At 49.2% G+C, this 57671-nt stretch carries 53 protein-coding genes and 1 tRNA gene (2 of these 54 only partly in view); 47 read left to right on the top strand and 7 right to left on the bottom strand.

Annotation, left to right across the window (positions count from 1 at the left end):
• Together LG200_RS06810 and LG200_RS06805 are read right to left on the bottom strand one after the other, a co-directional pair.
• Positions 1-1217 carry the 5' portion of a DEAD/DEAH box helicase gene (locus tag LG200_RS06810; RefSeq protein ID WP_226756821.1) on the bottom strand. The gene continues 154 nt to the left of window position 1, outside the view, so 1217 of the gene's 1371 nt are visible here — the first part of the coding sequence; its start codon is at positions 1215-1217; its stop codon lies off the left edge, out of view.
• A 30-nt stretch (positions 1218-1247) separates the two neighbouring features.
• Positions 1248-2663: a DEAD/DEAH box helicase gene (locus tag LG200_RS06805; RefSeq protein ID WP_226756820.1), complete on the bottom strand. Its 1416-nt coding sequence runs from the start codon at positions 2661-2663 to the stop codon at positions 1248-1250.
• 353 nt (positions 2664-3016) lie between these two features.
• On the opposite strand from LG200_RS06805, the gene typA reads away from it, so the two are divergent.
• From typA to LG200_RS06765, 8 genes are all read left to right on the top strand, one after another.
• Positions 3017-4825: a translational GTPase TypA gene (gene typA / locus LG200_RS06800; protein ID WP_226756819.1), complete on the top strand. Its 1809-nt coding sequence runs from the start codon at positions 3017-3019 to the stop codon at positions 4823-4825.
• Positions 4826-5093: 268 nt separating this feature from the next.
• Positions 5094-6815 carry a tetratricopeptide repeat protein gene (locus LG200_RS06795; protein WP_226756818.1) on the top strand — a complete coding sequence of 574 codons (1722 nt, stop codon included), beginning with the start codon at positions 5094-5096 and terminating at the stop codon, positions 6813-6815.
• Positions 6816-6954: 139 nt separating this feature from the next.
• Positions 6955-8280: a DNA recombination protein RmuC gene (locus LG200_RS06790; RefSeq protein ID WP_226757319.1), complete on the top strand. Its 1326-nt coding sequence runs from the start codon at positions 6955-6957 to the stop codon at positions 8278-8280.
• Between the two features lie 2 nt (positions 8281-8282).
• Entirely contained in the window at positions 8283-8462 is a 180-nt protein-coding gene (locus tag LG200_RS06785; RefSeq protein ID WP_226756817.1) for a hypothetical protein, read from the top strand.
• The gene (moaD, locus tag LG200_RS06780) at positions 8459-8710 is read left to right on the top strand and encodes a molybdopterin converting factor subunit 1 (protein ID WP_226756816.1); all 252 of its coding nucleotides are present in this window, start codon (positions 8459-8461) and stop codon (positions 8708-8710) included. The genes LG200_RS06785 and moaD overlap by 4 nt, the downstream gene beginning before the upstream one ends.
• 1 nt (position 8711) lies before the next feature.
• Positions 8712-9164 carry a molybdopterin synthase catalytic subunit MoaE gene (gene moaE / locus LG200_RS06775; RefSeq protein ID WP_226756815.1) on the top strand — a complete coding sequence of 151 codons (453 nt, stop codon included), beginning with the start codon at positions 8712-8714 and terminating at the stop codon, positions 9162-9164.
• A gap of 64 nt (positions 9165-9228) precedes the next feature.
• The gene (locus LG200_RS06770; protein WP_226756814.1) at positions 9229-11376 is read left to right on the top strand and encodes a Lon protease family protein; all 2148 of its coding nucleotides are present in this window, start codon (positions 9229-9231) and stop codon (positions 11374-11376) included.
• Positions 11376-11771, top strand: a complete 396-nt coding sequence (locus LG200_RS06765) for an RNA-binding S4 domain-containing protein (RefSeq protein WP_226756813.1) — start codon at positions 11376-11378, stop codon at positions 11769-11771. The genes LG200_RS06770 and LG200_RS06765 overlap by 1 nt, the downstream gene beginning before the upstream one ends.
• Before the next feature lie 48 nt (positions 11772-11819).
• On the opposite strand, the gene LG200_RS06760 is transcribed toward LG200_RS06765, so the two are convergent.
• Together LG200_RS06760 and LG200_RS06755 are read right to left on the bottom strand one after the other, a co-directional pair.
• Positions 11820-12932 (bottom strand): PA0069 family radical SAM protein, encoded by a 1113-nt coding sequence (locus tag LG200_RS06760; RefSeq protein WP_226756812.1) that lies wholly within the window; start codon positions 12930-12932, stop codon positions 11820-11822.
• Positions 12907-13605, bottom strand: coding sequence for an SDR family oxidoreductase (locus tag LG200_RS06755; protein WP_226756811.1), 699 nt, complete (start codon positions 13603-13605; stop codon positions 12907-12909). Before LG200_RS06755 ends, LG200_RS06760 begins: the two co-directional genes overlap by 26 nt.
• 129 nt (positions 13606-13734) lie before the next feature.
• On the opposite strand from LG200_RS06755, the gene LG200_RS06750 reads away from it, so the two are divergent.
• The 22 genes from LG200_RS06750 (at position 13735) to LG200_RS06645 (ending at position 36713) form a co-directional block, all read left to right on the top strand.
• A complete protein-coding gene (locus LG200_RS06750; RefSeq protein ID WP_226756810.1) occupies positions 13735-14076 on the top strand; it encodes a MarR family EPS-associated transcriptional regulator in 342 nt (113 codons plus the stop codon).
• Positions 14073-15479 carry a mannose-1-phosphate guanylyltransferase/mannose-6-phosphate isomerase gene (locus LG200_RS06745; protein WP_226756809.1) on the top strand — a complete coding sequence of 469 codons (1407 nt, stop codon included), beginning with the start codon at positions 14073-14075 and terminating at the stop codon, positions 15477-15479. The genes LG200_RS06750 and LG200_RS06745 overlap by 4 nt, the downstream gene beginning before the upstream one ends.
• Before the next feature lie 2 nt (positions 15480-15481).
• The gene (gene gmd / locus LG200_RS06740; protein ID WP_226756808.1) at positions 15482-16567 is read left to right on the top strand and encodes a GDP-mannose 4,6-dehydratase; all 1086 of its coding nucleotides are present in this window, start codon (positions 15482-15484) and stop codon (positions 16565-16567) included.
• 17 nt (positions 16568-16584) lie between these two features.
• Complete coding sequence (locus LG200_RS06735; RefSeq protein WP_226756807.1) at positions 16585-17568, top strand: GDP-L-fucose synthase family protein; 984 nt, start codon at positions 16585-16587, stop codon at positions 17566-17568.
• A 409-nt stretch (positions 17569-17977) separates the two neighbouring features.
• On the top strand, positions 17978-19285 hold the full coding sequence (locus LG200_RS06730; RefSeq protein ID WP_226756806.1) for a nucleotide sugar dehydrogenase: 1308 nt from the start codon (positions 17978-17980) through the stop codon (positions 19283-19285).
• A gap of 3 nt (positions 19286-19288) precedes the next feature.
• Positions 19289-20350, top strand: coding sequence for a Gfo/Idh/MocA family protein (locus LG200_RS06725; RefSeq protein ID WP_226756805.1), 1062 nt, complete (start codon positions 19289-19291; stop codon positions 20348-20350).
• Between the two features lie 2 nt (positions 20351-20352).
• Positions 20353-20931, top strand: coding sequence for an acyltransferase (locus tag LG200_RS06720; protein WP_226756804.1), 579 nt, complete (start codon positions 20353-20355; stop codon positions 20929-20931).
• 4 nt (positions 20932-20935) lie between these two features.
• A complete protein-coding gene (locus LG200_RS06715; RefSeq protein WP_226756803.1) occupies positions 20936-22075 on the top strand; it encodes a DegT/DnrJ/EryC1/StrS family aminotransferase in 1140 nt (379 codons plus the stop codon).
• Positions 22076-22098: 23 nt separating this feature from the next.
• Positions 22099-23364 carry a lipopolysaccharide biosynthesis protein gene (locus LG200_RS06710; RefSeq protein WP_226756802.1) on the top strand — a complete coding sequence of 422 codons (1266 nt, stop codon included), beginning with the start codon at positions 22099-22101 and terminating at the stop codon, positions 23362-23364.
• A 91-nt stretch (positions 23365-23455) separates the two neighbouring features.
• Positions 23456-23896, top strand: coding sequence for a DapH/DapD/GlmU-related protein (locus tag LG200_RS06705; RefSeq protein ID WP_226756801.1), 441 nt, complete (start codon positions 23456-23458; stop codon positions 23894-23896).
• A 29-nt stretch (positions 23897-23925) separates the two neighbouring features.
• Complete coding sequence (locus LG200_RS06700) at positions 23926-24705, top strand: class I SAM-dependent methyltransferase (protein WP_226756800.1); 780 nt, start codon at positions 23926-23928, stop codon at positions 24703-24705.
• A 3-nt stretch (positions 24706-24708) separates the two neighbouring features.
• The gene (locus LG200_RS06695; protein WP_226756799.1) at positions 24709-25737 is read left to right on the top strand and encodes a hypothetical protein; all 1029 of its coding nucleotides are present in this window, start codon (positions 24709-24711) and stop codon (positions 25735-25737) included.
• Between the two features lie 39 nt (positions 25738-25776).
• Positions 25777-26823, top strand: coding sequence for an ATP-grasp domain-containing protein (locus tag LG200_RS06690; protein WP_226756798.1), 1047 nt, complete (start codon positions 25777-25779; stop codon positions 26821-26823).
• 51 nt (positions 26824-26874) lie between these two features.
• Entirely contained in the window at positions 26875-28278 is a 1404-nt protein-coding gene (locus LG200_RS06685) for a polysaccharide deacetylase family protein (protein WP_226756797.1), read from the top strand.
• An 830-nt stretch (positions 28279-29108) separates the two neighbouring features.
• Complete coding sequence (locus LG200_RS06680) at positions 29109-29387, top strand: UDP-N-acetylglucosamine 2-epimerase (RefSeq protein WP_226756796.1); 279 nt, start codon at positions 29109-29111, stop codon at positions 29385-29387.
• 7 nt (positions 29388-29394) lie between these two features.
• Positions 29395-30498 (top strand): glycosyltransferase, encoded by a 1104-nt coding sequence (locus LG200_RS06675; protein WP_226756795.1) that lies wholly within the window; start codon positions 29395-29397, stop codon positions 30496-30498.
• A gap of 165 nt (positions 30499-30663) precedes the next feature.
• Positions 30664-31794, top strand: a complete 1131-nt coding sequence (locus LG200_RS06670; protein ID WP_226756794.1) for a glycosyltransferase family 4 protein — start codon at positions 30664-30666, stop codon at positions 31792-31794.
• Positions 31787-32728 carry a UDP-glucose 4-epimerase family protein gene (locus tag LG200_RS06665; RefSeq protein ID WP_226756793.1) on the top strand — a complete coding sequence of 314 codons (942 nt, stop codon included), beginning with the start codon at positions 31787-31789 and terminating at the stop codon, positions 32726-32728. Before LG200_RS06670 ends, LG200_RS06665 begins: the two co-directional genes overlap by 8 nt.
• A 2-nt stretch (positions 32729-32730) precedes the next feature.
• Positions 32731-33282, top strand: coding sequence for a sugar transferase (locus tag LG200_RS06660; RefSeq protein WP_226756792.1), 552 nt, complete (start codon positions 32731-32733; stop codon positions 33280-33282).
• Positions 33283-33387: 105 nt separating this feature from the next.
• Positions 33388-35223 carry a polysaccharide biosynthesis protein gene (locus LG200_RS06655; RefSeq protein ID WP_226756791.1) on the top strand — a complete coding sequence of 612 codons (1836 nt, stop codon included), beginning with the start codon at positions 33388-33390 and terminating at the stop codon, positions 35221-35223.
• Between the two features lie 42 nt (positions 35224-35265).
• Entirely contained in the window at positions 35266-36138 is an 873-nt protein-coding gene (gene galU, locus LG200_RS06650) for a UTP--glucose-1-phosphate uridylyltransferase GalU (RefSeq protein ID WP_226756790.1), read from the top strand.
• A 14-nt stretch (positions 36139-36152) separates the two neighbouring features.
• Positions 36153-36713 carry a hypoxanthine-guanine phosphoribosyltransferase gene (locus LG200_RS06645; protein WP_226756789.1) on the top strand — a complete coding sequence of 187 codons (561 nt, stop codon included), beginning with the start codon at positions 36153-36155 and terminating at the stop codon, positions 36711-36713.
• Between the two features lie 25 nt (positions 36714-36738).
• On the opposite strand, the gene LG200_RS06640 is transcribed toward LG200_RS06645, so the two are convergent.
• Entirely contained in the window at positions 36739-37119 is a 381-nt protein-coding gene (locus LG200_RS06640) for a response regulator transcription factor (protein ID WP_226756788.1), read from the bottom strand.
• A gap of 184 nt (positions 37120-37303) precedes the next feature.
• Here LG200_RS06640 and LG200_RS06635 point away from each other — a divergent pair, with 184 nt between their 5' ends.
• From LG200_RS06635 to LG200_RS06615, 5 genes are all read left to right on the top strand, one after another.
• A complete protein-coding gene (locus tag LG200_RS06635) occupies positions 37304-37945 on the top strand; it encodes a response regulator (RefSeq protein ID WP_226756787.1) in 642 nt (213 codons plus the stop codon).
• Entirely contained in the window at positions 37920-39845 is a 1926-nt protein-coding gene (locus LG200_RS06630) for a PAS domain-containing protein (protein WP_226756786.1), read from the top strand. Before LG200_RS06635 ends, LG200_RS06630 begins: the two co-directional genes overlap by 26 nt.
• Positions 39846-39918: 73 nt before the next feature.
• The gene (locus LG200_RS06625) at positions 39919-40086 is read left to right on the top strand and encodes a hypothetical protein (RefSeq protein WP_226756785.1); all 168 of its coding nucleotides are present in this window, start codon (positions 39919-39921) and stop codon (positions 40084-40086) included.
• An 84-nt stretch (positions 40087-40170) separates the two neighbouring features.
• Complete coding sequence (locus tag LG200_RS06620; protein WP_226756784.1) at positions 40171-42048, top strand: hypothetical protein; 1878 nt, start codon at positions 40171-40173, stop codon at positions 42046-42048.
• Between the two features lie 96 nt (positions 42049-42144).
• Positions 42145-43854, top strand: coding sequence for a ShlB/FhaC/HecB family hemolysin secretion/activation protein (locus LG200_RS06615; RefSeq protein WP_226756783.1), 1710 nt, complete (start codon positions 42145-42147; stop codon positions 43852-43854).
• A 64-nt stretch (positions 43855-43918) separates the two neighbouring features.
• Here LG200_RS06615 and gdhA read toward each other — a convergent pair whose 3' ends face one another.
• Together gdhA and LG200_RS06605 are read right to left on the bottom strand one after the other, a co-directional pair.
• Positions 43919-45262, bottom strand: a complete 1344-nt coding sequence (gene gdhA / locus LG200_RS06610; RefSeq protein ID WP_226756782.1) for an NADP-specific glutamate dehydrogenase — start codon at positions 45260-45262, stop codon at positions 43919-43921.
• A gap of 508 nt (positions 45263-45770) precedes the next feature.
• A tRNA-Leu gene (locus tag LG200_RS06605) sits at positions 45771-45857 on the bottom strand.
• Between the two features lie 43 nt (positions 45858-45900).
• Here LG200_RS06605 and rnr point away from each other — a divergent pair.
• From rnr to bamB, 12 genes are all read left to right on the top strand, one after another.
• A complete protein-coding gene (gene rnr, locus LG200_RS06600) occupies positions 45901-48456 on the top strand; it encodes a ribonuclease R (RefSeq protein ID WP_226756781.1) in 2556 nt (851 codons plus the stop codon).
• A 4-nt stretch (positions 48457-48460) separates the two neighbouring features.
• Entirely contained in the window at positions 48461-49216 is a 756-nt protein-coding gene (gene rlmB, locus LG200_RS06595; protein WP_226756780.1) for a 23S rRNA (guanosine(2251)-2'-O)-methyltransferase RlmB, read from the top strand.
• A gap of 280 nt (positions 49217-49496) precedes the next feature.
• Positions 49497-49922 carry a nucleoside-diphosphate kinase gene (gene ndk / locus LG200_RS06590; protein WP_226756779.1) on the top strand — a complete coding sequence of 142 codons (426 nt, stop codon included), beginning with the start codon at positions 49497-49499 and terminating at the stop codon, positions 49920-49922.
• Between the two features lie 10 nt (positions 49923-49932).
• Positions 49933-51021 (top strand): 23S rRNA (adenine(2503)-C(2))-methyltransferase RlmN, encoded by a 1089-nt coding sequence (rlmN, locus tag LG200_RS06585; RefSeq protein WP_226756778.1) that lies wholly within the window; start codon positions 49933-49935, stop codon positions 51019-51021.
• Entirely contained in the window at positions 51018-51761 is a 744-nt protein-coding gene (pilW, locus tag LG200_RS06580; protein ID WP_226756777.1) for a type IV pilus biogenesis/stability protein PilW, read from the top strand. The genes rlmN and pilW overlap by 4 nt, the downstream gene beginning before the upstream one ends.
• A 2-nt stretch (positions 51762-51763) precedes the next feature.
• Positions 51764-52678 carry a helix-turn-helix domain-containing protein gene (locus tag LG200_RS06575; RefSeq protein ID WP_226756776.1) on the top strand — a complete coding sequence of 305 codons (915 nt, stop codon included), beginning with the start codon at positions 51764-51766 and terminating at the stop codon, positions 52676-52678.
• A 3-nt stretch (positions 52679-52681) separates the two neighbouring features.
• Positions 52682-53971 carry a flavodoxin-dependent (E)-4-hydroxy-3-methylbut-2-enyl-diphosphate synthase gene (gene ispG / locus LG200_RS06570; RefSeq protein ID WP_226756775.1) on the top strand — a complete coding sequence of 430 codons (1290 nt, stop codon included), beginning with the start codon at positions 52682-52684 and terminating at the stop codon, positions 53969-53971.
• A 27-nt stretch (positions 53972-53998) separates the two neighbouring features.
• Positions 53999-55258 carry a histidine--tRNA ligase gene (hisS, locus tag LG200_RS06565; RefSeq protein WP_226756774.1) on the top strand — a complete coding sequence of 420 codons (1260 nt, stop codon included), beginning with the start codon at positions 53999-54001 and terminating at the stop codon, positions 55256-55258.
• The gene (locus LG200_RS06560; protein ID WP_226756773.1) at positions 55255-56091 is read left to right on the top strand and encodes an ATP-binding cassette domain-containing protein; all 837 of its coding nucleotides are present in this window, start codon (positions 55255-55257) and stop codon (positions 56089-56091) included. The genes hisS and LG200_RS06560 overlap by 4 nt, the downstream gene beginning before the upstream one ends.
• Positions 56088-56903 carry an ATP-binding cassette domain-containing protein gene (locus LG200_RS06555; protein WP_226756772.1) on the top strand — a complete coding sequence of 272 codons (816 nt, stop codon included), beginning with the start codon at positions 56088-56090 and terminating at the stop codon, positions 56901-56903. The genes LG200_RS06560 and LG200_RS06555 overlap by 4 nt, the downstream gene beginning before the upstream one ends.
• Positions 56904-56918: 15 nt before the next feature.
• Positions 56919-57545 carry a YfgM family protein gene (locus LG200_RS06550; RefSeq protein WP_226756771.1) on the top strand — a complete coding sequence of 209 codons (627 nt, stop codon included), beginning with the start codon at positions 56919-56921 and terminating at the stop codon, positions 57543-57545.
• 1 nt (position 57546) lies between these two features.
• On the top strand, positions 57547-57671 hold the 5' end (the start) of the coding sequence (bamB, locus tag LG200_RS06545) for an outer membrane protein assembly factor BamB (protein ID WP_226756770.1). 1042 nt of this gene lie beyond the right edge of the window; the window shows 125 of its 1167 coding nt (coding positions 1-125); the start codon lies at positions 57547-57549; the stop codon falls past the right edge of the window.

Raw genomic sequence — 57671 nt, 5'->3', positions numbered from 1 at the left:
GAAGATGAAGAGGATGAAGGCGTCGTAGATGGTTGTCTGCGAGGGGTTCGTACGGTTGAGTTTGTATCAGCCGGAACGTCAGCCTTTTCTTTCGGGATTTCGCGCTTGATCAGCTTCTCGATTTCCTTGAGGAATTTTTCCTCCTCAGGCGCCACCAGTGATATGGCAATGCCCAAAGCCCCAGCTCGTCCGGTACGCCCTATACGGTGTACATAATCTTCCGCCGCACTTGGCAATTCGTAGTTGATGACCATGGGCAACTGGTCGATATCCAGCCCGCGTGCCGCGACATCAGTGGCGACCAGCGCGGTAATCTTGTTTTGCTTGAAAGCGTCCAATGCTTGTATGCGCTCAAGCTGGCTTTTGTCACCGTGGATGGCGCCAGCGGCAATGCCTTCGCGTTCAAGGTGGCGTGCCAGGCGGCTGGCGCTGAGCTTGGTCTTGGTAAAGATGATGGCCTGGGTTGCCTGCTTGCGCAGCAAGTCAGCCAAGGCATTTTGCTTGTCGGCAGAGCCAACCAGCAGGATTTTCTGTGTGACATTTTCAGAGGTGGCATTGCTGCGTGCAACCTCGATCAGTGTTGGATTGGTCAGGAACTCTTCGGAGAGTTTCTTGATTTCATTGGAAAACGTGGCCGAGAACATCAGGTTCTGCCGTTTCTTGGGCAGCAGCGCCAAGATGCGCTTGAGGTCAGGCATAAAGCCCATGTCCAGCATGCGGTCGGCTTCATCAAGCACCAGCATCTGTACCTGGCCTAGTTGCACCGTGCGTTGTTCCACATGGTCCAGCAGGCGTCCGGGTGTTGCCACCAGTATCTCCACCCCCTTCATGAGGGTTGGAGTCTGGGACCTGATATCAACACCACCGAAAACCACTAAGGAACGCAGCGGCGTATGCTTGGCATAGGCTTTCACACTTTCTTCCACCTGGATGGCCAGCTCACGCGTCGGCGTCAGGATCAGCGCCCTGACCGGGTGTCGTGCCGGGGATGCGCTGGAACTGGCCAAGGGGAGCAGCTGCTGCAGCAGGGGCAGGGTAAACGCGGCAGTCTTGCCGGTACCTGTCTGCGCACCTGCCATCAGGTCGCCACCTTGCAGGACCACAGGGATTGCTTGGGCCTGAATTGGTGTGGGAATGGTGTAACCCGACTCATCCAGCGCCTTGAGTAATTCCGGCGCCAGATTGAGCGATGCAAAGTTGATAGTCTCTGTGTTCACGTTTTCTTCGGTAGTGTTGTACAAGATTAATTAAGCAAAGCTACGTGGGCGACGTGCCGGGCGGTCAGCGTCATGACGCTTGGCAGCGCCAAACTTGTCCCCACCACGATTGGCCTCACCGCGAGGAGCATCGCCACGACCACTGGCAGCACGGTCACCGAAAGTACGACCTTCCGGACGTGCACTGTTGTTGTCGCGATTGCCGGCATAGCCTTGACCACGAGACTTGTAGCCGCCAGCATTGCCACCAGGGCGTTGTCCCGGACGGCTGCTGCGTGGCTTGTCACTGCGATCAGTACGCGGTGCAGGGCGCTTAGGCTCCAGGCCTTCAATCACGGAGATTTCAAGACGTTGACCTGTGTACTGCTCAATCTTACGTAGTTGATGGCGATCAATGTGGGAGGCAAACGACAAGGCAACGCCTGTGTTGCCAGCACGGCCTGTACGGCCGATACGGTGCACATAGTCTTCAGCAAATTTCGGCAAATCGTAGTTGATCACGTGAGTGATGCCATGGACGTCAATACCACGAGCAGCAACGTCGGTGGCTACCAGTACGCGCACGTCACCATGGCGCAGCTTGGTCAGGGTGCGGTTACGGGCGCCCTGGGTCATGTCACCATGCAGGGCAGCGGATTTGTGGCCGGCTGCATACAAGTCTTCAGCCAGCAGGTCGGCATGGCGCTTGGTTGAGGTGAACACGATGGCCTGGTTCACTTCAGGGGCGATCAGCAAATGCTCCAGCAGCTTGTTCTTGTGTGCCATGTCATCAACGAACAACAACTTCTGCTCGATGTTGGCGTGCTTTTCCTTTTGTGCCGCGATCTGGATACTCTTGGGGTTCTTCAACAGTGTCTTGGCGATGTTGGCGATCTGGCCTTCAAATGTTGCAGAGAACATCAGGGTCTGGCGTTCGCCTGGCAAGGCAGCGGAAATACGCTCGATATCAGGCATGAAGCCCATGTCCAGCATGCGGTCAGCTTCGTCCAGGATCAGCATTTGCAGGCGGGACATATCAATGCGGCCGCGTTCCATGTGATCCAGCAGACGGCCTGGGGTTGCTACCAGGATATCCAGAGGCTGTGACAGCAGTTTGTTCTGCAGCGGGTAAGGCATGCCGCCGACGATGCTGACAGTACGTGCCCGCAGGAACTTGCCGTACTTGCGGGCAGCCTCGTTTACCTGGGCAGCCAGTTCACGGGTTGGTGTCAATACCAAGATACGCGGTCCACGGCTCTTGGCCGGGTGCGGAGTTGCCAGCAGGTTCAGTGCTGGCAAGGTGAATGCAGCGGTCTTGCCGGTGCCGGTTTGGGCAGAGGCCATCAAGTCATGGCCAGCCAGAACTTCAGGAATTGCCTGAGCCTGGATAGGTGTTGGAGTGTTGTAGCCTGCCTCAGCTAAGGCACGCATGATGGCAGGATTTAAATTCAAGCTTTCAAAAGACACAAAATTCCCTTTCAAGGAAAAACAAAGGAGTCCTGATCAAGACCCCAAAAGGGCGCAAGCAGACGCAACGATAGTGCCTTTAAACAGGCAAATATCAGGCGCAATATACTAAGAGTAAATTAGCATTCTTACCGGCGCACGGGCATAGCCACTAACCGGTAACAAAAGCAAGAGAGCCGCAAAATTACATCGGGCTTCGAGAGGCTAGGGCGATGAATCATCAATCCATAAAAGAATTGAATCAGCCGCGCAGTATATAGGTTGTCCTTAATTTGTCAAAGGTTTTATGCAGGGATTTAACAAAGACTGTGTTAAAATCGCGCACTTTTTCGCAATTAACTAGAGAATCACACATGTCGCGCGCCCTCCGTAATATCGCCATTATCGCCCACGTCGATCATGGCAAGACCACCATGGTGGATAAACTTCTTCAGCAGGCTGGTACGTTTGCCGCTCACCAGCAGGTGGCGGAGCGTGTCATGGACTCGGGAGATATTGAAAAGGAACGTGGTATCACGATCCTGGCCAAGAACACTGCCGTTAATTATGAAGGCACACATATCAATATCGTTGATACGCCCGGTCACGCCGACTTCGGTGGTGAGGTAGAGCGCGTATTGGGCATGGTGGATGGCGTGGTATTGCTGGTGGATGCGGTTGAAGGCCCTATGCCTCAAACCCGTTTCGTGACCAAGAAAGCACTGGCTTTAGGCTTGCGTCCTATCGTGGTGATCAACAAGGTTGACCGTCCGGGTGCCCGTACTGACTGGGTCATCAATCAGACGTTTGACCTGTTTGCCAACCTGGGTGCCACTGATGAACAGTTGGACTTTCCTGTTGTATACGCTTCAGGCCTGAATGGTTTCGCCAAACTTAAGCTGGAAGAAACATCTGACAGCTTGCGTCCTTTGTTTGAAACCATTTTGAGTCATGTAAAGCCGCCAACGGGTGATGTGAATGCACCTTTACAGTTACAAATTTCCGCGCTGGATTATTCTACATACACTGGTCGTCTTGGTATCGGACGTATTCAAAATGGACGCATCAAGCCAGGCCAGGTAGTTGCCGTGCTGAAGGGCGACGAGCAGATTGCACAGGGACGTATCAACCAGGTGCTGGGCTTCCAGGGCCTGGAGCGGGTTCAGGTTGAAGAGGCTGAGGCTGGCGATATTGTCATTATTTCAGGGATAGAGGAAATCGGTATTGGTGTGACGGTTGCTGATCGTGACAATCCGATAGGCCTGCCTATCCTGGGCGTCGATGAGCCTACCCTGACCATGGACTTCATGGTGAACACTTCGCCATTGGCCGGTACTGAAGGCAAGTTCGTGACCAGTCGCCAGATTCGTGATCGCCTGACCAGGGAATTGCTGACCAATGTTGCACTGCGTGTCGAAGATACTGTTGATGCTGATGTGTTCCGCGTTTCCGGCCGCGGTGAGTTGCACCTGACCATCCTGCTGGAAAACATGCGCCGCGAAGGTTATGAAATTGCCGTGGGCAAGCCACGCGTGGTTTACAAGGATATCGATGGCCAGAAGTGCGAACCTTATGAAGTCCTGACCGTAGACCTGGAAGATGATTGCCAGGGCGCCGTGATGGAAGAGCTGGGCCGCCGCCGCGGTGAGCTGCAGAATATGGAGTCCGATGGTAATGGCCGTACCCGCCTTGAATACAAGATTCCTGCACGCGGCCTGATTGGTTTCCAGAGCGAGTTTCTGACCATGACGCGTGGTACTGGCCTGATGGCGCATATTTTTGATGAATACGCCCCGGTGAAGGCGGATATGCCTGGTCGTCGTAACGGCGTGCTGATTTCCTCAGAGCAGGGCGAGGCTGTTGCCTATGCCTTGTGGAAGCTGCAAGATCGTGGCCGTATGTTCTCCATACCTGGCGACAAGCTGTACGAAGGCATGATTATCGGTATTCATAGCCGCGACAACGACCTGGTGGTTAACCCGATCAAGGGCAAGCAGCTGACCAACGTGCGTGCATCCGGAACGGATGAAGCTGTGCGCTTGATTCCACCTGTCCAGATGACATTGGAGTCCGCGGTTGAGTTTATTGATGATGATGAAATTGTCGAAATTACGCCCAAGAACATCCGTATCCGTAAACGTCACCTGCTTGAACATGAACGCAAGAGAGCAGCCAAGGACTAAGTGTCCTGAATGATCACGCGATATTGATTGAACAAACCCCGGCTTGCCGGGGTTTTGTTTTTTCTACCTTGCCTGATTGATTTTTTACTGTTTCCATAATTCCTGTCTGTTTTGTGATTTTTTCCCGACAAACTTGCCAATCATTCAAACCTTATGCAAAATGGCCTTGAATATACAGTTTTGTATATAGCCCGGCCCTGACAAGGGGCGGTTTTGCAATAGTGGCCGGTAGAGCTGCGTTGCATATAATGGACTATGGGGAAGTGGCATGAAGCAAGGTGTGCAAGCGGCCAGGCAGCCTGGCCAGGGCGAGGTACATGCGCTGTTCAATCTATACAATACTGGCCAGTTACAGCAGGCCGAGGTAAAGGCGCGGGCTTTACTCAAGCAATATCCGGGAGCGCTGGTAGTGTATAACGTGCTCGGTGTGGCGCTTGAAGGGCAGGGGAAATATGAGGAGGCAGTGCAAAGCTACCGCAAGGCCTTGGCCATCAATCCTTCAATATCGGAAATGCATTTCAATCTGGGGTCGGCGCTATCCCAGCTGGGGCGGGATGAGGAAGCAATCACCTCTTATCGGCGTGCGATTGCCATTAGTCCCGGCCTGGCAGTGGCGCATTTCAACCTGGCGACCCTACTGCAAAAGCGGCGTTTGCTGGATGAAGCTATCCAGCATTACCGTCAGGCAGTGGTGATAGAGCCTGGATTTTTTGAGGCCTACGGTAGTTTGGGGACTGCCTTGCAACAGCAGGGCCACTTGGATGACGCTATTTCCTGTTATCGCCAGGCATTGGCAATTTCCGATCATGCGCTGGGCCACTTCAATCTAGCGACCGCTTTGCGGGATCGTGGCGGCCTGGAACAGGCAATTTCCCATTACCGCCAGGCTATCGTATTGCAACCCAGTTATGCTGACGCCTACAACAACATGGGCGAGGTGTTCCGTGACCAAGGTGACATGCAGCAGGCTGTGGCATGTTATCAGCAAGCCATTGCCATTGCTCCCGGCCATCAGGTGGCGTCATTTAATATGGCCCAGTTTCTTTATGATGCGCAGCGGTTTGAAGAGGCTATTCCATATTTTGATCAGTCGCGCCAGGAGGATTGGCAGGAGCGCATACTTTACTGCCTTTACAAGTCCGGGCAGCATCAGCAATTTCAACAGCGCTTGCAGCCCCTTGTATCGAAAGGTGAACACGTGTCGCCTTTCCTGGCCACGCTTTCAGCCCATTATGCGGCTAATTTCAATGTGGCAGATCCATATCGCTTCTGTCGGTCACCAATAGAGTTTGTTTTTCACCGTAGTATTGAGGCTTTGGCGGAAAAAGACAGTGCATTGCTACAGTCGCTATTGCAGGACATCAGCCTGACCGAGATCGCTGAGCGCAAGCAGGGAAGGCTTTATCATGGCATGCAGTCTGCTGGCAATTTGTTCAAGCGCAAGGAGGAGTCGTTCCGGACCTTGTCCGATCTGATCCGTCAGCAGGTGAGGGACTATCAGCAAAATTTTGCAGATAAGGACTGTGACCTGATGAAGCATTTTCCCCAAGAAATTGAATTTGCCAGTTCATGGTATGTCCGCATGCGCCAGGGAGGGCATTTGACCTCGCATATCCATGAAATAGGCTGGCTCAGTGGATGCGTTTACCTGTCCCTGCCGAGGCAGGCGCCTGGAAGCCATGATGGCAGCATAGAGTTCAGCACGCATGGGGACGAATATCCCAAAATGCATGACAACTTCCCGGTCAAGACGATTGCACCTGCGGTCGGGGATATCGTGCTGTTTCCTTCTTCACTGTTTCACCGCACCATCCCGTTCCATTCGGATGAAGAACGTATCTGCATTGCCTTTGATATCAAGCCGGCAGTCAAGTTTGCCAAAGAGATGCTGAGTTTCAACAGCATGAAGGTCATGCTTGTAGGTTGCCTTAACTTCCTCCTGGCCGAGCTCATTGAAATAACTGCCTGGTCTTTACGTGTAATAGTTTGATGTTTTTGCTTTGGTAGCCCTGGGTCTCTCCTTGCTTTCCCTGATCTGGTTCAGGGCTACCGTTTTTAATATCAATCACAGGATTTCTCTTGTCTGATTGAGAGGTTGTCTGCAAGGGATGCGTTATAATTTCATCCTTATGACAGATACCATTATTCTCATTTTCTCTCTTGCTTCCTTGCTAGTATTGCTCTGGCTGGCTTATAAACAAGCCAGCAAAAAGGACTCCAGCCAGCTGTTGCTGCAGCAACTGGAAGAAAAGCATCGAGACATGTTGCGTGACCTGCATGATGGCCTCAACAAGCTTGGAGATCGTCTTAACACTGCTTCCAGTGAACAGGGCGAGCGTCTCAGAAATGCAGTGGCGCAAGAGTTGCAGCAGACCCGAGATGCCATGAAAACCCTGCAGCTTTCACAAACTGAAAGCCTGGCACAAACTCGTGAAACCGTGCTTGAACGCCTGCATACCACGCTGGCGGAGCAAGGCAAGGCAGAGCAATCACTGATCCAGGACACCATGCTTAAGGCCACCACCCAGCTTACTGCCAGCATAGAAGCCTTGACCAAAACTGTGGATGGCCGTCTGGAGCAAATCGGAGGCAAAGTATCGGAACGCCTGGATGAGGGCTTCAAGAAAACCAATGATACGTTTGTCCGCGTGATGGAGCGCTTGGCCACCATAGACGAGGCACAGAAAAAGATAGATGGCCTCACCACCAATGTCGTAAGCCTGCAGGAATTGCTGGGAGACAAGCGTTCACGCGGGGCCTTCGGCGAGGTGCAGTTGGAGGCATTGGTACGCAATGTCATGCCGGTGACGTCTTATTCCATGCAGCATGTATTGAGTAACGGCACGCGGGTAGACTGCGCCTTGTTTCTGCCTGAGCCTACCGGCACAGTCGCGGTTGACTCCAAGTTTCCGTTGGAAAACTACCACCGCATGCTGGAGCGCGAAATCAGCGAGGTCGAGCGTATCAGCGCGCAACGCCAGTTCAAGGCCGATGTCAAAAAGCATGTTGATGATATTGCCAGCAAGTACATTATCCCCAATGTCACTTCAGACGGCGCAGTAATGTTTATCCCGGCTGAGGCAGTGTTTGCCGAAATCCATGCCTATCATCCGGATATTGTTGATTACGCCATGAGCCGCAGGGTATGGGTGGTTTCCCCCACCACGCTGATGGCGGTGCTGAATACTGCGCGAGCTGTGCTCAAGGATGTGGAAACACGCAAGCAGGTGCATATCATCAAGGATGAGCTGGGCAAGCTCAGCAAGGAATTCTCGCGCTTTGATGTGCGCATGAAGAAGCTGGCCGACCATATACGCCAGGCACACGAAGATGCCCTGGATGTGCACACTACCAGCCAGAAAATTTCACGCCGCTTTGCGCAGATTGAACGCGTAGAGCTGGAAGGCGAGGCGCAAGCCGGCCTGGCAATACCTGACAACGATATAGAGGACTAATCATGAGCGATGAACAAGGCTTGATCATGCTGGTACAGCAATATGCAACCAAATTCGGTATTACCTTCAGCTCCAGCCTAATGGACAATGAACAGCACAAAGCCAGGTTGTTGATGCTGATGGCAGAGGCAATCAGCGGCAAGCGTGGCCCAGTGACCGATGAGGACGTGACTGGCGCATGATACAACTGCTGTATTTTGCCAGGTTGCGTGAGGCTTTGAACATGGATGGCGAAGCCTTGCCCTTGACTGAGGCTATCAGCGTGTCGGCATTGATGGCATCGTTGGCGGCGCGAGGCGGGGCTTGGCAGGAGCAGTTTGATGGCACACGTCCGCTACGTGCTGCCATTAACCAGGAGTTGGTTGCCAATACGGCACTGATTCAGCCAGGTGACGAAGTCGCCTTTTTCCCACCAGTGACTGGTGGCTGAAATGACAGTCCGTGTCCAGCAGGCAGATTTTGACGCAGGCGAGGAAATTCGTCGCTTGCGTCTGGCTCATCCGGAGGCAGGCGCCGTGGTTTCGTTTGTAGGCCAAGTGCGCGATCTTAACCAGGACAGGCAGGTTGCCAGCCTGACCCTGGAACATTACCCAGGCATGACAGAGAAATCGCTGGAGGCCATTATTTCCAGCGCATATCAGCGCTGGAATATCATCGATACTGTGGTCATTCATCGGGTTGGCACATTGCAGCCCCTGGACCAGATTGTGCTGGTTGCTGTCAGCAGTGCCCATCGTGGCGAAGCCTTTGCTGCCTGTGAATTCATCATGGACTATCTCAAGACCGATGCGCCTTTCTGGAAAAAAGAAAAGACCCCGACAGGGGAGCACTGGCTCGATGCCAGGGACAGTGACCAGTCAGCCAAACAGCGCTGGAATGGATAACACATCACGGGCTACCTGCCAATCTATCAAATTTATATCAATTACTTTTTAAACTGCCCACCTGATGCTACATACGCTTACTCCCCAGCAACTTACCCGCGTGATTGTTCCGCAAGCACTTGGCTTCAATGACACTTCAGAATTGCTTGCTGAAGCCCGTGAAAATGCCGGGGAATGGATAGGCCAGCAGCGTGCGGCTGATGCTGCTCGGTTCGGCCTGCGCATGTTGCAGCCCGGTTATCACATGCTGGTGATTGGTGAGCCTGGTTCAGGGCGGACTTCCCTGCTCCTGCGCCTAGTGAGGCAGGCACTGGCCAGCAAGCCGGCCCCCGCTGATCTTGTTTACCTGCTGAATTTTATGGCCCCTGAAAAGCCTTTATTACTACGCATGGCGGCGGGTAAAGGGATGGAGTTGCGCCTGCTGCTTGACCAGTTCGTGCGCAGGCAAATCCGCGCAATTACTGGCGTGATGCAATCAGAGCGATTGCCGAGACCGTCGAGCGCCGGTGCTGTAAATGACCCGGCTAGCCGGCTCAAGGGTTATCTCGAAGAAGAGCTGGCCATCATTCGGCAACAGGTGGCTGCAGGCCTGTTGCAGCCAGAGGTGTTTGATCGCTGGCTTCAGTTGCTGGTTCAGGAGATCGTGGACAACATGGATGTCTTCATGACTCCTCCCAGTAATGATACTGAAGGAATGCATGAAGCTTTCATGAGCCGTTTCCGTGCCAATTTGCTGGTGAATAATGGAGATGCAAAGGGGGTGCCGGTCATTTATGACGATGACCCCTCTTATCAGTCATTGTTTGGAGGCATTGAAAGTGCAGGTGAGCAGGGGCATGCTCCTGACTTCATGCGCCTCAAGGCTGGCAATATCCTCAGGGCAGATGGCGGTTGCCTGGTGCTGCATCTCGAGGACATCCTGCATGACCAGCAGGGCGCCAATCCGCTGATCGAGAAACTTGGGCGGGTGTTACGCAACCGCAAGGTACAGATTGAGGACTCCGGCAGTTCGACCGGTCAGGGCACATTGAGTGCACTAGTCCCCGATGCATTGCCTGTAGATTTCAAGCTGATCCTGATTGCCAGTCGAGAAGACTACTATCACCTGCATGAAGAACATGCCGGGTTTCTTGATCATTTCCGGATAAAAATTGATTTTGCCGAGAGCGTAACGGCGGACGATTCAATTTACCGCCAGCTGGCCTGCCATATTGCGCGGGTCTGTGACGAAAAACGCCTGCCCCATTTTACTGCCGCTGCCGTTGCACGCCTGCTGCAAGCCATGCATGAGTGGGAAGAGGACCAGGTGCGTATCAGCCTGGGCCTGGGTGGTTTGCAGCCGCTATTGCTGGAAAGTGCGTCCTATGCTGCGGAAGGCAAACTGGTTGACTTGGCCGATGTCGATGCAGCCATTCGCGCAGCCCGTAGCCGGCATGATTATGCAGAGCAGCAGATCCGGGAATCCATATTGGATGGTGAGCTGATGATCCAGGTGCAGGGGCGTGAGGTCGGCCAGATCAATGGCCTTACCCATATCGATATGGGGGATGCTGCATTTGGCTCGCCAGTCCGCATTTCTGCGCGCTGTTATCCTGGACGTGAGGGCATTATCAATATTGATCGTGAAGTCGAAATGACCGGTCCGCAGCATGACAAGGGTATTTTTATCATGCAGAGCTGGCTGGCGGCCAATTTCGCCAACCTGGCGCCCCTTGCACTGAATGCTTCCTTGGTGTTCGAGCAGGAATATCACGGGGTGGAAGGCGATTCCGCCTCTTGTGCAGAGCTTTATGCCTTGCTTTCAAGTTTGTCCGGACTGCCCTTGCCACAAGGCGTGGCTGTGACGGGCGCACTCAACCAGCATGGTGAAGTGTTACCCATAGGCGGCATCAATGAAAAGATAGAAGGACATTTTCGCTTGTGTGCAAAGCTTGGCCTGGATGGCAAGCAGGGGGTACTGGTGCCGGCCCGGAACTTGAGGCATTTGCTTCTGAGCGATGAGGTAATCTCCGCTGTTGAGCAGAAGCTTTTTCATATCCATGCCATCGACCATGTGCTGGAAGGGATTGAATACCTCACGGGCATGCCGGTTGGCAGCCTTGACGAGGTAGGCGACTATCGCCCGGATACGGTGCTCGGCCGTGTGCAGCGTACGCTGGAAAGTTATCGCGCAATCTATAAGGCCAACCGCAGCACGCGCAAGGACATGTGATGGGTGATGCCGAGGGCAAATGCCGGTTGGACAAATGGCTATGGGCTGCACGTTTCTTCAAGACGCGTAGCCTGGCAACCGATGCGATTGATGGCGGCAAAATACACGTGGATGGGGATCGGGCCAAGCCAGCCAAGGAGGTGCGCCTCGGCCAGGTGATTCATATCCGGCGCAAGGAGCTGGATATGGAAGTAACCGTGCGTGGCTTGTCCACTCAACGCAAAGGAGCACCAGAAGCAGCCTTGCTGTTCGAGGAAACGCCAGAAAGCATGGCCAGGCGCGAAAATCTTGCAGTGACGCGTGAAGCAGACCATGGCCGCCGTGATCGTGGCATGGGACGGCCGACCAAGCGCCAGAGGCGCGACATCAAAAAGTTTACCGGTATAGACTGGTAGCCCAGCCTTAGTTACCTTCCTGGCCGAACATCGATGCGGGGTTCTTTTCTAGAATAAATCAAGCTGCGTTGCCTTGCCCGGCGGCGAGAAGAGCGTTGTGTTCATGCGCATGTCACGTTGGTTAAGCCCCAACTTTTTTGTCATCAGTTTGAAGCGTTGCCTGATCATGTTGGCAAACGGTCCGCTGCCACGCATCCGCTCATGAAACTCTGCCTGATTGGTTTTTCCTTCACGACTTTGCCGGATGATGCTCATTACATGCGCAGCCTTGAGCGGGTAATGTAGCTGCACCCATTCCTCGAACAACGGTGATACTTCCAGCGGCAATCGCAACAGCACATAGCCAGCACTCATTGCGCCAGCCTCTGCTGCTGCCTTCAGGATGGTTTCCAGTTCCGTGTCGGTCAGCACAGGGATAACCGGGGCCGTCATTACGCCTACCGGGATTCCTGCTGCATGCAGGCGCTCTATGGTTTGCAATCGCCGCCGCGGAGCCGCTGCACGCGGCTCGAGGGTGCGGCTGATCTGGTTGTCTAGCGTGGTAATGGAAATGAATACCTGTGCCAGCCCCTGTTCAGCCATGGGGGCAAGAATATCCATATCGCGCTCGACCATGGCGGACTTGGTCACGATGCTCACGGGATGGCGGAATTCGGCCAGCACTTCCAATATCTGGCGTGTCAGGCGCTGCTGCTTCTCCAATGGCTGGTAAGGGTCGGTGTTGGTGCCCATTGCCATCGTGGCGCATTGATAATTGCGTTTGGACAACTCCTTGCGCAACAGTTTGGCGGCGTCAGGCTTGACCAGTATCTTGCTCTCAAAATCCAGGCCTGCCGACCAGCCGAGATAAGTATGGCTAGGCCTGGCGAAACAATAAATGCAGCCATGCTCGCAGCCTCGATAGGGATTGATCGAGCGGTCGAACGGGATATCGGGAGAAGTGTTCCAATTGATGATGGAACGGCTGCTGTCAATGATCACCTCGGTCCGTAGCGGTTCAAGGTCGGCATCCAGGTTGCCCCAGCCGTCATCCTCATCTGCGTGGCGATGCTGTTCGAATCTGCCACTCAGGTTGCTCACGGCGCCGCGCCCTTTGTAAACCAGCGGACGCAGCACCTCCTGCAGGCTTATGTGTTTACCAGGGAATTTCTTGTCCGTCATATGCATAAAACTTGCCTGCATCAGCCAGTGTGACCTTGTCGATCACCTTGCGTAAGCCGCTGATGCTCTGCTCCGTGTTGATCAAGGCATTGGGGCCGCCCATATCCGTTAACACCCAGCCGGGATGCAGCACCACAGCGGTGATGCCTTTTTTGCCAAGATCCACAGACAAGCTCTTGGTGATCATATTCAATGCGGTTTTGGTTGAGCGGTAGATATAGCTGCCGCCACTGGTATTGTCCGAAATGCTGCCCATCTTGCTGGTGATGTTGGCGAGCTTTTTCAGGCTGCCATTGGCGAGATGTGGCGTAAATGCTTGTGCAACCTTGAATGGAGCAAGACTGTTGATACGGAATGCCTCCATCCATGCATCATAATCGGCATCCCCAAATATCTCAGTGTCACTATCAGGATAAATTCCTGCATTATTGATTAATACATCAATTGCCTGGTCTGCCAACGAGGCAGCAAGCTCATCCACCTGATAGAAGTTACCTACATTCAACTTATGTACACTCACCAAGTCTTTAAAGCGAGTTGCCAGCTGCAGCAGTTCCTCAGCCTCTTCAGGGCTGCGGCAACATGCCAGCACATTCCAGCCCGCTTCCGCATACTGTTTGGTGAATTCAAGACCAAGGCCGCGATTGGCACCAGTGATCAATACATTTGCCATATTCAAGATTCCTCATGATGTGAAGTCCAAGGATACCACTTAGCTCGGGAAAATATCATGCTTGAAGCATGATGAAAGTTTTTGTAAACTGCGTTCATTATCTGAACGCATGATGGTTTAATCACATTAATGCTCACCGACGAATACCGCTACAAGATACTTAAGCTTGTTCAGGAAAAACCTGAGATCAGCCAGCGGGAGCTGGCAAAGGTCTTGGGCATTAGCCTGGGTAAAACCAATTTTTGCCTTAAGGCGCTTGTTGATGTTGGATTGCTCAAGGTATCCAATTTTCGGAATAGCCAGAACAAGTTGGCGTATATGTATTTATTGACGCCCAAGGGAATAGAGGAAAAGACAGGTATCACCATGCGGTTCTTGAAATACAAGATGCAGGAATACGAAAATCTGCAGGCGGAAATTGAAGAATTGCGCCGCGCAGCCGGAGAGTCTGGCGATAAGGAGGTCGAATGAGCGATCGGTTTGCCATATTGCTTTGTGGTGGTTCTGGGACTCGACTTTGGCCGTTGTCACGTACATTGCGACCCAAACAACTCCTGGCGTTGAATGGCAAGCAAACCCTGCTCCAGCAAACTGCGCATCGCCTTTGCCATCATGTGCCGGCAAGCAATCTGCTTACCGTTACCCATGAAGATCATAAATTCGAAGTCAAAGGGCAACTTGCTGAAATTCTGCCGGAAGCTGTTAATGGAGTGATGGCAGAGCCATGCGCGCGCAATACATTACCTGCCATTGCGTGGGCAGTCAGTCGCATCCATCGCCAATCTCCAGATGCTATCGTTGGGGTATTCCCCTCGGACCATGCCATTGATAATGAAGCAGCTTTTTATCAGGCATGGGAAGCTGCAGAACAAGGTGCAAGCCAGGATTATCTGACACTGCTCGGGATTTCACCGACTTATCCCGCGACTGGCTATGGGTATATTCAACCTGCCGATGTTGACATCGCGCAGAGCCCTGCACAGAAAGTGCACGAGGTTGCCAGATTTGTTGAAAAGCCTGATCTGGAAAGTGCGCAACATTTTGTCGCTTCAGGCTATCTTTGGAATAGCGGCATGTTTGTTTTCCGTGCCAGCGTGTTTATGCAAATGTTGGCGAAACATCAACCGGAAATAGCTTCAGTCATCAATGGGCTGGATACAGAAAACCTGGCCGAAGAGTACGCAAAGCTACCTAATATTTCCATTGATTATGGTTTGGTGGAGCTGGCTGAGCAAGTAGCTGTAGTACCGGTTGATATGGCTTGGAGCGATCTGGGTAGCTGGGATTCCATTTACCAAAAAAACGATAAGAATGCTGATCAAAACGTCTGTGCAGGCGATGTCATTAGCGTTGATACGCAAGACAGCCTGCTCTGGAATACACATGGATTATTGGCAACATTGGGGGTCAGCAACCTTGCCATTATCCAGACTGCGGATGCCACTCTCATTTGTGATCGAAGTCGTACGGAAGATATCAAGCAGTTGGTAACGTTGGTGCAAAAGCATCAACCAGAACTGACTGAGTTGCACCGTACTGTCCATCGTCCCTGGGGCACCTATACGGTGTTGGAAGAGGGCGTGAATTTCAAGATCAAGCGCATCTCGGTTAATCCAGGGGCCAGTCTGTCGATGCAGATGCATCATCATCGGTCTGAACATTGGGTGGTAGTGTCAGGCCTGGCCAAGATCACTAATGATCATCAGGAAATTACATTAGAAGAAAATCAATCCACATACATTCCTAAAACCCATCGGCATCGATTGGAAAACCCAGGGGATAAACCACTTCAAATCATTGAAGTGCAATGTGGTGACTATGTGGGCGAGGACGATATCGTCCGCTTTGAGGATACTTATGGAAGGTATAGCTAATAATGAGCAAGGTGGCTTTGATTACTGGCGTGACGGGGCAGGATGGTGCATATCTATCTGAGCTGCTGCTGAGCAAGGGCTATATCGTACACGGCATCAAGCGCCGTGCCTCCCTGTTCAACACAGATCGTATTGACCACCTTTACCAAGACCCACATGTTGATAACAAAAACTTCATTCTGCACTATGGTGATCTGACAGACTCCACCAACCTCATTCGCATCATCCAGCAAGTCCAGCCAGACGAAATCTACAACCTTGCCGCCATGAGCCATGTAGCTGTCAGTTTTGAAATGCCTGAATATACTGCTAATGCTGATGGCATTGGCACCCTGCGTATCCTCGAAGCCATCCGCATCCTTGGCTTGGAAAAAAAGACCCGCTTCTACCAGGCCTCTACCTCTGAGCTTTACGGCCTGGTGCAAGAAATCCCACAAAAAGAAACCACCCCATTCTACCCACGTAGTCCCTACGCTGTAGCCAAACTTTATGCCTACTGGATCACTGTTAACTACCGTGAAGCCTATGGCATCTACGCATGCAACGGCGTCCTCTTCAACCACGAAAGCCCGCTCCGTGGTGAAACCTTCGTCACCCGCAAAATCACTCGAGCCTTGGCCCGTATCAAACTCGGCCTGCAAGACAGCCTCTACCTAGGCAACCTCGACTCACTGCGGGACTGGGGCCATGCCAAAGACTACGTCGAAATGCAATGGCTCATGCTGCAACAAGACCATCCAGAAGACTTCGTCATCGCCACTGGCGTCCAATACAGCGTCCGTGACTTCGTCAACGCCGCCGCCAAGGAACTTGGCATCGCCATCATCTGGAAAGGCCAGGGTGTCGACGAAAAAGGCTATGACACCAACGGCAAAGCCATTGTCCAAGTCGATCCACGCTACTTCCGTCCTACCGAAGTCGAAACCCTGCTGGGCGATCCCACCAAGGCCAAACAAAAGCTTGGCTGGACCCCCAAGACCACCTTCCAGGAACTCGTCTCCGAAATGGTGCGCGAAGACCTCAAGAGTGCCCAACGTGACGAACTCGTTAAAGAGCATGGCTTCGCTGCTTATGACTACAACGAATAACAAAGTAGAGCGCACTAATGGATAAGAACGCACGCATCTACGTGGCAGGACACCGAGGCTTGGTTGGTTCCGCCATCGTTAGGAACCTCGAGAGCAAAGGCTACACCAACATCCTGAAACCGACCCATGCCGAACTCGACCTGACTGACGAAAAAGCTACAGATCAGTTCTTTGCCGAACACAAGCCGGAATATGTTTTCCTGGCCGCAGCCAAGGTCGGCGGCATCGTCGCCAACAATACTTACCCGGCAGAATTCATCCGTGACAACCTTGCCATCCAGACCAACGTTATCCATACCGCCTGGAAGCACGGCGTCACCCGGCTCCTGTTCCTGGGTTCCAGTTGTATTTATCCCAAGCTGGCTCCGCAGCCCATGAAAGAAGAACACCTTCTCACCGGCCCATTGGAGCCGACCAACCGCCCTTACGCATTGGCCAAGATAGCCGGCATTGAAATGTGTTGGAGCTACAACCGCCAATACGGGACTCAATACCTCGCCGCCATGCCTACCAACCTCTACGGTCCTGGTGACAACTACCATCCTGAGAACAGCCATGTCATCCCGGCCCTGCTGCGCAAGTTCCACGAAGCCAAGCACAACCACCAACCCACTGTCACCGTCTGGGGTACGGGCACGCCCAAGAGAGAGTTCCTCTACAGTGACGACATGGCCGACGCCTGCGTCTACCTCATGAACCTGCCGCAAGACCAATACCAGGCTCTACTGAGTAGTGACGAAAGCAAGACCGGCAAGTTTGAGCCTCCACTCATCAATGTTGGCGTGGGTGAAGACATCAGCATTAAGGAACTAGCTGAGCTTATTAAAAAGGTTGTAGGTTACGTAGGCACGATTGAGTTCGATATTAGTAAGCCTGACGGTACACCGAGGAAGCTTATGAATGTAAGTAAGTTGTTAAAATCAGGTTGGATAGCAAGAACAAGCTTACAGCATGGCCTGAAGATAATGAATGAAGAGTTTATGAGTGAAAAAAAAATCTAATATAAATAATACAACTAGGAGTTTGTCAGCCTTGTGACAAGATTAAAGTTTTTGTAAACTGCGTTCATCATTTGAACGTAGTGATTGTAGATTCACAATTTTTGAATATCGCCAAGATGCTCAAGCTAATATAGCGAAAGCTTAATATCAGTCAACAATATCTGATAAAGGCGCTTAATCATCAGTTTTGGGAAACTAATTTCCGCCACAAAACCCGATGTGTTATAGGCCTCCAATTTTCGTAACATCAGGAAATAAGTTGGTATATGTATTAATGCTACGCATGGTTGAGCAGAAAAGCAGCTACGGTCAACGATTCTCAAACTTGAGCTGATGGGGTTTGATATGTGCTTCTATTAAAATAGAAGCCCTGTGCAGGGAAAGTAATCAAGGAAAATAGGATAGATATATGTCAAAGCAACACTTGATCGAGAGGCTGAATAGTAGAAAGGCAGTAATCGGCATTGTAGGGTTGGGTTATGTTGGCCTGCCCTTGATGTTGAGATACAGTGAAGTAGGGTACAAGGTGTTGGGGCTGGATATTGATAAAAGCAAAGTTAACAGCTTAAATCAGGGAAAATCCTATATTGAGCACATTTCATCTGAGGCGATTGCTAATTCGCTTGAGCAAGGATTTGAAGCAACTATTGATTTCAGCCGTGCTACAGAGGTAGATGCCCTAATCATTTGTGTGCCAACGCCATTAAATAAATACCGCGAACCTGATCTCAGTTTCGTGACGGACACGACAGATTCCTTAGTACCGTATTTGCGTGCTGGCCAGATTTTTTCACTTGAGAGTACCACTTATCCCGGTACTACAGATGAAGAGTTGAAGCCTCGACTGGAATCTGCCGGGCTGATAGTTGGGGATAATATATTTCTCGTCTACTCGCCAGAGCGCGAGGATCCAGGTAATCCTGATTTTACTACCCGCACTATTCCCAAGGTCTGTGGTGGCTATACACCAGCCTGTATGGAAGCAGGGTTGGCATTGTATGAGCAGGTGATAGACAAGGTGGTGCCTGTGAGCTCTACACGGGCAGCAGAACTGACGAAGTTGCTTGAGAATATTCACCGCGCAGTTAATATCGGCCTGGTCAATGAAATGAAAGTGGTCGCGGACAAGATGAGTATTGATATCCACGAAGTCATCCGCGCAGCGGCGACCAAGCCATTCGGCTTTGTGCCTTACTATCCCGGCCCAGGTCTTGGAGGACACTGTATCCCGATTGATCCTTTCTATCTGACCTGGAAGGCGCGTGAATATGGTGTACATACCCGTTTTATCGAATTGGCAGGTGAGGTGAACTCCTCCATGCCTGATTATGTGGTGTCCAAAATCGCATCTGGTCTGAACGGGCAAAGAAAATCCATCAATGGCAGCAATATTCTAGTATTAGGAATTGCATACAAGAAGAATGTCGATGACATGCGCGAGTCTCCCTCGGTCATCCTCATGGAGAAACTGCGTGACCTTGGCGCCAATGTTGCCTATAGCGACCCGCATATCCCACATTTTCCTAAGATGCGTGAGCACCATTTCGACCTATCCAGCGTTACCGTGACGATTGAGAGTCTGGCGAGCTATGACTGCGTGTTGCTGGCAACAGATCACGACAAGTTTGATTACAGCCTCATTAAGAACCACGCCAAGCTGATTATTGATTCACGCGGCAAGTTCCTCGAGCCTGCAGCACATATTCTCAAGGCTTAAAACATGCGAACATTCCCAACACCAATTAAGGATCGCAAGATTAGCTTTGCCCTGGTGGGTTGTGGCCGGATCTCCAAGAACCATTTTGATGCAATCAAGAAGCATGCCGAACATGCGAAGTTGGTAGCAGTTTGTGATATTGATCCAGAAGCGCTGGCCAAAGCAGCCGAGTATACCGGCGCCAAGCCCTACACCAATCTGACGGCACTACTTGCTGACACTAATGCGGATATTGTAGTTTTGACCACGCCTAGCGGCTTGCATCCAGATCAGGCTGTTCAAATTGCTGAAAGCGGACGTCATGTCATGACCGAGAAGCCTATGGCAACGCGCTGGCAGGATGGTCAGCGTATGGTCAAGGCCTGTGATGATGCTGGTGTGCGTTTGTTCGTTGTAAAGCAGAACCGCCGCAATGCCACCTTGCAGTTGCTTAAGCGTGCAGTAGAGAAGAAGCGCTTCGGCCGGATATACATGGTGAATATCAATGTATTCTGGACACGTCCGCAGGACTATTATGATAGTGCCGCATGGCGTGGCAAGTGGGAGTTCGATGGCGGTGCTTTCATGAACCAGGCCAGCCATTACGTTGATTTGCTGGATTGGTTGATTGGTCCAATCGAAAGTCTGCATGCATATACATCAACCTTGGCAAGAGATATCGAAGTCGAAGATACCGGTGTGATCAATGTGCGCTGGCGTTCCGGCGCACTAGGTTCCATGAATGTCACCATGCTGACGTATCCCAAGAATCTTGAAGGAAGCATCACTATTCTAGGCGAAAAAGGGACAGTTCGAGTCGGCGGTGTTGCTGTCAATGAAATACAGCATTGGGAATTTGCGGATCAGGATAAGGACGATGAAGCAGTAAAGACCAGCAATTATGAAACAACTTCAGTTTATGGTTTCGGTCATCCGCTTTATTACGAGAATGTCATCAATGTCATGCGTGGCCTGGCTGAACCAGAAACCGATGGCAGGGAAGGCCTTAAATCCCTTGAGGTACTGATCGCCGCCTACCTGTCTGCACGCGATGGTAAGCGTGTTGCCCTTCCGCTGGATTACTGAACGTGGCTATTACTGTTCATCCAACAGCCATTGTCGACGAGGGCGCGCAAATAGGCGATGGAACGCGCGTCTGGCATTGGGTGCATGTTTGCGCAAATGCCAAAATTGGTAAGGATTGTTCCCTGGGGCAGAATGTCTTTGTCGGTAACAAAGTCGTCATTGGCGATAACGTCAAGATTCAGAACAATGTTTCCGTCTACGACAATGTCACGCTGGAGTCAGATGTTTTTTGCGGCCCCAGCATGGTGTTCACCAATGTCTATAACCCACGGTCAGCGGTTTCACGCAAAAACGAATATCGAAACACGCTCGTTAAACGCGGCGCAACATTAGGCGCTAATTCCACTATCGTTTGCGGATCTACCATTGGTGAGTATGCCTTTGTCGGTGCCGGTGCGGTAATCAATCGGGATGTTCCCGCATATGCGCTGATGGTTGGTGTGCCAGCAAAGCAGATCGGTTGGATTAGCCGCCATGGTGCGCGTCTGCCTCTACCTTTGAGCGGTGATGGTGAAGCTAAATGCCCTGAAACCGGCGAGACGTATCGCCTGGTTGATAGTCAATGTACTTTCGTTGGATAAAAATATGACTGAAGCAATTCCCTTTATTGATTTGAAAGCTCAGTACAAATCGCTTGAGCAGGATATCAAATCTCGTATCAACAAGGTGCTGGAGCATGGCCAATATATCATGGGTCCGGAAGTTGCCGAACTGGAAGAAAAGCTGGCTTCTTATGTAGGTGTGAAACACTGTATCGGCGTGAGCAATGGCACTGATAGCCTGATGATTGCCATGATGGCGCTGGATATTGGGCATGGTGATGAAGTCATCACCACACCATTCACTTTTATCTCCACTGGCGAAATGATTGCATTGCTGGGTGCAAAACCGGTTTTTGTCGATATCGATCCATGTACCTACAATATCGACCCTTCGAAAATTGAAACAGCGATTACCTCTAGGACCAAAGCCATCATGCCCGTCAGTCTGTATGGGCAATGTGCGGATTTTGATGCCATCAATAGCATTGCAGAAAAGCACGGACTGCCAGTAATAGAAGATGCTGCACAATCATTTGGCGCAAGCTATAAAGGCCGGCGCTCATGTGGTGTGAGCACCATAGGATCTACAAGCTTTTTCCCATCAAAACCACTGGGTGCTTATGGCGATGGCGGTGCCTTGTTCACCAATGACGATACCTTGGCTAAAGCCATGCGCGAAATCAGGGTGCATGGGCAGGATAAACGCTACCACCACCCCCGAATTGGCATGAATGGACGGCTGGATACCATACAGGCCGCCGTGCTGTTGGCAAAACTGGAGCGTTTCGACTGGGAAGTGGAGCAGCGCGCAAAGATAGGCGCACGCTATACCGAATTGATTAAAGAGCAACTTACAAAGAACTCGCAGCTAGATATTGTTCCGCCTGAGCTTGAGACCTATAACACCAGTGTCTATGCACAATACACCGTGCGTGTGAAGAACCGTGAGCAAGTGCAGAAAAAACTGAAAGATGCTGGCGTACCGACAGCGGTTCACTATCCAATCCCCTTGCATTTGCAACCTGCATTTGCATTTGCGAAACGGGCAATTGGCGCCTTTCCGATAGCAGAAGCCGCTGCAAATGAAGTCATGAGCTTGCCCATACATCCTGATTTAACGAACGAAACTCAGGATAAAATTCTCGACTGTTTAATTTCCCAGCTAGAACTTGATGCTAGTTAATGATGTGTGCCAGGTAAAAAGCGTTGTTTAATATTTTTGACTATCGGAAAGGTTCTCGTTTTCGTCAGAACTTTATCAAAGTTGCATTTGCTAATTTGTTAGCGCAAGGAATGCCTATCATTGCTGCGCCTCTGGTAACGCGTTTATATTCCCCATCGGATTTTGGTACGTTTGCATTATTCAGTTCAATACTTGTCATTCTTTCTTCAGTTGCTACATTAAGAGTCGATTGGTCAATTCCTAATGCTAGCTCTCGTCAGCAAGCAATGGTTCTGTTATTGGGTGGAGGAGGGATATTGCTCCTTTTCTCAATCAGCATAGCTTTGCTGGTATGGGCTTATGGCAATAAATTACTAGAGCACTATGATTTAGAGGTGCTGCTGCCATTTTTATTATGGTTGCCACTGGCCATTCTGGGTATGGGATTACATCAGTTGCTTCAAGGATGGCATGTTCGAGAAGCCAATCTATCACCAATTAGCAGATCAAATATCAATAAAAGCATTTTTATGACGCTCAGCCAAATTGGGTTGGGGTTGATTAATACTGGAACGTTAGGGCTTATTCTTAGCTTGCTGGGTGCAAGCTGGGTGAGTGTCATGAGTTTACTGCGCCATACTCTGAATATGTTCACGCTTATTGGTAGGTGTACATATTTGCGTTTTATGTCGACGATGAGAAGTTTTTTCTCCCAGTCATTGCAATCGACCGGGGTAGCATTGATAAATACAATAAATCTATCAATGTTGCCAATACTGTTAATTGTTTACTATAGTCCCACAGAGGTTGGTTGGTTGGCTCTTATGCAAAGGCTGGCACTTGCGCCACTAGGTGTTTTTACGGCAGCTCTGGCGCAAAGCTTCTGGGCTGAGGCTGCTGATCAATTAAAGAAAGACCCTGCTGGGCTCCGCAGGTTATACATTCAGTCAACAAAAAAGCTGGTTTATATTTCATTATTACCCGTGTTTTTGTGTGCCCTGGGACCATATTATGTTGGATTAATATTAGGCAGTGAGTGGGATCAGGCCGGTTGGGTATTAATCTCGCTGATACCGATGCTATTCGGGCAGGTCGTCGTGTCGCCTCTCTCGCATTTGGTTGTACACAGGAAGCAGCATTGGCAACTATGCCTGGATATCATGCGCTTCGTGGCGACAGTTGCTTCCGTCATGTTATTGGCAGCAAAGGGGATTGGCTTTATCCCGCTATTGGTATTTGTGTCGATAATCAATTTGGGGTTTTATGGAGTAATTTTTTACCTTAATTTAAAGGCATATAAAATTGATTAAACTCTGGGCGAAGAAGGCGATGAGGCTATATTGCATATTGCTATGTAAGTTGTTCTATCCAAACTGCAAATGGCTTATTACGTGGAATCCGATGGCGATTAGAGGTTATTGGATATTTCAGCGCATATTAAACGTAAATGGTGCAAGGGCTATTCCATGGCCGGTCCACTTTACATCCAGGGTAAGCGGAAAGATAACGCTGGGTGACATGGTTTCGCCAGGTATGATGCCGGGTTGTTATATCAATGCGATGGCAGGAATTGAGTTCGGTAGTAATGTTTGGATTGGCCCAGGTTCCAAGATCATTTCTGCAAATCATGATCCTGCCGATCTTGAATGCCATTTAATGACGAAGCCGATTCGCATAGGCTCTAATGTGTGGATCGGGGCTAATGCAATAATCCTGCCGAATGTAGAGATTGGAAATAACGTAATTATTGGGGCAGGCTCAGTCGTAACCCGAGATATTCCAGACTGTAAGGTGGCTGTAGGTAACCCTGCGAGAGTGATTAAAGAAAATAAAGTGACGTGATAGTGAGTAAAGCCATATTAAAGAGAGTCTTGCCTGATCGTTTGTACAAGCTAGGCGGTGTAGTTTTTTTGCGTATAAAAAAACTGTTTATTTATACCAATTATGATAGCTCACAATATTGGAAAAAACGCGCTTCTGACCCCGGTCAAGCAGCTGTTCTATGGAAAAATATTGAATACAATCATCTGTATAGAATAGAGCAGGAGAAGATATTGGCTCCATATGTAATGGCGCTACCTGCAGGCGCTACAGTACTTGATATTGGATGCGGTATAGGAATTGTCGCTGAGCTAATTCTGAAGTTAAATCCGAATGTTCTGGTTGATGCAGTTGATTTTCCTGAAATGATATCTGTCGCCAAGAGCCGCTATCAGCACACTGGAGTGACTTACATATCTTCATCTGCTGAAGAATATAGAAGCAGAGGCAAGCAATATGATTTGATAATTTCTTCTGCATGCTACTCTGCAATACGTGATATCTCAAAACTGGAGATAGCCTTGGAGAATGCTTGCTCAATGGTGAAAGAGGGCAGGAAAATTATTATGATTGATCCGTTTCACAGATGGAGTTATCTGGCTCGTGCTAAATATGGGTCACAAAATGTGATTACTTTTATGTCTAAACAAGGCCTCACTATAGAGTTTATATCAGGTGTTTTATTCTGGCCGTTTAGGGATTGGTTGGCAAATTCTAATATGGAAGGTGCAACGCTTAAAAGGCAGTTTGAGAAAGGTGAGAAATTATTGAAATTATTGGGTAGGCACTTCTGGGCAGATTATAAAATTTTAGTTTTCAGGAAAAAGTAACTTGTGCCTGCACAATATTTGATTAGCCTATATTATTTTTTTTCACCGAGAAAAAAATCATTCCAAACATTGAAGGGGTATCTGCTAAATGATTATTCAAGCGGTGATATTAGGTTTTATTTCTCAGGGAGGGTAGCTATTTATAAGGTAGCAGACTATTTAATAAAAACCTCCCGAGTTGCTTTGTTACCAGACTATATATGTAACGTGGTGTATAAGGCGTTTGAAGCTGCAGGATTTGAAATTGTGACGTATGCAACGAGTGATGTGTACGAGCCAGACTGGGGCGAGGTGAGTAGATTAGGCCAAGAAAATACTGGAGCAGTATTGTTATTGGCCTCTATCTATGGATCGGAGTTTGGGCGCAATTGGATATTATCTCAAAACGGTTACCATTGGCGTGAGGAAAATAAGATATCTGTAGTTTTTGATTTATGTCAGGATATTACACAGATTAACTCCTTATCCAGCCATGAATATATCGGTAGTAATTACGCAATAGTCGGTAGTTTCAATGACAAGTCATTCCCTGGAGTAATGGGGGGAGTGGTGGTTACCGATATACCTGACGAGGAGTATGCAGCGCCATCATTTTTAGACTGTTGTAGGGTTCTTTCTCTCTTTGTTCAAAAACTGTTAAAGCTTGATAGGATGCGCGCCATAGCAAGATTTTTCTTAGTTTCAGTACTCTCTTCTAAGCCTAAGATAAAAAATATCTATGATTATTCATATTGCAACTATTTTCCATACGATTTCCAGCATTCCGGTGCAACAAAGCTTCAGATTGCAATGGCTGCTGCTGGAGTAAATTTTCTAGAAAAATATAGTGATCGGAAAAAAGAATATTTGTTGTTGAATAGAATCAAGCCCCTCAAAACGCCATATTATTTGACTGCGCCATTTGTTATGGTGCAGCCAGACGACCCCGGAATAAATAAAGATAAACCTCCTTACGCAGTAAATAGAAATCCCTTTGTTAGCCTAAAGTCTGAAATTAAAGTGAAGCATTTCAAAGGCTTTGATGATATTTAGATATGCATTTGAGATGAACAGCTTGGTTACCGGCCAATAATGAATATTTTGACCTTTACTGCATCAATAAATGCGTGGACGCTTTTTCATGCCTGCCAGAAACTTGGCTTGGAGCTTAAAACAACTGAGACCAAACAAGATATAGCAATACCTATTGGCAATATCCAGGATGAAGGTGCCTGGCTATTGTTTACTGAGGAAGCTAATTTAAGAAAGGCTTTGGATGGGGAGATTCCAGGGAGTTTCTGGCCTAAAGGTTATCCACGGGAATTACTGGATGATAAATGGGAGTTTGCCGAATGGCTTGTTAGGCAGCCAGGCCTGATGCATGGACCTAGGCATGTCTCCCTTGATGATATCTGTTCTCTGGAATATCCATTATTTCTTAAAGCTAAACACTCCTGGCAGGGTGAAAAGAAGCTTCCTCGCGGCTGGCTGTGTAACAGCCCTGATGAAGTGGAATATTACAAAGATCAAGTTTTAACGCTCGGGTATAAGCTGGATTCCTTTTTTCTTCAGGAGTGGCTGGGTGAGGCAGATACTCGGCTCTTTTCCGTATGTGGCTTTTTTGATGCCAACCAACCGAAACGAAATATCACCTGTGTGGTAGAGCGGCTGGCAGGTTATACATCTGGTCCTAGCTGCTCTGCAGTAGTTGGTATCATGCCAGATGAGTTTGGCCTGACCCCGCAGGCTTTTGCCATTCTTGATAGGCTTGCTTTCGTCGGGCCATTTGAAATGGAATTTATTGTAACTGATAGCCGTATCGTAGTTCTTGAGTTAAACCCCAGATTCTGGATGCAGCATGGCCTGTTTCTTTCAAGTGGCAATGCTTTGGTTAAACGTTACCTTGAGCTGGATACTGCAGATGATTATTTTCAGCCCGAGCCAGAAAAGCTTTTGTGGGTAGATGGCTTATGGATGATGAAGTCTTTGGTGCGATGTGACTTTCGCTTATTCTCAATACTTTGGAAATGGCGTGTCAAGAGTGATTACGCCGTAATTGTGTGTCCTCCTCCCTCTGTAGCAATAACTGCTTTAGTCAGGAAAATAAAAAACTATTGTCTGGATCAATTAAGACATTAGTATGGTATGGCCCGATATTAAATTATTGAATATTAATCAAGCAGGCTAATTTTGAATACTAATAAACCAATGAATTGTTGGCCAAATGCCGAAGCTCTGTTATGGCTTGGGCGGATATTATCTGAGCGGTATGGGCATTTCTTTTTACTTGAGATTTCAGGTTCAGAAAAGACGCTTATTAAATTACCTGGTGAAGAGGGTTGTCTAGAGATTGTTATAGACCCAATTACGTTTAACCAAAGGGCATCTGACATGCCTTGCCAATTTTGGAATCCGGTTTCTGAAGGTTGTGGTTCTACAATTGATAGCCCTCTACCCATGCCTACCATGAGCAATGATTTACCTGAATTGTTAATAGAACGGCATCCTAATGGGTATCGAGTAAATTTCGATATTTTAGGTTTTTCTTATTGGATGCTTGCTCGGGTAGAAGAGATTGACCGGGTTGACTTGGATGGCTATCAACGTTTTCCAGCGACTGCATCTCATGGATACAAGCATGGATATTTGAAGCGACCAGTAGTTGATGAGTGGTTGAATGTTCTTGCACAACTGATTACTAATACTTGGCCCCACATACAACTGAAGACTAGTCAATTTGAAGTAAAAGTGTCTCACGATGTTGATTGTCCTAGTTTGTACGGATTCAGTTCTCCAATGAGGTTGCTTCGCAATGTTGTGGCCTCTGTGATTAAGAGAAGGGATGTTAAAGCATTATTCTCAGGCTTTTTTATCCGCATGAATACAAAGGAGACGCTTTATTCAAAAGATCCTTTTAATACGTTCGATTGGATTATGGATATTTCGGAGCGGCATGGACTTAAAAGCGCCTTTTATTTTATATGCGGACGTACTGACCGGAGAAGGGATGCCGAATATGAACTTGAGCATCCGGCAATACGTGATTTGTTGAGGCGAATTCATAAGCGAGGGCATGAGGTTGGGCTGCATCCAAGTTTCAACACGTATATGGAGCCCCAGGAAATTGTACAGGAAGCCAGTCGGTTACGGAAAGTATGTGAAGAGGAGGGGGTGCACCAGTCACATTGGGGCGGGAGAATGCATTATCTGCGTTGGAAGCAGCCTGTAACCCTAATAGGGTGGGAAGTGGCCGGAATGGCCTATGATAGTACGCTGGGGTATGCAGATATGGCAGGTTTCAGATGTGGCACATGCTTTGAGTATCCTGCATTCGACCCAATAGCATCTAAGAAATTGAATTTACGCATTCGTCCACTTATCGTAATGGAATGTACTGTTATCGCCGATCGCTACATGGGCTTGGGTCATAGCGATAATGCATTAAAAGAGTTTATGTTATTGAAAAATGCTTGTCAGTCAGTTAATGGAACTTTTACAATTTTGTGGCACAACTCTCAATTGGTTAGTTCAGATAGTCGTTTTTTGTATCAAACACTGCTTGAGAAATGTTGCTCTATTAAACAGCTTCAATAGATATTGGAGTATGGGAATCAAGTGTAAGTGCAACAAGCATTTGATTATAATAACTATAATTTATAGCATTATGTTTTTGTGGAAGGATTACTAGGCTTGCAAAGCCATTATATGACAGGGAAGCAGATTATTTGTCTCTGCGCCATATTGTTTGCTTCCCTAACTAGAGTCTTTGAATTATTCCATCGAAGCATTATTGCATTATTTAAGGGTATTTTATTCCCTTTATCTTTGGCATTGGGTAATGATTACTATACTTCATTATATTTATATGTATGCTGATATTATTTGCTGTTTTTATTTTAACGTGGATATCATGGTGCCATATTGGTGGGCTATTCGGTCGAGATAGACTAAAAATCAACTCTATGTTGATTAAGAGTTTTTAGTTCCTTTCTTAATTATGTGAGTAAAGCTATTGAATCAATATGATGCCTGGGCCTATCTGTTATTTCTGTCAATTTCAACCATGTCAATGCTTTGCCAAATAAATTTTTTGGATTTGTTCAGGCGAGGTTGGCGATTGCAATCGGGCCTTCCCAATGAAGTGGCATTGTTGGTCATGCGCTTTCAATTGGGCTTGGTGGCTGATACTTTTTTCCCAAAAAGATTCGACACGGGTGATTGCAGACATGACGCGAGAAAAGATAATTGAATTTAAACGTAATGTAGAGGAGGCTGCCAGGAGCTTGTGCTTTGAAAAAAGCAGTCATGTTTTCAAACAGATGATTGCTTTCGCCCAATCAGCAAGACTCATTGTGCTGCTCTTGCATCCAAGAACCAGGCAGAGAATCGCCTTACAATTCCTACCAACTGCAAGGTGATTGATCATGTTGGAAAGGCATGTGGAATTGATTGTCATGGATGCTGGCGGAGTGCAAAAAGAAGCTTATTTCCATCAAGTGCCGTGCGTCACTCTGAGGGATGAAACCGAATGGGTAGAGCTAGTCGAGCTGGGATGGAATCACCTGGCTTCGCCGGATGGAGAGGAGCTGACTTCAATATTGCAGCGCCGCTTTGAAGCAGGCAATCTGGATAAATCTCCTTACGGTGATGGTCATGCCTCGACCAAGATTGTGAGTGCCATCATGCAATTTGCTGAACATTGAGTTCAAGATGAGGATATTACATTCTGCTGCTTTGTTATCGCCGCCACCGGGCATTCTCAACCAGATGAGAGATGAATCCAGAGCGGCACAAGCCTTGGGTATCACATGGGATGTGGTCATGTTCTCCCCGGAACTGGAGCATGACGTGGTACGTGAATCAAGATGGGTATGCTTCCAGCATGAATCGATGCTGGCAAGAATGCTCGCCTGGCTCTTTCTACGTATCGAATACCATGCTTGGCTACTTGCACAAGCTAAGCATTATGATGCCTTTGTATTGCGCTATTACGTTCATGATCCATTCCAGCTGCTTTTTATACTGTTGTCATCTCGTCCGGTCTTCTTTGTGCACCACACATTGGAAGTACCTGAATTGGCCATGGAGGTCGGAATACTTTCCCATATTAGGAGTGGCCTGGAACGCTTGTTTGGTGCTCTGGCTATCAAGGCCTGTGCGGGTACGATAGGAGTAACCCATGAAATTATTAGTCATGAACTCGCTCGAACAGGGGTGAGTGGCCGTACAGGAATGCTTTATCCAAACGGCATATTTACAGAGACTGCTACGTTGCAGGATGAGCGGGGTGATATTCCCGAGTTAATTTTCGTGGCAGGCTTCTTTGCTTCATGGCATGGGCTGGACTTGTTGCTGGATGCCATTCAAGCCTCTGAGAAAGAATTTGTTATTCATCTGGTAGGCCAATTAGAGCCGGAAGACCTGCATCGTGCACAGCTAGATAGCCGGGTCGTATTGCATGGGAAACTGGATCAGGCGCAGATCAGGGCATTGTCAGCAAGATGCTGGCTGGGTCTGTCGTCATTTGCTCTGGATCGTAAATCTATGCGCGAGGCTTGTACGCTCAAAGTGCGAGAATATTTAGCTTCAGGTTTGGCAGTATATGCTGGGCATGCCGATGTATTTCCGGATGATGCCAAGTTCTTTAAGCATGGGCCACTTGATATCCCGACCATCCTGGCATATGCCCAGGATGTCAGGGAGTTGGGGCGGCAGGATATTGCAGTACTTGCAAGACCATACATAGATAAGACTATCCTGCTTGGCCAGCTTTATGCCTCACTTCAACAGGATGCTAAAAAAAATAAACAATGACGAGCGATGTTACTCCCTCAATAGTGTGCTCATGCCATTGTGTAGACTATCTCAAGTAAGGGTATATTGGCTCAAGTCTTGCTGAATGGCAGTTTGCATTGTTAAGTATCAAGTATTACTACGTCGTTGAGACGCGAATATTAAAATCACAAAGATTCCCCTGATATGGTTAATACCAAACCCAAAATATTATTTTTCATTGCAGAGGATTGGTTTGCCTGTTCGCACTGGCTACCCCTGATCACTGGCACAAAGCTAGCTGGTTTTGACGTGGTGCTAGTCACTAACGTAACAAATCATGAGGGTGAGCTTGAGCAACTTGGGATTCGGGTTATTCCGTTAAATATTGTTCGCCGTAGTCTAAATCCATTTTCTGCTATCTTGACTGTGTACAGGCTGGCCACGATATACCGAAAAGAGCGTCCTGAGATTTGCCATCACATCGCTATCAAGCCGATGCTTCTGGGTTCAATTGCAGCTGCGCTGACCAAAGTGAGGCATCGCGTTAATTGGGTTGCGGGTTTAGGATGGTTATTTATTTCTCAGGGATGGTTTGCCTTGTTTCTCAAGCGTGGTGTGACCAAGGTGTTCAGCCACCTGCTGAAATCTACCGAAGTGATTGTTGAGAATGGCGATGATGCTGCAGTTATGCAAGGGATGGGAATGCGCCCATCCCACATTACCTTGATCAGAGGTGCTGGAGTCGATACCAGAGTATTTGCCCCGCAGGCGAGGGATGAGAAACCACCGATTGTAGTAGTGCTTCCTGCCAGGATGTTATGGGACAAGGGGATTGGTGAATTTGTCGAAGCGGCGGCAATGCTCAAGGCCGAGAAAATCGATGCACGTTTTGTCCTGGTAGGCGGAACTGATGCGGGTAACCTGGCGAGTATTGCAGAAGCGCAATTGCGAACGTGGCAAGCGTTAGGTCATATTGAGTGGTGGGGGAGGCGGGATGATATGCCCAAGGTGTTAGAGCAAGCCAATATCGTTTGTTTACCATCCTATCGCGAAGGATTGCCCAAAGCCCTTCTTGAAGCTGCATCATCGGGTAAGCCTATTGTGACCACTAATGTACCAGGCTGCCGCGAAGTAGTGCAAGATGGATACAATGGCATCCTGGTCCCGGCAAAGGATGCTATAAAACTGGCAGAAGCATTGCGAAGATTGATCCTCGATCATGTCATGCGGCAGAGAATGGGGCACGCTGGTAGGGAAATGGTGTTGAAGGAGTTTTCGCAGGAATATATTGTGCGCAAGGTGCTGAGTGTTTATAAGCGGCTAATCAATGAATAAGTTACTGATCACCGGCGGGACTGGTTTCGTGGGCCACAGGTTATTACAGCAATTAAATTCTCGATCAGTATCGGTCATTTCCGCTGGGCGTCAATCCAAGGAAAACACTAAAGTAATTGATTATGTGGTGGATGAAATTGACCGCTCTACTGCCTGGTTACCCATACTAACTGGAGTGAATGTCATCATTCATCTTGCCGCTCGTGTCCATGTCATGCAGGATGAGCACCATAATCCCTTGAAAGCATTTCGTGAGACGAATGTGAAGGGTACAATCAACTTGGCACGTCAAGCTGCATCTGCCGGGGTCAAGCGATTCATTTTCGTGAGTTCCATCAAGGTTAATGGTGAGCAAACCTTGTCTGGGAGGCCCTACACTACTGATTCTGCCGCTATGCCTCAAGATGCCTACGGTATTTCAAAGTATGAGGCGGAACAGCAGTTGCTGGCATTGGCTAAGGAGACTGGGATGGAAGTGGTGGTGATCCGGCCGCCATTGGTCTATGGTCCCGGGGTGAAGGGTAACTTTGCCAGTTTGATGAAATGGGCCCGTGCGGGAATACCATTGCCGCTAGGAGCGATACATAACCGGCGCTCCCTGGTGGCGGTAGATAATCTGGTAAGCCTGATGATCACCTGTATTGATCATCCATTTGCTGCTAACCAGATTTTTTTGGTAAGTGATGGTGAGGATATGTCAACTTCTGATTTGTCACGGCGCTTGGCCAAAGCTGCAGGGGCTTCTTCTCGATTGATTCCAGTTCCCGCCGGTTTACTGAAGGTTGGTTTGACTGTGTTGGGGAAAAGGATGATTGCCCAGCGGCTTTTGGGTTCTTTGCAAGTTGATATTTCCAAGACGCGTGAAGTATTGGGGTGGACTCCTCCGATTTCTGTGGATGAGGGCCTTAGACGCTGTTTTTCCGTCAAGGACTGATTGTGATTCGATTTTTCGATGTTGTTTTTTCGCTAGTCGGATTAATTCTGGGTTTTCCATTATTGCTACTAATTTATATAGGTGGTTTATTCGATACGGGCTCGCCATTGTTTCGCCAAGTGAGGATCGGACGGTACCAGCAGCCATTTACACTGGTGAAGTTTCGCACGATGAAGGTGAATACAGCCTCTGTTGCCAGTCATCTGGCTTCTACTGCTTCTATTACCTGGCTCGGCGGTTTTTTACGCAAAACGAAGCTGGATGAGCTGCCTCAGCTTTGGAATGTATTGAAGGGGGAAATGAGCTTAGTTGGGCCGCGTCCTAACTTATTCAATCAGGAGGAGTTGATTGCTGAGCGTCAGTCGTTGGGTGTTTACAATGTGAGACCCGGTATTACCGGGATTGCTCAGGTGAATGATATCGATATGTCGACCCCTAAGCTTCTTGCTGAAACTGATGCCTTGATGCTGCGCGAATTGACATTACCACTTTATTTCAAACTCCTGATGCAGACGATATTGGGTAAGGGGCGGGGTGACCGGGTTGTGCGTTAATTCGTTGGTTATGAAGGGTTGTACTAGCGACATGTACTCATTGATAGCTCGTCATCTTTGGTTTGTTTTTAGTAGAATGTATTTATTTCATTTTAGGTTGTGCGCGTGCTGAATTACTTTTCTACATTCAAGTGGTTCAACTATATCAACTTGAGAAATCCACGCTCAATAAGTGCCTGGGTGCATGACATCATTGTTGCAGCGCTAGCATGGTGGGCTGCTTTTCTTTTCCGATTTAATTTTGATATACCTGTTGATTTTACTGAAAGCATGCTGGAAAGCGCTGCTTGGGTAATTCCTCTCCAGGCTAGTGTTTTCTTGTTGGCTGGCCTTTACCGTGGTGTTTGGCGTTTTGCCAGTTTGCCAGATTTGCAGCGGTTGATCCGCGCGATTGCGATCAATGCAGGTCTGGTGGTTGCGATTCTCTTCATGTTCAAGCCACATGGTGTTGTGCCACGTTCAGTTTTGATTATGGATCCTATGCTTCTCTTGCTATTCATGGGCGGTAGCCGTTTTGCTTATCGGGCATGGAAAGAGCATCGTTTGTATGGTGCTGCGCAGTTTTCCGGCAAACCTGTGCTCGTGCTTGGCGCAAGCGAGGCTGCAATTGCTTTGTTGAAGGATCTATCCAAGAGCCGTGAATGGTATGTGGTCGGGTTGCTGGATGAAAAAAAATCCATGCAGGGCAGGGAGCTGCTTGGTATCAAGGTGCTGGGTGACATTGAGCAATTGCCCGCTATAGCATCTGCTTTGTCGGTATCGCATGTGATTATTGCAATGCCATCCGCCAAGCATCAAGAACGCCGCAAGGTGATTGACCTTGCTACTGCCAATGGCTTGAGAGTACTGACGGTCCCATCTTTTGAGGATTTGATGAGTGGACGGGTCAGTATGTCTCAGATCCGGCCAGTAGAGGTTGAGGATTTGCTCGGGCGAGAGCCAGTCAGTCTGGATGATGATGGATTACATCATTTGATAGACGGCAAAGTGGCCATGGTCAGCGGCGCAGGAGGTTCTATAGGCTCTGAGCTATGCCGACAGGTGCTTAGATACCAGCCTTCTCGCTTGGTCTGTTTCGATTTGTCCGAGTTTGCTTTATACCGGCTTGAGCAGGAGTTCAGCCAGATGGATATCAAGACCAAGATTGAGTATATCGTTGGCGATGTCAGGAATGCTGTCCGTGTGCGAAAAGTCCTGGGGCAATACAAGCCATCGATTGTTTTCCATGCAGCAGCATACAAACATGTTCCCATGATGGAAAACTGCAATGTGGCTGAATCATTGTCAAATAATGTCAATGGCACCTATACGCTGGCACGGATATGTAAAGATGTTGGCGTTGCAAAATTTGTGATGGTCTCCACTGACAAGGCAGTCAACCCGACCAATGTCATGGGGGCAAGCAAGCGCCTGGCGGAAATGGTATGCCAGGGGTTGCAGGGCGAGGTAGGAACCCAGTTTGTCATTGTGCGCTTTGGTAATGTGTTGGGCAGCAGCGGTAGCGTTATTCCCAAGTTTAGGGAGCAGATTGCACAAGGCGGACCGATTACGGTTACCCATCCTGAAATTACAAGGTATTTCATGTCGATTCCCGAAGCTTCACAGCTGGTAATGCAGGCTGGCGCTATGGGAGCAGGTGGCGAGATATTTGTACTGGATATGGGAGACCCTGTTAGGATTGTGGATTTGGCTCGTGATATGATAAGGCTTTCTGGTTTCTCGGCCGATGAGATTGAAATAACGTATTCTGGCTTGCGCCCGGGTGAGAAACTGTATGAGGAACTTCTGGCCGATGATGAACTCACTGTGCCAACGCCTCACGATAAATTAAGAATTGCTATGGCTCGTACTGCAGATGAGGCTTGGGTGACGGCCTTGTTGAAATGGATTGATAGGACACCGCTATCAATGCTGATAGAGAAGTTGTTGTGCCTGCATTAGTATCATCAACAATACATTAAGCTTATTAAGAAAGAATAAGAGATGAGAAAGAAAATTACCAAGGCAGTATTCCCCGTAGCTGGCTTAGGCACGCGTTTTTTACCTGCCACTAAGGCTAGCCCCAAGGAGATGTTGCCTATAGTTGATAAACCACTGATTCAATATGCAGCTGAGGAAGCAGTGGCTGCTGGTGCAACCGAACTCATTTTCATCATTGGCCGAAACAAGCGGTCTATCCCGGATCATTTCGACAAGTCTTTTGAGTTGGAAGCAACGCTCGAGCTAGGAAAGAAATTTGATGTGTTGGAGCAGATCCAGAACATCCTGCCGAAAAATGTATCCTGCATTTATATCCGTCAGGCAGAAGCGCTAGGTTTGGGTCATGCAGTGTTGTTGGCAAAGTCTGTGGTGGGCGATGATCCATTCTCTGTCATTCTTGCTGATGATTTGATTGATGCGGAAAAACCTGCCATGCAGCAAATGGTGGAATTGTTCGGCCAGCAGGGCGCCTCTATTCTGGGAGTGGAAGACGTACATCCTAGCGAGACAGCCAGTTACGGTATTGTAGATGCGCAGGAAGTTAGCCCGAATGTACTTGAGTTGCATGGCATTGTGGAAAAGCCTCAGCCTGAAGAAGCGCCATCCAACCTTGCTGTAGTTGGCCGGTACATTCTGACTCCTGAAATATTCGAATGCTTGGAAAACGTGAAGCCTGGCAAGGGCGGTGAAATCCAGCTCACCGATGGTATTGCTGCATTGATGGAAAAGCAGAGAATTCTGGCTTATCGCTTTGATGGCAAGCGTTATGATTGTGGAAGCAAGTTGGGCTATGTCAAAGCCAATGTGGAATTTTCCTTGAAGCACGAGGAAATAGGCGAGGAGTTCTCACAATACTTGAAAGACCTGGTCAAGTAAGGCTAGGCAGTATCATGAGCCAGATCACTGTCAATCCTCAATTACTTCTGGATACAGCTATCCTGATTCATGATGAAAGTACCGTCAATCACGCAGTTAGCCGTTTGTCTCATGAGCTCGAAGGGGTGCTTGCGGATTCCAGGCCTTTAGTCTTATGCGTCATGGGCGGGGGAGTTGTATTTTCTGGCCAGTTATTGCCCAGGCTGGCTTTCCCGCTTGAGTTTGATTATGTCCAGGCCAGTCGTTATCGCAATAATACAGAAGGTGCGCATCTCGAGTGGAAGGTGATGCCTGGTGATAATGTACGTGGCCGGACAGTGTTGGTGTTGGATGATATTCTAGATGAGGGATATACCCTCGCCGAAATCAAAAGCCAATGTTTGAAGCTGGGGGCAGAAAAGGTTTTGGTGGCGGTATTGGTGGAAAAAGAGCTTGGACGCTCAAAGCCGGTTGTCGCCGACTTTGTTGGACTGACGGTTCCTAATCAATATGTTTTTGGTTGTGGCATGGATGTCTATGGCTGGTGGAGAAATTTGCCTGCCATATATGCATTAAATCCTGAATTGCTGCCCTGAGCTTGTTGTCGATGGATATCACTTATCAAGGGAGATCTTTATTTGCTAGGTAGGTTTCCACCGTGTCAGCCAGCTTAATTGGACTGAAAGGCTTGATAAGGTAGTTGTCACATCCAGCCTGGTAGCCTGAAATAATATCTTGCTCCTGCCCTCGTGCCGTCAAAAAAATAATAGGGGTGGATTTGAATTCTTCCTGTGATTTTAAGGTGTTGCAAAGCTGATAGCCATCGGTTCTGCCAGGCATCATGATATCCATTAAAATCAGGTCTGGATGGATCAATTTAGCCATTTCCAGCCCGGTTTCCCCGTCACTTGCTTCATGAATATCATAATGATTGAATTCTAGGCTGATCCGGATAAGTTTTCTGACATCCGGATGATCTTCAATAATCAAAATTTTGTACAAACCTATCTCCACTTAATTATTGATAAGTTCTTATGAATGAAGAAGTTATGACCAACGTTGATTTATCATTTTTATCACTTTTTTTGTTTGTGTCAATCGTTTAATTTTGAAATTTTTCTATCTATTTGATTTTATGTAAGAGTGTCGATAATATGAAAAAATATCTCGCTTTTAGAATCTGATCATGCCTGACCAGTCGCAAGCAAGGAAGGAAGAGTTTATTTCCACTAGGGAAGCCTCCAAAATATTGGATGTTTCCCTCAGAACCGTTCAGTTGTGGGTTGAATCGGGAGTTCTGAAAGCCTGGAAAACTGCGGGAGGCCATAGACGTATTTCCAGAGGCTCTGTGGATATCATTCTTAATCAGCGCAAAGAGGCAATTGATCCTTCTTCTGTAAGTAAAGATGGAGAAAGATTATTCCATATTCTCCTGGTAGAAGATGACAGTGCATTGAGAAACCTTTTCTATTATTTCTTTTCCAGTTGGAAGTTCCCAATAAGAGTTGATGTAGCCTCTGATGGTTTTGAAGGCTTGATAAGCCTGGGCCGGCAAATACCAGATTTATTGGTGACAGATCTGAATATGCCGGGCATGAATGGCTTCGATATGATTCGTCACCTTAAAAGCTCCAAAGATTTTGATCGACTCCAAATCATTGTGATGACAGCATTAAATGCCGACTATATTAAAGACGTTGGCGGCTTGCCTGGCGGAATTCAGATATTCCATAAACCAGTAGCGCTCAGTCACCTTGAACCAATTATTGAAAACTTGATTGCCAACGCAAGCATTCAGCATCATGGCAAGATCCATACGTCAGCTTAACCCTGTTTCATCTTTGGATGTGCAGGGCCCAGAGCTGTTGCAGATGTTCCCTTTCCATATCATTGTGGATAGTCAACTTAACATACTCGAGCATGGCCATAGTTTTAAGCTGCTTGATGCATCTTTTGGGAATGAAACATGTATCTCGGAATGTTTTGAGATTGCTTCGCCCATAGAGACTTTTTGCCTTAACACCCTATTAGCGAAAAAAGACGAGTTGTGCCTGCTCCGGCACAAACTGAGCGGCATGTGGTTGGGCGGCAAGGTGGCAGCTCATGCAGATGGTAATTTGGCTTTTCTGCTTTTACCATGGATTGCCGATACTCAAGAACTCACGCAATCCAAGTTTGCTCAATCAGTCCCACATTTGCAGCTATTGAGGCGTGCCAAATTCACTGCACTTGAAAAGGCACGCAATACCAAGCACAAGCTGACAATCCAGAAAAAGCAGTTGTTCCAGGCACATGCGCTGTTGTCCATCAAGGAATCCGAATCTAGGACTTTGACCCATATCGTATCTATGTCTGATAACTCTGTGGTTATCGCAAATTCGACTGGATATGTCGAATGGGTAAATGATGCTTATATCCGCAGGTCCGGATACCATGCGGAAGAAGTACTTGGACGTTATCTCGGGGATTTGCTGGATGCCGATGAAGAATCCGTCGCGCAAATCAAAGAGTGCTTAGAGCTGAAACAAGGCTATCAAGCCGAGCTTCTAAGAAAAACAAAGCATGGAGATACTTACTGGGTTGATCTGGATATTGAGCCTTTGCTGGATTCTCAGGGAAATATTTGCAATTACATTGCGATTGCAAGGGATATTACCGAGAAGAAGAATGCGCAAGAATTTTCCAGCCGTTTGCTGGGTATTCTCAAAAGTACTTTCGAATTAAGTCCGGATGGATTTGTCACGTTTAACCAGCATGGCCAGCTGACTTGGGTTAACCCTTCCTTTCTCCGGATGACTGGCCTGATGCCTGAGGAGATGGAGGGTATCACCCAAGATAAGTTTGAAGGGTTGATGGCTTTGTTATGTCCCAAGTGTGAGGCTGTGTCTGATCAGCATTTGCAGGATGCTGTCATCATGAGATTGACCAAGCCTAAGCTCACTGTGATCAAGCGCTCCATGCGCCAGGCACATGATGATGAAAATCGTTTTGCGGGAACCATCCATTATTTTCGGGACATTACTCAAGAGTCGGAATTACACCGGATGAAGGGTGAGTTTCTTTCCATGGCGGCCCATGAATTGAGAACGCCTATGTCCAGTATCCATGGGTTTACCGAGCTGCTTCTGAAGCGCGAGTTTAATACCGAGCAGCAGAAAGACATGTTGAGTACAGTGCATCGCCAGTCCACAAGGCTGACCAAGCTTATCAATGACTTGCTGGATCTTGCAAAGATAGAGGCAAGAAAGGGCATGGCCTTTGATATTAAGCCTTACCTGCTTGTGGATATCGTAGATACGGTACTGAAGGAATTTGTTGTCAGTGGCGAGGGGCGCGAGATTGAATATCTTATTAGCGATCCCAAGTTAATGGTGGCTGTTGATTTCGATAAAATCATTCAGGCACTCATGAATGTGTTGTCCAATGCACATAAATACTCCAATCCTGATAGTGATATAAAACTCAATATCATTGAAAAGCAGAAACACCAGCAAATGTATGTGGGTATCTGTATTAAGGATCATGGTATCGGCATGAGCCAGGAACACCTCAGCCGCCTATTTGAGCGTTTTTACCGAGCAGATACCTCTGGCAATGTTCCTGGCACGGGGTTAGGTTTGTGCCTGGTGAAGGAAATCATGGAAATCCATAATGGCTGGGTTGATGTTTCGTCTGTTTATGGCGAGGGCACTCAAGTGATTTTATGGATGAGGAAATACGAAATCTAGCATTTTTATATTTTGTTCCTGCTGTGGATGTTGTCTGAATCTTCCTGCTTTTATTCTCCTCTAGGTTTTTCTGATGTTCCTAACCCACATGGTTGGAACACTTTTTCTTTTATTTCCTCAAGCTTTAGTTCAAATATCTTTTTACGAAACAATTGACACTTTTGATAAAAATGATAAAAATGATAATTGGATGTGGCATTATGCCGCGCCAATGACAACAAGCGAGCACAGCATGGCCTGAGTGTGTAGAACCAAAGGTTGCGATTCGCCTGGAGTTAATGATCAGAGACCATCAAGCATGGTCCTTAACCTTGAGGGGAATAAAATGTCCACTAAATCAAATGTTCATGTGAATAATGCGATCAAGTTAGCAGTGTTGTGCTCATCCATTGCGTTGATAGGATGTGATGGCGGAGGCAACAGCAATGTTCGTCCAACTTCATCCAACAGCACGCCAACAGTCACCACTAGCTCTTTGAATGACACGGTTGATACTGTCAATGATTTGACAAATGGTGTGGTTGAGCCTGTTACTACGGCACTTCAACCGGTGACTGATCCATTGGGTATCGCCATTGATCCTGTTCTGGCGCCAGTTGTATCTGTCCTGTCACCGGTATTGACTCCCGTTGTCGCTACCCTGACGCCTTTGACTTCTTCCCTGGCACCACTTACTGATACATTGTTGCCAGTGACTGGGGTTGTGGGTGATGTGGTTTCTCCGCTTGCTACTGTACTTGGTCCAACCGCAGACTCTCTTTCTGGTGTAGTTGCGCCACTGGCTGGCGCTCTTGGTCCCTTGGCTAATGGTGTGAACAATACCGGGCTACCCCTGACAACTGCAGCGGGCAATGTCTTGACTCCAGTATTAGGGGGCGTGAGTACCGTGGTGGAACCCATAGCCGGGCCTTTGGCTCCAGTAATCAATACTGCTGCCGGTTTACTGGAGCCTGTATTGCAACCAGTTGCTGGCGTGTTGGCACCTGTGGCTGGAACACTCTCTCCTGTGACCAATACATTAGCTCCTGTGGTTGGTACTGCTGGAGGGGTATTGAACCCTGCGCTGGATACTGTGGCTGGGGTAATAAGCCCTGTAGCCTCTACCCTGGCCCCCGTGCTTGGTACAGCAGGTAATGCACTTGCGCCTGTTGCAGGTGTGACTGGTTCCGTCGGCGATGTACTGGATGGCGCGGTAACACCTGTTGCGACAACGGTTGGGAACGCAGTTGCCCAGGCTGGTACTACATTGTCAGGTGTAGTGCCAGGCACAGACGGTGCCTTGGTTCCTGTGACAGATTTGCTAGGCGGTGGAAATGCCTTGCCCGGTATTGGCAACGGACTTATTGAGCAGGTGGCTTCTACAGGCAAGCAGGCAGTGGATAGTGTGGCTGGCCTTGCGCAGGGCATTGTGGGTGGTGTTGCCGGCACAGGAGCGCTGGCGCCAGTGACTGGGGTACTGGCTGGAGCCAATACCTTGCTTGATCCCGTGATTGGTTCCAATGGCCTGGTTCCATTGACTACAGCTTCCGGCAACCAAACATTGGTTGATCCATTGCTAGGCAAGAATGGAGTGCTGCCATTGACCAGCGGTGAAACACGCAACGGTACTGTTGCTTTGCTTGATCCAGTAATTGGTGAAGGTGGCGTATTGCCCTTGACTAGTGCCCAAGGTGGTCAGGCTGCCCTGGATCCTCTGATCGGTCAGGCTGGCGTGCTGCCTTTAACCACTGATGTGGTTGCTAATGGGAGTGGCAACGCTTTGGCACCAGTGCTTAATTTGTCCGCGGGTGACCTTGGTGGGCTGGGTAATGTGTTGACCCCCGTGACCAATGTATTGGCTAGCGGAGATACAAGCGGGTTATTGGCCCCTGTGACCAATTTGCTTGGCGGTGGGTTGGGTACAGCTGGTTTGTTGGCTCCTGTAACCCAACTGGTTTCCGGCATTGGTGGGGGAGTGTTGCCAACAGGCAATGTACTGGGTGGAGGGACCGGTTTGGTTACTCCTATCGTTAGCAATGTGCTTGGTGGCGCGAATGGCGGCACTATTGGCAGAGGTTTGCTTGCCCCGGTTGTTGACGTACTGTCTGCAGTCACTGGTGGCGGTATTACCACTAATACAGGCGTCGGTGGTTCGGCGACCAATGCCACCACTAATAATGGCAATCTGTTAACACCTTTAACTAACTTGCTTGGCCTGCACTGAGAATCAGGTTATCTCAGTGAGTTTTGCCTGACATAAGGAATCCCGGTGCATATATTGCCCGGGATTTTTTTATATCAACTGGAGCTTTACCCTTGCATGAAAAAAACCAACAAGAAAAAGTTTGAATACTCTTGCTCGTGCATTTTGCTACTTGGTCTTGGCACATTGTTGAGCAATACCACGAGCCTTGCTGTTGAAAACCCGGTGGATACGCTGCCGAAGGCAGAGGTGCCAAGCATCAAGCCTGGTGCCGAAGTGAATGTACAGCAAAAAGCAGCCATTTCCCCTGAAGTGCAGAAGATACTGGATACCCAGATCCAGCCTCTCAGTTTCGGTATCTATGGGGTGAAAGCGGTGCCATTTGAGGAAGTGAGTGCCTTTTTTGCGCCGTATACCCACAAAAAAATAACCATTGCACAGCTTATAGAGCTGTCAAGGAAGGTCACTGATTATTATCAGCAGCGCGGACTTCCATTGTCTTTCTGTTATATCCCGGCACAGAACTTCAATGAAAAAATTATCAAGGTGGTTGTGATAGAAGGTCATGTCAACTCGGTGAAGATTGAGGGGAATCCCGGTGCTTCGGAAGAGAAAATCCGTGAGGTAGTCGCGCCGCTATTAGGCGAAAAGCCGCTCACTCGCGATACCATGGAGCGTTACACAACCATGCTGGGGCTTTTGCCTGGCTTGAAAATACAAGCTTCCCTGCCTTTGCCGCAGCAAATGGATGGTGGAAGTGAACTTCTGCTCAAGGTGGACCGCAAGGCCTTTGATGCGATCGGCCGCCTGGAAACCGTGCAACCTTTCACACGCGGTATTTTTACAGTAAAAGGGAGCGGCAATACGCGATTGTCGGAGGAAATTACGGTCTCTACCCTGCTGTCGGAAGAAAACGAAAAATACTATGCCGCTACTTATGCGCAACCCATTGGTAAAGAAGGGATGGTGCTGGGGGTGGAGGCTTCGAGTTATGACGGGCGTCCCACGGCCCGGCTTGAAGATGGCTTGCAGCGCCAGGTGACTTCGCTCAGGCTGAGTACTTCGCTGTCTTATCCATTCTTGCTCAGGCGCGATAAAAGCCTGATTGGCACTGCCTCGTTGACAGCTAATAATTTTGACGACCAGATAGAGAGTAAGAGTACGGGTAACTCGGTAACTATCACCTCGAATGTCAGGACCTTGTCAGCGGGGATGGCCTATAGTGACAGTTCTCCCATGCATGCCAGGCGTTTGCAGTTGACCCTGAGCAAAGGACTGGATTCGCTAGGAGCCTCACGTGAAATTACGCGCAACTTCAGTGATGAGACTTTACGTAACCCGATAGATCTCAAGTTCACCAAGTATGTATTCAATTATATTCAGCGTAATTACTTTCCTGATCGCTGGGGTACCAGTATTTCAGCCACTGCACAGTATTCGCCAGATGATTTGCCTATTACGGAGAAGGTGTTATTTGGCGGTTATCAGCATGGTCGTGCCTATCGTCCGGGGCAATTGGTGGGGGATTCGGGATGGGGTATTACGTTGGAACTTAACCGGTTGTACCCCTTCAGTTACAAGCTGCCTTTTTATCAGGTAGCAGGGCTGCAGCCTTATGTTTTGGGGGAAACAGCCCGATCCCATGAAAACACACGTACAAGCGAGTTTGACCACCTGAGTTCATTATCTGTCGGCATTCGGCTGTTGAGCGATGAGCCTGACCGTACTAGCCTGGACTTTTCGCTCTCCAAGGCAATTGCTGGGGGAGGGCGTAATAATGCCTTCAAGGACTTAGCATTTGGTTTTAACTTCGGTTTTCCGTTCTAGGAATACAGAAGAGCAAAAGAGCACCCTTATGGGTGCTCTTTTTTTGCCAGCGATTTATGATGGATTAAATCACGCCTTGTGCCAGCATGGCATCAGCTACTTTGACAAAGCCAGCAATGTTTGCGCCGTCAACGTAGTTGACAGTGCCATCTTCACGTTGACCATACTTTGTACAGGCATCATGTATGCCTTTCATGATGTCAAACAGACGCGCGTCGACTTCTTCACGGGTCCAGGAAATGCGCATTGCATTCTGGCTCATTTCCAACCCGGAAGTTGCAACGCCACCTGCATTGGTTGCCTTGCCTGGTGCGTAAAGGGTACGGTGCTTGTCAAACAGTTTCATGGCCTCGGCGGTACAAGGCATATTGGCACCCTCGGCTACGCAGACAATGCCATTTGCAATCAGCGTTTCAGCATCGGCCTTGTCCAGCTCGTTTTGTGTGGCACATGGCAGCGCGACATCCACCTTGACAGCCCATGGCTTGACGCCAGCATCAAAGCGCACGCCTACGCGCGCAGCATAGTCGCTGACACGTCCATACTCCTGATTCTTGACCTGCATCAGGATAGCCAGTTTTTCTGGAGTAAAGCCATCTTCGTCTATTACTGTGCCGCTTGAGTCTGAAGCAGTGATGACCTTGGCACCCAGTGCCATTGCTTTCTCAATCGCATATTGCGCAACATTGCCAGAACCTGATACGGAAACACGCAGGCCAGCCATGGTGCGGCCAGTGTGTCGCAACATTTCTTCAGCAAAATAGACAGTGCCATAGCCTGTCGCCTCAGGACGAATCAATGAGCCGCCATAGCTGAGCCCCTTGCCTGTTAGCACACAGTCAGAGCGATTGGTCAGCTTCTTGATCATGCCGGTCATAAAGCCGATTTCACGCGCACCTACGCCAATGTCGCCCGCAGGAACATCCGTATCTGAGCCCACATGGCGGAACAGCTCGCTAACAAATGCTTGGCAAAACCGCATGATTTCGCCACTGCTTTTCCCCTTGGGATCAAAATCAGAACCGCCCTTGCCACCACCCATGGGAAGAGTAGTGAGCGCGTTCTTGAATGTTTGTTCAAACGCCAGGAATTTGAGAATGGAAAGATTCACTGATGGGTGAAAGCGCAGGCCGCCTTTATAGGGGCCAATAGCTGCGTTATGCTGGATGCGATAGCCGCGGTTGACTTGAACCTCGCCCCGGTCATCCACCCAGGACACGCGAAACAGAATCGCCCGTTCAGGTTCCACCAACCTGTCTAATACGCCATGTTCAGCATAGCGTGGGTTCTTGCTGATCCAGGGCCAAAGGCTTTCAATGACCTCAGTTACTGCCTGCAGAAATTCAGGTTGGCCTGGATTTTGTTTTTCCACGACGGCAAGAAATTCATGTGCCGATTGATACCTCATTTACCATTCTCCGAGTTAGCTTTAAAAAAATGCGCATAAATAGTGCATTTTCCCTTATTGCCAAAAAAAGTGCACCAAAATTAATGCAATTGATCCAATTTGGTGCAATTAATTGAGGACGATTATTCCGGAGGCCTGGACAAGAATAAAAATTATACAGACGTTTCAAGCCTTCAAAGCTTACGGAAGCCATGTAACTGTAGTGCCTCTATCCTTAACCACAGGGCCAACAATAGGTCGGGCCCATGCCATGGCTAGTGGGCAATCTATTCAACAGTATGGCGGGCAAGATTACATCAAGGCTTCTCCCTGGTGGTTAAGCATTAACCCCCGGTAAAAGGGATGCGACTTGGGAAATGTTTTAGACCTGCAACAGGTTTAATGGGACAATGGTTGCGAATTGAATTGCTAAGTTGAGCTAGGAAGTGTCGGAAGGTATATTTTTAAGAATAGAAACAAAAACGCACCGCCTGAAATTCAGTAACGGTGCGGCTTTTGGGAAATTACTTGGTGCCCAGAAGAGGACTCGAACCTCCACAGTGTTGCCACCACTAGGACCTGAACCTAGCGCGTCTACCAATTCCGCCATCTGGGCATCGACTAACGATGAGCCGCGCATTTTATAGGAAAGTTATACTTTGTCAACGAAAAAAAAACAGATTAAAAAAACCAGTGTTAAGCCATCCGCCCAGGTAAAAAAGCCAAGAGGTGCGAGGGCTACGGACCCTTACGCAGGCCGTGAGGCTGAAAATTATGCTAATCCCTTGCCCAGTCGTGAATTTATTCTTTCGGTCATGGCAGAGCAGGGTGTTCCTGTTGCTGTAGATAAACTTTACAAATTGGTCGGAATCAAGAAGTCTGAACAAGAGATTTTTTCACGCCGTCTTTCCGCCATGGAGCGTGATGGGCAGATTATCCAGAATCGCAAAGGTGCGCTCTGTATTGCCGAAAAAATTAACCTGCTGGCTGGCAAGGTGCAGGGGCATCCGGATGGGTTTGGTTTTTTTATACCTGATGGAGAAGGGGATGATCTCTTTCTTTCCCCTCGCGAAATGTCGCAGGTCATTCATGGTGACCGCGTCATGGTGCGTCCGGCAGGCCTTGATCGGCGCGGTCGCCCTGAAGGCAAGATTGTGGAGGTGCTTGAGCGATCAACCAAGACTCTGGTTGGACGTGTGATCAGTAGTCATGGCGTCACTATCGTAGCCGCGGAGGATAAGCGCGTTAACCAGGATATCCTGATTCCTTATCATATGGATATGGGAGCCAAGGATGGCCAGGTAGTAACGGTGGAGTTGACGGAACAACCGTCAGCCCATGCCAAGCCTGTAGGCAAGGTGATTGAGATTCTCGGTAATTATGCTGACTCGGGTATGGAGATTGAGATTGCATTGCGCAAGCATCAATTGCCTTATGAATTTTCTGACGCAGCCATCAAGCAGGCAAAAAAATATCCCAAGCTGGTGCAGGAGGCAGATTGGGAAGGGCGCATCGATTTGCGTGAATTGCCCCTGGTGACTATCGATGGTGAAACCGCACGCGATTTTGATGATGCCGTCTTTTGTGAGCCACAAGGCAAGGGTTGGCGGTTGGTTGTCGCAATTGCTGATGTGAGTTTTTATGTGAAGCCTGGTGATGCGCTGGACAAGGATGCGTATGACAGGGGTAACTCTGTCTACTTCCCGCGCCGGGTCATTCCCATGCTGCCCGAGGCCCTGTCAAATGGTCTTTGTTCCCTCAATCCTGATGTTGAGCGTTTATGTCTGATCTGCGATATGCAGATCAGCAACACCGGGCAGGTCAAGCAATATAAGTTTTACCCATCGGTGATGCGCTCCAAGGCCAGGATGACCTATACCAAGGTGTACGACATGATCGTTAACCCTGAAGGTGAGAATGCCAAGGAATATGCCTGGTTAATGCCGCATGTTCAGAACTTATACTCCCTCTACAAAATCATGCTGACTGCACGTGAAAAACGTGGGGCGATCGAGTTTGAAAGCAGTGAAACGCTGATGGTGTTTAATGATAACGGCAAGATAGACCGTATCGAGGCGACTTCACGGAATGAGGCGCATCGCTTGATTGAGGAATGCATGCTTGCGGCTAATGTCTGCGCTTCGGATTTCCTCAAAAGCAGCGAGCATCCTGCCTTGTATCGTATCCATGACGGACCGACCCCGGAAAAACTGGAAGCTTTGCGTACCTTCATGGGAGAGTTTGGTTTTGGTGTCAGCGGCGGTGACACACCGCATGCCAAGGATTATGGCAAATTGCTTGCCCTGATCAAGGGGCGTCCGGATGAGCAGTTGCTCCAGACCGTGCTGCTTCGCTCCATGCAACAGGCAGTCTATAGTCCGGACAATATTGGCCATTTTGGCCTTGCTTACGAGTCCTATACCCATTTCACTTCACCCATTCGCCGCTATCCGGATTTGCTGATTCATCGTGCTATCAAGGCGGTATTGAATGGGGAGCGCTATAAGGCTGGCGATTGGCAGGAGCTGGGCAAGCATTGCTCCATGACTGAACGGAGAGCTGATGATGCTACGCGGGATGTAGAGGCATGGTTGAAGTGTTACTACATGCAGGACAAGATAGGCGAAGTCTTTGATGGGACTGTGGCTGGGGTTACTAGTTTCGGCTTATTTATTGCCCTGGATAATGTTTATGTTGAAGGCCTGTTGCATGTGACAGAGTTGGGAAATGATTATTTCAACTATGACAAGGCGCGGCATGAAATGCTGGGAGAAAGGACAGGCGTTCGCTATCGTTTAGGTGATAGACTGCGCGTCAAAGTCAGCCGAGTGGACTTGGAGACCAGTAAAATAGATTTTACGCTGGTTCCTAAAGATAAAGATGATGGATTGGAAGGGTCTTCCGAAGCGGGGCTTGTTCCGGACAAGCCAACGAGGAGGGCAGTGGGTAAAGCTCCAGCAATGAAGGCGATTCCCGCCAAAGCTGTTGCCTCCAAAGAGCAAACCGCTACGAAAAAGCCAGCTGTCAAGAAGCCGGCCATTGAGAAAGCTGTTGTTGCGGACGATGTCGGCGTTGCTGAAAAACCTGCAGCCGTAAAACCCCGTGCGAGAAGAACAACAGCCCGCTCACCTGCAAAAAAGCCAGCAAGTCGACCAAGCCGTTCCACGGGCAAGGCTAATACCAAAGTAACCACCAGAGTAAAGAAAGCTAATTGATTGAATGAGTGAATCCCGTATTTTATTTGGCTTTCATGCTGTATTAAGCCGCCTGCGCCAGCATGGCAGCAGTATCCAGGAAATATTGATAGACCGTGACCGCGTGGACGGGCGGATGAAAGATCTGCTCAGCATGGCGGAAAGCGCTGGTGTACGCACCATGCAGGTAGAGCGTACCCGCTTGGATGGTATGGCAGGGATTAACGGCCGCCATCAAGGCGTGATCGCACGGGTGGTGGATACACCGATTCCTTACAAGGATATCCACGATATTCTTGAGTCAGACCTTAAGGAGCCGCCATTCTTCCTGGTGCTTGATGGTGTCGAGGATCCACATAATCTTGGCGCCTGCCTGCGAGTAGCTGATGCCATGGGAGTACATGCAGTGATTGCCCCCAAGGACAGGGCTGCCGGACTCAATGCTACGGTGCGCAAGGTAGCCTGTGGTGCCGCAGAAACCGTACCGTTTATTGCGGTGACCAATCTTGCGCGAACCTTGCGAGAGCTGAAGGAAGCAGGGGTGTTCGTGGTGGGTACTGCAGCAGAGGCGCCATCAGACTTGCTGCATACTGAATTGTCGGGACCGTTGGCACTGGTGCTTGGAGCTGAAGGCACAGGCCTGCGTCGCTTGACTGAGGAAACCTGCGATGCCCTAGTGAACATACCAATGTTTGGTTCGGTTGAAAGCCTGAATGTATCAGTGGCTAGCGGTATTTGCCTGTATGAGGCAAGAAGGCAGCGCAGCTTGCTGCAGGTATAACTTAACCGGCTTTGCCTAAATGGATGAGACGGGCCCCGCACTGCGGGGTTTTGTTTTACGAGGTTTGCATGAGCTGGGATTGTTAAGTCGGCCGTGAACGGTTTAAGGCTGTATCATTAGTTTGTCATTGTGATGCGTTAGTTTTTGTGGGGCTGATTTGCTTGGTGCCCTGCACGAGTTATATTTCTTTGTTGTGAGTCAGCTTTATTTTAGGCCGCTAAAATGTTATTTTATCGGTCTTTCCGTGGTAATTTTTATCTATTCATTCTCTGGAGTAATCATGGCTGTTGAACGTACCCTTTCCATTATCAAACCTGACGCAGTTGCCAAGAACGTGATCGGCAAGATCTACACTCGTTTTGAAGATGCAGGCCTCAAGATCATCGCTTCCAAGCAAGTACAACTGTCTCAGGCTGATGCTGAGGGCTTTTATGCTGTGCACAAGGAACGTCCTTTCTTCGCAGACCTGGTCAAGTTCATGATTTCCGGCCCAGTGGTTGTGCAAGTGCTGGAAGGCGAAAACGCTGTGCTGAAGCACCGTGACCTGATGGGCGCTACCGACCCTAAAAAGGCAGATGCCGGCACTATTCGTGCTGACTTTGCTGACAGTATCGATGCTAACGCAGTACACGGCAGTGATTCTGCTGAAAATGCTGCTATTGAGATTGCCTACTTCTTTGCGCAATCCAATATCTACAGCCGCTAAGGTCTAACGCATGACGGTCAATCTACTCAACCTCAACCAGGCAGCCCTCGCTGAATACTTTCAGGGTATTGGCGAAAAGCCTTTTCGTGCCAAGCAGTTGATGCGATGGATGCATCACTTTGGCGTGAATGAGTTCGAGCAGATGACCGACATTGCCAAGGCCTTGCGTGAAAAGCTCGCTAAAGATGCAGTGATTGTGCCTCCATCAGTCCATCTGGAGCAGATTTCAGAAGATGGGACCCGCAAATGGTTGATTGATGTAGGCGCAGGCAACGGTGTGGAAACCGTATTCATTCCTGAGGATGAGCGCGGCACGCTGTGTGTATCTTCACAGGTAGGTTGTGCACTGGATTGCACATTCTGCTCGACTGGCCGCCAGGGCTTTAACCGTAACCTCAGCGTGTCCGAGATCATCGGACAGCTATGGGTGGCCAATAAGGCGCTGGGTCGTGATCCCAAGGGGGATCGTATTATCAGTAATGTCGTCATGATGGGCATGGGCGAGCCCCTTGCCAATTTTGACAATGTGGTGGCTGCCATGAACATCATGCTGGATGATTCGGCATATGGATTGAGCCGTAGACGCGTCACTCTTTCTACTTCCGGTATGGTGCCGGCGATGGATCGTTTGCGGGATGAATGTCCAGTGGCCCTTGCAGTCTCGCTTCATGCTCCAAATGACCAATTGCGCGATGAGATCGTGCCTATCAACCGCAAATATCCATTAGCGCAGTTGATGGCTGCCTGCCAGCGTTATCTGGAAAAGGCGCCCCGCGATTTTGTCACTTTCGAGTATGTAATGCTGGACGGGGTCAACGATACGCTGGAGCACGCCAGGCAGTTGCTGGATGTGGTGCGGGATGTGCCTTGCAAGTTCAACCTCATTCCTTTCAACCCATTCCCTAACAGCGGATACGGCACATCCAAGCCGGACAATATTCGCCGTTTCCGCGATATCCTGATGCAGGCCGGTTATATTGTGACTACGCGCAAGACACGTGGCGAGGACATTGACGCGGCTTGCGGCCAGTTGGCTGGCAAGGTTCAGGACAAGACCAAACGCTCACTGCGCCGTATCAAGGTGGAGGTAGTTGCGTGAGAACAATCCTGGTGATGGTTGCCGGGCTGGTGATGACTGCATGTGCTGCCAACGAGCCAAATCAGCATACGGAGGCTGCTCGTGAACGCGCGCGCGTCCATACTGAGCTTGGTGCTGGATATTATGCCCAGAACCAGATTGCAGTAGCCCTGGAAGAGTTTCAGGACGCTGCGCGCATTGATCCCACCTATGCTCCTGCACAAAACGGCTTGGGGCTGGTCTATGGAACATTGCGTGAAGACGCCAAGGCAGATGCGGCATTCAGGAAAGCCTTGCAGCTTGAGCCTAATAGCTCGGAAACCCGGAATAATTACGGCAGTTTTCTCTGCTCGCGCAATCGCATCGATGAGTCCATTGTGCAATTCTCGGAAGCTGTCAAGAATCCCTTGTATGTCACACCAGGGGTAGCGTATATGAATGCCGGGACTTGCCTTTTACGCAAACATGACATCAAGAATGCAGAGCTTTACTTGCAACATGCGCTGCAGATACAACCCCAGTTGTTTCAGGCAGGTTATCAGCTCGCTGCCATTGAGTATGGCAGGGGGCAATATGAGCTGGCACGGAATTATTTGCATGCAGGCCTTGAGAGCAACTCCCCCACGCCGGAAATGCTGTGGTTGGGCATTCAGCTTGAGCGCAAACTTGGCAACCGTGATGCAGAAGCCAGTTATGCCTTACAGCTGAGACGCAAATATCCGAACTCCGAACAAACGAAACTCTTATTGTCAGGACAGTAATAATGAGTGAGCAGCATCCCGATCTGCAGCCGGTAGAAATGGTGAGCAATATAAGCCGGATTGGTCCTGAACTGATTGCGGCGAGAGAGCGCCTGGGGTTGAGTATGGACGATGTATCGCATCGTCTCAGGCTCAGTTTGCGCCAGATCCAGGCATTGGAAAGCGATGACTTTGCCGTCATGCCTGAAGCGGTGATTACCCGTGGGTTTATCCGCAATTATGCGCGGTTGCTGGATATTGATGCTGCCCCCTTGCTAAGGGTCTATAGTCAGTATGTTCCCGAGCAGAGCCATCAGGCGATCAGTATTCCTTCTGCCAATATCGTGATTTCCGGGCCAAGCAGTAATGCATGGAAAGCCTATGTATGGTTCGGTGGGCTTCTGGTGCTGTTGTTGTGTGGCTGGATAGTCTATGTGGATTATTTTCCCAAGCAGGCCAATGTTGATCATGCTGAGTTGGTTGAAAGTCCAGCCTCTGTAAATGTGCAAGAGCAGGCTGTGACACCGGAGCCAGTTTTGCCAGCGCATTCTGTGGCTCCTGCAACTACTGCGCAACTTGCAGAAACGCCAGTTGAATCCAGCCAGCCCGAGGCTGCCAATGCTTCTCCTGCCGTGGTGCCGTTGCCCGCCCCCTCTGTTGCAGAAACGCCTGTCCAACCGGTCGCAACTCCTGCCGCTGGCAGTGCCAGATTGAAATTTATATTGACCGAAGCTTCATGGGTAAGCGTGTCAGATGCTAGCGGCAAACAAATACTGAATAAAACCTTGGCTGCAAACAGCGAGGAAGTGATAGACGGGCGCCCACCATTCAGGGTAGTGATAGGCAATGCCGCCGGTGCTGCGCTGGAATACAATAGTAATCGTGTTGATTTGGCTGGTTACACTAGAGTCAATGTAGCGCGTCTTACGCTGGAGTAGTCTTTGGATTATCAAACGAACCTTAGCCGCCGACCGACCAAGACTGTCATGATCGGACATGTCCCTGTCGGGAGCAGTGCACCAGTCGTGGTTCAGTCCATGACCAATACTGATACCGCGGACGCGGTCGCGACAGTCAAGCAGGTATATGAATTATGGCGTGCAGGCTCTGAAGTAGTGCGTATTACCGTCAACTCCCCAGAGTCTGCTGCGCAGGTAGGTACTATTCGCCGACAGCTTGATGATATGGGTTGCAATGTCCCTTTGGTCGGCGATTTTCACTTCAATGGACATCGCTTGTTGGCGCAATATCCCGATTGTGCGGAAGCCCTTGCAAAATATCGTATCAATCCCGGTAATGTCGGTAAGGGCTCGAAGCGGGATGAGCAGTTTTCCGCCATGATCCGTGCCGCCATTGATTACAACAAGCCTGTAAGGATTGGTGTCAACTGGGGTAGCCTGGATCAGGCCAAGATGGCGCGCATGATGGATGAAAACTCCAAACGTGCCGCACCCCTGACCTCTGAAGCACTAATGCGTGAAATGCTGATTCAGTCAGCACTCGAGAATGCAGCGGAAGCCGAAGACATAGGTTTGCCCAGCGACCGCATCATTATTTCCTGCAAGGTGAGCTCGGTACAGGATTTGATCAAGGTCTATCGGGATCTTGGTGGTCGTTGCGATTATCCATTGCACTTGGGGTTGACCGAGGCCGGTATGGGCTCCAAGGGTATCGTGGCATCCACTGCGGCATTGTCCATCCTGATGCAGGAAGGCATAGGGGACACCATCCGTGTCTCCTTGACTCCAGAACCGGGCGAGGCGCGAACCAAAGAGGTGGTGGTGGCGCAGGAGATCCTGCAGACCATGGGCATACGCTCTTTCACGCCATTGGTCACCGCCTGTCCTGGTTGTGGACGCACCACCTCAACTTTCTTCCAGGAATTGGCGCAGAAGATCCAGCACTATCTGCGGGATCAAATGCCTATCTGGCGTAGCCAGTATCCAGGCGTGGAAAATATGAGCGTGGCTGTCATGGGCTGTGTGGTGAATGGCCCTGGCGAATCCAAGCTGGCGAATATCGGCATTAGTCTGCCCGGTACTGGTGAAGTCCCAGTGGCCCCAGTATTTGTGGATGGAGAGAAAACCGTGACGCTCAAGGGGGAGGACATTGCCGAAGACTTCAAGGTCATTGTCGAGGATTATGTTCGAGTCAATTATGCCGAGGGCGGACGCTTGCGCCAGTCTGATTCACCTAAAGCCCAGAAAACCATCCCGCTTAAAGCGATCTGATTAAACAAGAATATTCAAGCCAAATCTATGTCCGACAAGTTTCAAAGTATCAAGGGTTTTTACGATATCCTGCCTGAGCATACTGCTCTCTGGCAAAAGCTGGAAGATACCGCCAGGCGGGTGTTGGCACAGTATGGCTATCGCAATATCCGCCTGCCTATCGTGGAACCAACCGAGTTGTTTATCCGTGGGGTAGGGGAACATACCGACATTGTCGAAAAGGAAATGTATTCCTGGGAAGACAAGCTCAACGGTGATCGCCTGACCTTGCGCCCTGAGGGCACAGCTGGTTGTGTGCGTGCCGTGGTTGAGCATAGCCTGACTTATAATGGACCACAGCGCCTGTGGTATATGGGCCCCATGTTCCGTCATGAGAATGTGCAGAAAGGCCGCCAGCGCCAGTTTCACCAGATAGGTGCAGAAGCTTTTGGTTACGGTGGCCCAGATGTGGATGCCGAGCAGATTGCCATGTTGTCCCGCCTATGGAAAGAGCTGGGGGTGGCAGACGAGGTTGAGCTGCAAATCAATAGCATAGGCGATGCAAGAGAGCGTGCTGAATATCGCCAGGTGTTGATTGCCTACTTCGAACAGCATGCGGATTTGCTGGATGAGGATGCCAGGCGCCGTTTGCATGCCAATCCACTCCGTATCCTTGATAGCAAGAATCCACGCATGCAGGCCATGATAGAAGGTGCGCCCAGGTTGATTGATGTACTTGGGGTCGAGAGTCGCGCCCATTACGATGGCCTCTGCCGGTTGCTGGATGATGTTGGCGTTGCATGGAAGCTGAATACTCGTTTGGTACGGGGGCTGGATTATTACAATCGTACCGTATTCGAGTGGGTGACCAGCAAGCTTGGCAGCCAGGGTACGATTGCTGGAGGAGGGCGCTATGACACCCTTGTCCAAAGGCTTGGGGGCAAGGAAACAGCTGCTTGCGGCTTTGGTATAGGTTTGGAACGCGTATTCCTGCTGATGCAGGAGTGCGGCATTGCGGCCGCTCATGCACCGGATGTCTACTTGGTCAATGTGGGAGAAGCTGCTGAGGCGCAGGCCCTGCGTATTGCCGAGGAGTTGCGCCATGCCGGGATGGCCGTCAGTCTGCATGCCGGTGGCGGCAGCTTTAAATCACAGATGAAAAAGGCGGACCAAAGTGGCGCATCATATGCGCTGATCCTGGGCGAGGATGAGGTGCTTGCCAGTGAGGTTTGCCTGAAGCCATTGCGCGAAAATGGTGAGCAACGCAGAATGTCTCTGTCCGAGGCTATCCAGACTTTGCAAATATGACTGAATTATTGCGCATCGAGAATTTAACCATCTCTTCGGCATCAGCTCCTGAACAGTTGCTGGTCAAGAATGTCTCTTTTGCGCTGGAGCGCGGCAAGACGACTTGTATTGTCGGGGAGTCTGGCAGTGGCAAGAGCCTGACAGCATTGTCTGTCATGGGATTGCTCTCAGATCAATTGCAGCGCCAGGCCGGCCGAATTGTATTTCAGGGAACTGATATCGCTGGCTGGAATAACCAGCAGTTGCGCAATATCCGGGGCAAACAGATCGGCATGATTTTTCAGGAACCCATGACCTCCCTCAACCCAGTATTGACAGTGGGTTACCAGATAGGGGAAGGGTTGGCTGTGCATCTTGGCCTGAAGGGGGCTGTTCTCAAGGCCAGAGTGGCCAGCCTGTTGCAACAGGTCGGCATACCGCCTGAGCGTGCTAACAGTTATCCTGATGAACTATCAGGCGGCCAGCGCCAACGGGTCATGATTGCGATGAGCATTGCCTGTGAGCCTGCCATGCTGATTGCCGATGAACCCACTACTGCATTGGATGTGACCGTCCAGGCACAAATTCTCAGATTGCTTGATGATCTCAAGACCCGCATGCATATGGGTATGTTGTTTATCACGCATGATTTTGGCGTTGTGGCAGATATTGCTGACAATGTAGTCGTGATGTTCAGGGGAGAGATTGTTGAGTCTGGTTCTGTGAACGAAGTACTTAACAATCCACAGCACCCTTATACCAGGGCACTGCTGGATTGTGTGCCTGATGTAGAGGGCAGCAAGCCATTAAAGCCTATTGATTATGCCTGGTTGAAAACGGGAGTTGTGGCATGAACCCTACCTCTGATCAACACATCTTGATTGCCTGTGGACTGAATAAAACTTATACGCAGCGTAGTGGCCGGTTTGGTTTTGGTAACAGCAAGGTCAAGGCGCTTGATGATGTGAGTGTTTCATTGCGTGCCGGTTCAACACTGGCCGTTGTTGGAGAGTCTGGCAGTGGTAAATCCACTTTGGCGCGTTGTCTGTTACAATTGCAGCCCTTGGACAGTGGCGAAGTCATGTTCCAGGGCAATAATCTCGCCAAGCTTTCCGGTCATGCTTTGCGTCAGGAACGCCGTCATTTGCAGATGATATTCCAGGATCCATTTGCCTCACTCAATCCCCGGATGAAAGTACGCGATATTGTGGGCGAGGGATTGTTGATCCATGAGATTGGCAGCCCTAAGGAACAGTTGGATCAAGTTGTCCGGATGTTGGAGCGTGTAGGCCTGAAAACGGCAGACCTGAATAAATACCCTCACGAGTTCTCTGGCGGGCAGCGCCAGCGCATAGGAATTGCAAGGGCATTGGTGCTTGAGCCTAAGGTGGTGGTATGTGATGAACCTGTTTCTGCACTGGATGTGTCGATACAGGCACAGATTTTGTTGTTGTTGAAAAGTTTGCAGCAGGAAATGGCACTGAGCTATATATTCATCAGTCATGACCTGCGCGTAGTAAGGCATATCGCGGATGACATTGCGGTAATGCATAAAGGCAAGATAGTAGAGCAGGGCAGGGTGACCGAGATATATGCGGCGCCGGCCCAAGACTATACTCGTAACTTATTGAATTCTATACCTGGTCGCAAACCTCTGGCGGCGTAATTTTTAGGAAATGGCATGGCATACGATTTGGAAGAGCAGGAACAGTTAGACGCGTTCAAGAGCTGGTGGAAGCGTAATGGCAATGTGGTAGTTGCACTCGCTGGGATTGCTGTTGTTGGTTTTGGCGGCTATGAGGGCTGGAAATATTATCAATATCAGCAGTCTGCTGCGGCTTCCATGCAGTATGAGACTATGGCGCGTACTGACATCAAGGATGTCAAGGCCATCAAGGCGCTGTCTTCAGAATTGATGGAGAAGTATTCCTCCACCCCTTATGCTGGCCGTGCTGCTGTAGCCGTCGCTAAAGTCAATTATCAGGAAAAGGATCTGGCAAGTGCCAAGGCCCAATTGGAGTGGGCTGCCAAAAATGCCAAGGAAGATGCGGTCCGAGCCGTTGCCTTGTTGCAACTGGCATCAATCCAGTTTGAGGAAAAAGCTTACGATGATGCCTTGAAAACTCTTAATGAGAAGCATGATGAGGGGTTTTCCGGCCTTTTTGCTGATCTCAAGGGAGACGTGCTGGTGGCTCAAGGCAAGCAGGATGACGCCAAGGCTGCATACAAGGATGCCCTGACGAAGCTGGATATGAGCGGCGATTATTACAAATACACAGAACACAAGCTTGAAGCGCTGGGGAGCTAAGTTGCGTTTAATTTCATTGCTGGTTGCCTCTGCATTTCTGATTGGCGGGTGTACATCACTGACTGACTTGAAAACCGATATATCTGAGCGCATGTTTGGGCGCGATGCAACTGACCCGCCCGCAGA

This window comes from Methylobacillus caricis (assembly GCF_020532705.1).
Classification (GTDB): domain Bacteria; phylum Pseudomonadota; class Gammaproteobacteria; order Burkholderiales; family Methylophilaceae; genus Methylobacillus; species Methylobacillus caricis.
This window is presented reverse-complemented; position numbering and strand designations above follow the sequence as displayed.

What these genes read in the sequence shown, in the direction of transcription:
- LG200_RS06745 (WP_226756809.1), top strand. Translation starts at nt 14,073, where the DNA reads ATGAGCGATCGGTTTGCCATATTGCTTTGTGGTGGTTCTGGGACTCGA.
- LG200_RS06755 (WP_226756811.1), bottom strand. Translation starts at nt 13,605, where the DNA reads ATGGCAAATGTATTGATCACTGGTGCCAATCGCGGCCTTGGTCTTGAA.
- LG200_RS06735 (WP_226756807.1), top strand. Translation starts at nt 16,585, where the DNA reads ATGGATAAGAACGCACGCATCTACGTGGCAGGACACCGAGGCTTGGTT.
- LG200_RS06690 (WP_226756798.1), top strand. Translation starts at nt 25,777, where the DNA reads ATGAATATTTTGACCTTTACTGCATCAATAAATGCGTGGACGCTTTTT.
- LG200_RS06765 (WP_226756813.1), top strand. Translation starts at nt 11,376, where the DNA reads ATGGGTGATGCCGAGGGCAAATGCCGGTTGGACAAATGGCTATGGGCT.
- rlmB (WP_226756780.1), top strand. Translation starts at nt 48,461, where the DNA reads ATGAGTGAATCCCGTATTTTATTTGGCTTTCATGCTGTATTAAGCCGC.
- gdhA (WP_226756782.1), bottom strand. Translation starts at nt 45,262, where the DNA reads ATGAGGTATCAATCGGCACATGAATTTCTTGCCGTCGTGGAAAAACAA.
- LG200_RS06625 (WP_226756785.1), top strand. Translation starts at nt 39,919, where the DNA reads ATGTTCCTAACCCACATGGTTGGAACACTTTTTCTTTTATTTCCTCAA.
- LG200_RS06750 (WP_226756810.1), top strand. Translation starts at nt 13,735, where the DNA reads ATGCTCACCGACGAATACCGCTACAAGATACTTAAGCTTGTTCAGGAA.
- typA (WP_226756819.1), top strand. Translation starts at nt 3,017, where the DNA reads ATGTCGCGCGCCCTCCGTAATATCGCCATTATCGCCCACGTCGATCAT.
- moaD (WP_226756816.1), top strand. Translation starts at nt 8,459, where the DNA reads ATGATACAACTGCTGTATTTTGCCAGGTTGCGTGAGGCTTTGAACATG.
- LG200_RS06725 (WP_226756805.1), top strand. Translation starts at nt 19,289, where the DNA reads ATGCGAACATTCCCAACACCAATTAAGGATCGCAAGATTAGCTTTGCC.
- LG200_RS06560 (WP_226756773.1), top strand. Translation starts at nt 55,255, where the DNA reads ATGACTGAATTATTGCGCATCGAGAATTTAACCATCTCTTCGGCATCA.
- LG200_RS06770 (WP_226756814.1), top strand. Translation starts at nt 9,229, where the DNA reads ATGCTACATACGCTTACTCCCCAGCAACTTACCCGCGTGATTGTTCCG.
- LG200_RS06550 (WP_226756771.1), top strand. Translation starts at nt 56,919, where the DNA reads ATGGCATACGATTTGGAAGAGCAGGAACAGTTAGACGCGTTCAAGAGC.
- LG200_RS06670 (WP_226756794.1), top strand. Translation starts at nt 30,664, where the DNA reads ATGGTTAATACCAAACCCAAAATATTATTTTTCATTGCAGAGGATTGG.
- gmd (WP_226756808.1), top strand. Translation starts at nt 15,482, where the DNA reads ATGAGCAAGGTGGCTTTGATTACTGGCGTGACGGGGCAGGATGGTGCA.
- LG200_RS06635 (WP_226756787.1), top strand. Translation starts at nt 37,304, where the DNA reads ATGCCTGACCAGTCGCAAGCAAGGAAGGAAGAGTTTATTTCCACTAGG.
- LG200_RS06630 (WP_226756786.1), top strand. Translation starts at nt 37,920, where the DNA reads ATGGCAAGATCCATACGTCAGCTTAACCCTGTTTCATCTTTGGATGTG.
- hisS (WP_226756774.1), top strand. Translation starts at nt 53,999, where the DNA reads ATGTCCGACAAGTTTCAAAGTATCAAGGGTTTTTACGATATCCTGCCT.
- ndk (WP_226756779.1), top strand. Translation starts at nt 49,497, where the DNA reads ATGGCTGTTGAACGTACCCTTTCCATTATCAAACCTGACGCAGTTGCC.
- rlmN (WP_226756778.1), top strand. Translation starts at nt 49,933, where the DNA reads ATGACGGTCAATCTACTCAACCTCAACCAGGCAGCCCTCGCTGAATAC.
- LG200_RS06680 (WP_226756796.1), top strand. Translation starts at nt 29,109, where the DNA reads ATGTTGGAAAGGCATGTGGAATTGATTGTCATGGATGCTGGCGGAGTG.
- moaE (WP_226756815.1), top strand. Translation starts at nt 8,712, where the DNA reads ATGACAGTCCGTGTCCAGCAGGCAGATTTTGACGCAGGCGAGGAAATT.
- LG200_RS06665 (WP_226756793.1), top strand. Translation starts at nt 31,787, where the DNA reads ATGAATAAGTTACTGATCACCGGCGGGACTGGTTTCGTGGGCCACAGG.
- LG200_RS06705 (WP_226756801.1), top strand. Translation starts at nt 23,456, where the DNA reads ATGGCGATTAGAGGTTATTGGATATTTCAGCGCATATTAAACGTAAAT.
- LG200_RS06795 (WP_226756818.1), top strand. Translation starts at nt 5,094, where the DNA reads ATGAAGCAAGGTGTGCAAGCGGCCAGGCAGCCTGGCCAGGGCGAGGTA.
- LG200_RS06620 (WP_226756784.1), top strand. Translation starts at nt 40,171, where the DNA reads ATGTCCACTAAATCAAATGTTCATGTGAATAATGCGATCAAGTTAGCA.
- LG200_RS06790 (WP_226757319.1), top strand. Translation starts at nt 6,955, where the DNA reads ATGACAGATACCATTATTCTCATTTTCTCTCTTGCTTCCTTGCTAGTA.
- LG200_RS06615 (WP_226756783.1), top strand. Translation starts at nt 42,145, where the DNA reads ATGAAAAAAACCAACAAGAAAAAGTTTGAATACTCTTGCTCGTGCATT.
- LG200_RS06555 (WP_226756772.1), top strand. Translation starts at nt 56,088, where the DNA reads ATGAACCCTACCTCTGATCAACACATCTTGATTGCCTGTGGACTGAAT.
- LG200_RS06575 (WP_226756776.1), top strand. Translation starts at nt 51,764, where the DNA reads ATGAGTGAGCAGCATCCCGATCTGCAGCCGGTAGAAATGGTGAGCAAT.
- LG200_RS06715 (WP_226756803.1), top strand. Translation starts at nt 20,936, where the DNA reads ATGACTGAAGCAATTCCCTTTATTGATTTGAAAGCTCAGTACAAATCG.
- LG200_RS06730 (WP_226756806.1), top strand. Translation starts at nt 17,978, where the DNA reads ATGTCAAAGCAACACTTGATCGAGAGGCTGAATAGTAGAAAGGCAGTA.
- galU (WP_226756790.1), top strand. Translation starts at nt 35,266, where the DNA reads ATGAGAAAGAAAATTACCAAGGCAGTATTCCCCGTAGCTGGCTTAGGC.
- LG200_RS06645 (WP_226756789.1), top strand. Translation starts at nt 36,153, where the DNA reads ATGAGCCAGATCACTGTCAATCCTCAATTACTTCTGGATACAGCTATC.
- LG200_RS06675 (WP_226756795.1), top strand. Translation starts at nt 29,395, where the DNA reads ATGAGGATATTACATTCTGCTGCTTTGTTATCGCCGCCACCGGGCATT.
- LG200_RS06760 (WP_226756812.1), bottom strand. Translation starts at nt 12,932, where the DNA reads ATGACGGACAAGAAATTCCCTGGTAAACACATAAGCCTGCAGGAGGTG.
- LG200_RS06785 (WP_226756817.1), top strand. Translation starts at nt 8,283, where the DNA reads ATGAGCGATGAACAAGGCTTGATCATGCTGGTACAGCAATATGCAACC.